Origin of the sequence: Celeribacter sp. (assembly GCF_048266405.1) — a bacterium.
In the GTDB taxonomy this organism is placed as follows: Bacteria; Pseudomonadota; Alphaproteobacteria; order Rhodobacterales; family Rhodobacteraceae; genus Celeribacter.
In genome coordinates, this window is record NZ_JBLWZO010000015.1 from 1 (window position 1) to 49,898 (window position 49,898).

Below are 49,898 nucleotides of genomic sequence, written 5' to 3' on the forward strand. Positions count from 1 at the left end.
TAAATCAATGAGTAAGAAACTATTTATATATATCTGTCACAAGTCACAGATATAAATATATACGTATACACACACACGCATACACACACGCGCACGCACACATATGCGCATGATATACATTCCTAGGTGTGGCATGTGACAAACTGTAAGTCATTGATTTTAAACAATACCCGTGTCACACCCTGTGACAACACACAACGCTACCCGAAAATTATCTGTTAAAATCAATAATATACCAAAACAGCCCCTCGGGACCTCTTCTGTTACATTTCGCTTTTACTCCCCACAAGTTAGGCAATTGGCGCTGTCGCGGCCTTCTGTTCGCAACAACTCCACATTGACTTGGATCACGGACATCGGGCGCGGTTTCGTGACATGTTGTCGTAAATAAACCCACATTCGCGGACGGTCTGCTTTAACATGTATCGCTCGTCGAACAGGAGGCTTGGATGTCTAATGATCCGTATGAAATCCTTGGTCTGACCAAGGCTGCAACGGCTGATGAAATTAAGAAAGCTTACCGAAAACAGGTACGAACGTGCCATCCGGATTTGAACCCGGATGACGCGGGGGCCGAAGCGCGTTTCAAAGAGATCACGGGCGCTTACGAGATTTTAAAAGATTCCAAAACCCGTGCGCGCTTTGATGCCGGAGAAATCGACGGGCTCGGCGCAGAGCGTCCGCCGCGCCAGTATTACCGTGATTTCTCGGACGCGTCCGACAACACCTACCAACAGGGTCGCGGATTCGGACCGGATGTCGATCCCGCAGATATCTTCGCGGACATTTTGCGCAATGGCGGGCGATCTGGGCGTGGCGACTATGGCGAGCGAGGCTTTTCCGCGCGCGGTGCCGATGCGCGCTATTCGCTCAACGTGGCCTTTCTGGATGCCGCACGAGGAGCGGAAACACGGATCACATTGCCCGATGGGCAAAGCCTTGCGGTTAAGATTCCACAGGGCACCGAGGACGGCCAGACACTTCGGTTGCGCGGCAAGGGTGCTGCTGGATATGGGGGCGGTCCTGCGGGAGATGCGCTTATCACTGTTATGGTGGGGTCGCATCCGGTGTTTCGCCGTGAGGGGGATGATATCCTGATTACGTTGTCAATCACCATCGACGAGGCGGTTCTCGGTGGCAAGGTCACGGCACCAACCATTGACGGCCCTGTGGGGCTCACGATCCCTGTGGGCGCAAGTTCTGGCCAGACATTGCGATTGCGGGGGCGTGGCATTGCCAACGCAAAGCGCAAAGCCAAGGGTGATCAAAGGGTTGAGCTGAAAATTGTTACACCGCCCGAGATTGACGACAGCCTGCGCGACTTTTTCACGGAATGGCGCAAAACGCATAGCTTCGATCCGCGTGCTGATTTGATGAAGGGGACCAACTCATGACGGATAGATATTCAGAAGACGAGGTTGTCACCACCGTAACGCGGCTGACACGGCGCCAGCTTGTGAGCTTTGTCGAAAGCGAACTGGTCCGACCCGAACGAGGGGACGCGGGATATATCTTCCGTCGTGTCGATATCGCGCGGTTGGAGTTATTATGCGATCTGTCCCATGATCTCGAACTCGATGACACAGCGCTTGAGATTGTGATCTCGCTCATTGACCAGTTGCATGCGGCGCGACAGGATCTTGCGACGATTGCGCGCGCGATAGACAAGTTGCCACCAGAGCTGCACAGTAGCGTCATTACGGCAATGAAACAGTGATGAGCGCAGGTCGAATTGGGCGTTCCAAACCGAGGCCCCAATGGTGAAAGATAAGATACGTCACGATCAGCCCCAAACGGTGTCCTCCGATGGAGCCAACAGTTTGGTGGTGGTCCCCGATCAAAAACACTCACGACGTACAAAGCCTGCGACGATCATCGGTGGGGCCATTGCCGTGGTGGCAATTGCCGTGGCGGGATGGGTTTTCTCGGGCGGCGGAGGCACACCTGTTGTGGCTGTGGAAACGCTCGCGTCGGGGCCAGTTCAGCGGGTTCTGGCTGTAAGCGGGCGCTCTGCAACGGATGAATATGCGGATGTCGTCGCGTCGGTCTCGGCGCGTGTTTTATCAGTCAACGCACAAGAGGGAGCGCGCGTTGAGGCGGGTGAAGCTCTTATTGTTCTGGATGATACCCAACAAAAGGCCATCGTGAGGCAAGCCGAGGCCGCTTTGGAGACGGCACGTCTGGCCCTGCAAAGCGCGCGCGGCGAACGTGATCGCGCCGTGGCGCTCGGCACGTCCATCTCCTCCGTTGCCGTCGAAAATGCGGAGCGCGCGTTTAACGCAGCGCGTCTTGACGTGGAGCGACTTGAGGCCGCGCGGGACCAAGCGCAACTGGCCTTGGCGGATTACCAAATCCCCGCGCCGATTACGGGTATTGTGTTGAACAGCTACGTTGATCGCGGCGATCTTGTATCGCCGTCACAGGTTTTGATGCGCATTGCCGATATCGAAAACCTGCACGTCGATGTGCAGATCGACGAAATCTACGCGGGTGAGGTTCGCGTTGGCCAGAGCGCACAGATGCAATTGGCGGGCCGTTCCGACATTGTGAATGGTGTCGTGTCCTACGTGGCCTCAGAGGTGGACGAAGTGACAGGGAGCCTGCGGGTGAAGCTGTCATTTGATGCGCCCATTGATGCGCAAATCGGGCTGACAACCGTCGCCAACATCTTGATTGAGGCCGTCGATAATGCCGTGACCGTCCCCCGCAGCGCTTTTGTCGAAAACAACAGTGGCACCGCTGTCTTTACCCTGCGTGACGGCAAGGCCGTCTTGACCCCAATTACCTTCATCGACTGGCCCGCAGAACGGGTGGAAGTTGTGACGGGTCTGTCTGTGGGCGACATCGTGGTGCTATCCCCTGACGGTCTCACGGATGGTGACGCCATCGCGCGAGAGGATACGTCGGGCGTGGGGAAATAAGCGATGCGCTATGGCTTCAAGATCGCGCTGCGCTACCTGACGTCCAATCTGGCGCAGACGGGGCTGTTGGTCTTTGGCGTAGCTGTTGCTGTTTTCATCTTCATCTTCATGAGCGCCCTCATCGGCGGGTTGGCCGACCTGATGGTCAATCGCACATTGGGCAGCCTTGCGCATGTGACAGTCGCTGCCGAAGACCCCGACCTCCCCCTACTGGACACAGACACGCAGGCAACCGTGCTTCTCGCACGGCAAAAGTCCACCCGTGCCGAAACGGGCATCATCGACGCGGCGCCATTTCTCTCGGTGATCAACACGCTCCCGAGTGTGGTTGCAAGCTCGGTTCAGATCAAAGGCGCAGGCGTTCTCGTGCGCGGTGAGCGGGTGCGTCAGGTGAGCGTGACCGGACTTGCCCCCAAGGACGTTACTGCGATCATCCCGTTCGAGACCTATCTTCAACGTGGCACACTTGAGCTGTCTGGGGACGGATTGCTGATTGGTGCGACTTTGGCCGCTGACATGAACCTGTCCATCGACAGTCCCGTAACACTCCGAACCAATGCGGGAGTGACGACGACGTTGCGCGTGACGGGGATTTTTTTCACAGGCGCGGGACAGGTGGATTCCGCCTCCGCCTATATCAATATCGGCACGGCGCGGAGCCTGTTTAACATCCCCAATGCAGTGTCGCGGATCGAGTTGAAATTGACCGATCTTTACGACGCCGACCGCGTCGCGAAACGGATCGAAGACATGACAGGGCTTGATGCCGAACCTTGGACCGAGGCGGCGGAGCAACTCTATGAAGGTCTAAAAGCGCAATCGAACACGGGTTTGATTTTGAAATCTTTTGCTCTGGTCACAATCGTGATCGGCGTGGCATCGTCGCTGATGTTGTCGACCTACCGACGGCGGCCGGAAATCGGCATCATGCGCGCAATGGGCGCCAGTCAGGGCTTCATCCTGTTCGTCTTTGTGATGCAGGGATCAATGATAGGCCTTCTCGGCGGGGTCTTCGGGTCTGTTTTGGGCCTTGCGGTGCTGACCCCTTTGACGCCCGATGACATAGCGAAGGCGGGGCAACTGCCGATTGATGTCGCCCAAGGGTCCATCGGTCTGGCCATCGTTCTCACCGCGATTGGCGCCACCTTGGCCGCCCTGCTTCCCGCCCGCGCCGCGTCACGGATCGACCCTGTGGAGGCCATCGGACAATGACCCAATCACAGACCTCCGCGCCCCTTCTGGAGCTGCGCGATCTCACCAAAACCTACGGTACGGGCGATACAGCCACGCGTGTCTTGAAGGGGCTGAACCTGACCCTTCCAAAGGGTGGCATGATCGCTTTGCTTGGGGTGTCTGGCTCGGGGAAAAGTACGCTGCTCAATATTCTGGGCACACTGCTAAGGCCGAGTTCCGGCACCTTCGAAATGTTGGGACAGGATCTGTTTGATGCAAGTGACGCGACTTTGACGGAGTTTCGCAATCAGCATATCGGCTTTGTGTTCCAGTTTCACAATCTGCTGCCGGATTTCACGGCGTTGGAGAATGTCATTTTCCCCACCGCCGTCCGCGCAGGCACCGAAAGCTCTGATGCGCGGCAACGGGGCAAAGACCTCCTTGAACGGGTCGGTTTGAGTGATCGTGTAAACTACCGCGCCACAAAGCTGTCTGGTGGTCAAAAACAACGCGTCGCCGTTGCAAGAGCCCTCATGAACACCCCCGAACTCATCCTTGCCGACGAGCCGACAGGCAACCTTGATAGCGCCTCCGCCCGCCAAGTGATGGACCTCCTCAGGGCGGTGAATGAAGAAGAGAAAACAACCTTTCTCATCTCAACCCACGACGAGAAAATCGCGGCACTATGCGATTACCGCATAGAAATCAAAGACGGACGAATTGCCACTTAATGCGATGTCGCTCGAATGGTTGCTGCTCCACCTCAACAAACGGGTATTCAGCGTGACAGGATGACAGGCGCTCGTGCTGAGAATTGATTTCCGTTCATTTCACCCTTGAAAGACAGGATGCCCGAAGCGGAATTTGGGCTGCTAAATTGCAGATAGAGCAACATTTGCATGTCTCCTGTCTGCGCTTTGGCATTGTACTTGTCACAAAGCTTTTTATTTGTGGCGACCGTGGTCACGACATTGACAGGTCCGTCGGGCGTGTGGTTCACAAAGCCGAACATGGCTTCTGTATCTTCGACCTTTATAACCTTTTCCAACGACTCGAGTGTCGACGTATTCTCGCATACACCGATGGAAAGTATCGGGTTGCCGCCTTGCACACCTGAAGTAGCCTTGATGAATAAATCCTTCAGGCTAGGGCCGGATGGTTCAGTATTCTGTAAGACGTAGGACGTCGTCGCGAGGAACGACGGCATCAGGGACCAACCACAGTCCTCTCCTTCGCTGTCGAGCGGCTGGAGTCCATCCTCCTCGCTCATCGTCGCGATCTGGGTGCGTGTCGGCTCGGACCCTGCCGGCATCATCACCATACTTTGGCCCTGTGCGCTGATCATACCGAATGGCTGCATGTCAGTGAATGTCAGTTCCACGGATTGTGTTGGGTGCGCAGGCAACTTCAGAGCAGTGGCACCTAAACCCGGTGCCACCGCAAACGCGGCTCCTGGGCCTTGGCTGAGAGACCAAGGTCCCGCGAGTGAGGACAGAGAGGTGTCGGAGGGGGCACCACACTCCCCATTATTCGATTGAGCGACGGCTGCGCTGCCGATCAAAGCGATGACCGCACTGGCCATGATCAAGTTTTTCATTTTCGTCCCCTCCTCTGCGTTGCGCTCACTCAGGCTTTGACGGACGGGTCAACCACCACAAAAACACGAGACCCACGAACAGTTGCACGAAAGTGAGGAGGGCCATTAGGCCCATGCTTCCCATATCCGGAAGCTGCATCATTTGATCATCCTCGATGACTGGCACCGATGGCATCAAAATCATACTGATCACGCCCAATCCCACGGGGATAAAGATGAGCCAGCCTTTCCGTCCGGTATCTTGAAGTCGCCGCGACCCCGCCGCTGCGGCGGGAACGATAAGTGCAAGAGTGTAGACTATGGATAGAAGCCCAATGCCCAGAAGCGATATGATCACCGCACCAATCACATAGGCCAGAACAAACCACCAATATTCAGATCGGCTCGCACGTCCTGAAAAGGTCGCGTATTTTTCGGTCAGACAGGTTTTCACCGCCGTTTGAAAGTTCATGAAAAACTCCTTTCACTCAGGTCACTCTACACCCATTGGGGGCGCTACTCATTTGCGAGGCCAATGCAATATTCATAGTCACATCACCCTGTTCCCGCCCCCTCTGTTCAGAGGGGAAAGGTTGATCTTATGGTGCGTTACATTGCTTCCACGCCTTGCCACACAGCAACATGCACTGGATGTTGCCGGAGGTTCTTTGCGCCGACGTGCAGCCACAATCGCAGTTGGGCGCGGCGCGTTGCTTCGATGTTGTGCCAATACCAGATGCATTGCCGCTGTTATCCGCCTCAGACGTTGGATTGCCGCTCATCGTGCCAGAGAGACCGAAACGCTCCTCGAGACGGGCGAGCCGGATATCCTGATAATTGCGGTATGCCTCGGAGGGTGGAGGCTGCTTAAGGCGGCTATGGGTATTCCGAGCTGTTGGAAAGGCGATTGCACCAGTTGCCTCGTAGCGTTTTGGCGGGAATATCTTGCAAAGGTCCGAGCTTGATCCAGCGGACATCAGCGAGGTGATGCTGCCCTCACACACCTCTGCAACGCCGCGAAAGCGTAGGGTTTCAGCGGTATATTCCTCGATGATGAAACTGCTGTTCTTGGACGGGTTTTGTATGCCCATACGCCCCCCACCTTCGGACATCGCATAAATCTCGACCGGACCGATATGGCCTGGTTCGAGCGGTGTTTTGAAAAGAAACGAAACCTGAGTTTGCCCGCCGCTTGATTGACCCTCCTCAGCATCAGGTTTCACCGTGATTGCTCCTTCGGTCTGCTTGAGCAGGGTGTTTGCCATGATCTGCGATACGCCGGGCATGTTCTCAACATTTCCGGTAAACAAATCACGCATGGAAGCCTCACTGGGATTTTTTTCTCCTTCTGCTGTCACAGGCCCACGGCCCTGTTTTGTGGCATAGTTGGTCTCGGCGGGTTTCTTGGAGGCGCCAGATCCGCCTGCGGCAAGACCTCCCTTGTCTAGCGAGACTGTAATCTCAATATCCTCGACGCGGAAATTCCGTTTCGTGTCTGCGCTTGTGCTAGGAACCCAAGAAGCGATCAGGAGGAACTCCGTGTCTTGGCGCGGCCCCACTTGCTGTATTTTGGGAAGGAAGAAGTAACGCTGGTACTGCGCGGCCGAAGTGCCATCGCTCGGCGGCAACAGGCAGGGAGCAATGCCCCCTACGGTTTCAGTCATCTCGTAACAATCCTTAGCAGCAGGCGCGCCGTTGAAGTGATTGCCCTTGGCCCAGCCAAGATAGATGTCGTCGACCAAGTCATTCGGTCCGGCAAATCGAATCTGTATATCGGGGTGTAACAGCGTGGTGACTTGGTCCACGCTGATTTTAATGCAAGCACCAGCGTATTCCGCGAGTTGGAAAGTCGTTTTAGCACTACTCGCTCCGGCAGGTATATGGATCTCAACGCAGTTGCCAAAGCCAAGTCTGAGCCACTTGTCCTCGGACATGTGACCCTCAAAACGGTGCGAGGGCCAACTGGCGTACTCGGTCAGGAACTGCGGGAAGACATGCTCGAGCCCCTTAAGTTTACCGTCGATTCCATCAAGCCATTTATCGACGAGCAGGGTGGCATTTTGTGCTACAGCGGCGCTGGACATGCTCTTGTAAAGTGAGGTCAACCCATTGGGATTCCCATTTAGGTAACGCTCCAAAATATGGAACCAGAAACCGTTGGTTTGGTAGTCGAGTAGATCGAGCGTTTTCGTCTCTATATTTGCCAGAAGCTGCTCCTGTTTGCTTCCCGCTTGGCCGGCTTTCGATTGCGTTTGATGTGGATGGTTCAGAGGGATGTTGTAGGCGCGCGATAGGAAAAAGCGGCGATAATATTTGTTAGCGTAAGGACCAAAATAATCCTTCCCACCATATAGTTCCTGAGTATGGGTGACGGCCACGGCATCGGTTGCGCCTTCGGTGATCCAGCGTGCATTTGACATAGCTGACGGTTTGCTGGCCTTGGGGTACAGATTGTTCTGGAGAACATGCCCTAGCTCATGCGTTGCGCTGAGTTGGAGGGTAGGCATGTGCTTGGTCAGCGCATTCGCCGCAGGCCCGACGGAAATTCGATTGGCGCTATCAGCGCCGATATTTGTGACGCTCATCACGCCCGTTTTTGAACACGTGATGTAGTTAGCCTGCCCGCCGGGTGTCTCAACACCAATCAAGGCCGCTTCCACCCGAGGGCCCACGGGACGCATGCTGAGTGCGCCATCACCACCAAGTTTGTCAATCATCCAGTCAAACCCGAGGTCAAAGCTCTGTCCGGACAGCACCATCGTATCCTTCTTGAGAGGCTGGCCATAGCACCCCTCGATTGTGTCCCATGCCTGTTGGTGTTCTGCGATCCAATTGAAAAAGCTTTCCTCGCCGGACGGGCCAGCACGCCAACTCGTCATGGATGTCATCATACCGTAGTAATATTCGTCCGTAGCATCACCCAAAGGCAGGACTTTCTGCCAAGCGGGTTGCGTGTCGCCCTCGTGAACAATGAAAACCCAAGGGTCGCCTGCAGGCGATTGGGCATAGGCGCTACCGCTGCAAAGAGTGGCGGCCAAAGCAATGATGCGTGAGAAACTCGCAATGGGCATCATTTCACCTCAAGTGCTTTCAGGAGGGTTTGAAGGCTCAGGTAATCGGCACTGGCCGCATCGTCTCCGTTTGGTCCGTGGCCATGTTCTTTGTAATGGTCGATGAAGTCATCGAGATCATAGAAGAGTGGCAGGATGATACTATCGGGCAGACGTGCGGGGTCCGTAACGCCGGCGCGCGCACGGAGCTGTGTGGCAAGTTCGGAAAGGACGGCAGGGTCGAGGCTGTCAAGGATGCCTTCAACCGTGTCTGTTGCGCCCGGCATCTCTGGATCAACGTGTCGCGTGAAATCCTCCTCCTCGGTAGCTGAAACGAGTATGTCAATCAAAGCCGCTCTGAGGGAGGGATCAAGCGGGGTGAACTCGTCATAGCCGTGTGCCCAGAGGCCGAATGGCGCAAGTATGATCAGAAGTGCAGGGAAAAAACGTCTCATTGGGAGGCCTTTGCACAGGCAATCGGGTCGATGGACATCATTGCTATGCTAATCCGCCCAGACATCATCATAAGGGCCTGCTCGGCGTCCTCCACAGTCATGCCGCGTTCCTCCGCGAGGGCGGCCATTGCGTCTTTGCCTTGCGCATCAGCGGCTTTGAGGTCAACAAGAACGTCTAGTTCCATCGGGTCCAGTTGTTCGAGCATTTTATCGGCAATACATTCACAAAGCCCGAGTTTGCCGTTTTGGGACGCGCATTGGCGCACGAAACGGGTTCGGGGATCGCTGCCTGTCGGCATGGTCGCGGCCGTTTCCGCTGCTTTCGCAGCTTTAATTTCAGCGTCCGCCTGATCGTTACAACGTTCTAGCGCGAGGCTGATCCCGAAAATAATATGGGTAGCCTCTTGCATGGTTGCGGGGTCGGTCTCTTGTGCAAATGCCATCAACTCGTTTTGATCCAGCGTTTCCATGGCAAGCATCATCGCGACCGTTCGGATCAAGTCAGGATTTGACGTTTTAGATATCACCTTGTCGGAGAAGAGGTCACGGTGACAGCTGCAGGCCTCTTTGGGAATGCCGTCGGCCGCGCACTTATCGTCAATCAGGGAAAGGACGAAATGCAGCTCTGGTTGTTCTGGTGCGGGGTTTTCGCCCACGGAAGCCGAGGCAGAAAAAAGAAACGCCACGTATAATAGGGCAGTTCTGAGAATAAGGTTCATGGAAATTTCTCTTTTCTGGCCGCAACCAAAGTTCAAATGTTGCAGGTTTTAAGGGTAAACCAAAACACAACGTGCATCGTCACGTTGTTGCTTTGGCGGGAATTTTATCCTGTTCATCAAGGGCAAAAAGGCGGGCCATCCGAAAGCGCGCCCGTTTCTTCACAAAGCCTCATTGCGGAAAGCTCCATTCCTTATGTTCAACACGGAATATTCGGATCGGCGCACCAAGTTGGTCGGTGTCTGGTCTGAGGGAAAACACCGCGCGATTGGTTTGGCCAAAATTGGTGAAATCCACATTGATAGTGATCATGCCGCGTAGCATCGGGTGATCGGGATCAGGTGCAATTTGCGTGATTTCACCCTGAAAATCCTGCGCATCATAAAGCACATCACCCCCGTGCCCTGCCAAATCGGGAACAATAGCGGCGAAGAAGTATTGCGGTGCCAGCCTTGGCCCGAAGGGGTTTTCCGCCGCGCTGCCCTGCTCCTCAAAGGTGGCGTACAGATCACTCACCAAACGGGCCGCATTGTCGATCATTGCATCGCCAGTAATATGAACCACAGCATCATCGGCATCGGCATCGGCATCGGCATCGGCATCGGCATCGGCATGTCCCCAGTCCGGCTCCAAGAAGCGTTGTGCGACCCAACCGGCCTTGGTGAAATCGCCTGTGCGCATGAGGCACCAACGCTGTGGCAGGCTGTCGAGCTGCGCCTCGGTGAGGCGATTATAGATCGAAGGTATCATCAGCGGCACACAGGTGATCTGTTCCAGCCCGCGCGCTTTGGGAGGCAGGCTGTCGATCACCAGATAGTCCGTCCCTGGTCCCATCCGCATGTTCAGCATGTCATTGTCGGCCACGCCCGTCACACGCCATGCGTCGGGTCCGTGTCCGTCAATCTCGGCGTACGCCACGGTCACAGAACTTGCTAGGGCACAGAACAGTGTGCCCCACCTAAAAACGCTACGCATCATTTCACCTCGACAACAGATCGCCCTAGAAGTTCCCGATTCGTGATGTCCAGATAGCGAACTTCGTAAAGCCCTGGCTCGTCAGGCATTGTCAGCTCCATGCTTTTGCCCTCGCCAACTTTTTGCGCGGAGATCCAGCTGAAATCGGGCTGATCCTTGTGGGCCAACGCAATTCGCTGATCGGCCCCTTCACCGCTGCCCGTCCATGTCACGGTGATCACCTCTCCTGTTGATGCCGTCTCAGGCGCCGATAGCCCTGCCCCGTCATCGAGCGGCGCATCCGCTCCGACGACTTCCAGTGACGCACTCGCTAGGGTTTTATTGCCCTGATCCAGCACATAGCGGATTTCGTAGAGCCCCGTTTCATCGGGAGCCTTCAGGCGGCCTTCCGTCTTGTCGTGCACCCGCAAGTGGGTGTGGCGCGTCCCTTCATCCGCACCTGCGGGGACAATGGTCACGTAGTCACTGCCATTGATGGCCGATGCCCACTTGATATCAACCTGCGTTCCTGCACGAACAATACCGGGGCCTGAAATGCCCATCTCCGGCTCGATCAACTCGACCATGGCCATGCCGATGGTCTTGTTGCCTTCGTCCAGCACATAGCGCACCTCATAGAGGCCGGGTGTCGCGGGAGCGGTCAGCTCGCCTGAGAGGTCGTCGCGAGCGCGGATGTGGTTATGTCGCGTCCCTTCGTCCGAGCCAGCAGGCACAATTGTAAGGTAGTCAGAGCCGTTCACCGTCTTGTCCCACGCGATGTCGAACGAGGCACCTGTGGTCACTTGTTCTGGCGCAGTCACGGTGACACCCGCCTCAACCACCTCCACCATAGCCGAACCGATGGTCTTATCGCCCTCATCCAGCACATAGCGCACCTCGTAGAGACCCGGTGTCGCGGGAGCGGTCAGTTTGCCCGAGAGGTCGTCGCGAGCGCGGATGTGGTTCTGCCGCGTCCCTTCGTCCGAGCCAGCAGGAACGATTGTGATGAAATCAGAGACATTGATCGTCTTGTCCCAAGCCACATCGAACGTGGCGCCCGTTGTCACCTGTTCGGGCGCGGTCACGGTGACGCCTGCCTCGACAACCTCGACAGGGGCAACACCGAGGGTCTTGTCTCCTTCGTCTAGCACATAGCGAACCTCGTAGAGGCCCGGTGTCGCGGGGGCGGTCAGCGTGCCCGAGAGGTCGTCGCGGGCGCGGATGTGATTCTGCCGCGTGCCCTCGTCCGAGCCAGCGGGAACGATGGTGATGAAGTCAGAGCTGTCGATCGTTTTGCCCCAAGCCACCTCAAACTTAGCACCTGTCGTCACTTGTTCTGGGGCAGTCACAATAACCTGCGGAACGACGGGTTCGGGAGTCGGCTCGGGTTCAATCACCATCGCGTCCTGAACCTGAACCAAGGCATCGTGAAGCTCGTCCGCATTGCCCGCGGGAACAAACATCCCGCCTGTATTGTCGGCAATGCACGACAGGCTGGCTTGTGCAGCATCATCCAGATCAAAACCGACGACATGGGCGGTGAATTTCACGCCCTGTTTGGCAAGTTGCGCCGATAGCGCGCAGGGATCGGCATTACAGGTCTCAACCCCATCGGAGATAAGCACAACAGTCGCAGGATTGTCGCGGTAAGACAGCAAATCAGCGGCATGTTGGACCGAGGCGGAAATTGGTGTTTTTCCGACGGGCCGAATTGCGTTAACCGTGTCAATGAAACTGCCGCGATCCACAGGAGCGGGTGAAATCAGCGTTTCGATGTCAGTGCAATCGCCCTTGCTCCGGTGACCATAGGCCACAAGGCCCAAATTGGTCTCAGCATCCCAATCATTGACCAGATCGGCCAAGACCTCGCGCGCGATTTCCACCTTTGACGTGCCATCGATCTGTCCCCACATGGAGCCAGAGGCATCATAGACAATCACAACATCATCCGCAGCCTGTACCGCAGACGCGTAAGCGATGACGCCTGTGGCGGCCATTATTGCCAATTTTGATGCTACCAGTTTCATAGTCCGTCCCTTCATCTTCTGAATACAAAGAGCGCCCCGAAGTGAGTGCCCAGGGCAGTTCCCACTATTCGTTTATTTGTGGCGACCCGTCACAGGGGCGCCGACGGCCTCATAGGCCTCGTCAACGCCCTCGGACATTCCTCGGCGGCCCTTTTTCATACCCGTTGCATAATGCGCTTTTTGTGCAAGGTCAGTATTGGCATCCACGAGCATGGCTTGAACATCGTTGATGCCATCGTCATCAATCGCGAAGAAATTGAAACGCAGGCGTTGTTCCGCCGGAGGATATGTCTGCCGTGGCGCGCATATGTCCGAAGCCGTCGGATCGTCCACCTCAACACGCGGGGCCTCCGGCGTATGCGCTTTGACAGGAAGCAGGCGGCCATCTTTATCCAGCAATACGTTGGTTTCGACGGTGGTTGTTGTGTCTGGCGGATAGACGCGACAGGTTTTTACGCCAGTTAACTCGACAGGACAGCCTGGCTCACCCGGAAGGATTTCCGTTATGCCCTCATCGGATTGGCGGGTTTTGGCCACGGTTTCCGCAGCCGAAATGTAGCGGCCCGCTTCAGCCGGCGGAATGCCCAGTTTTGCTGCGACGATGTCGATTGCTTCTCCGCGCAGCGTTGGATCGACAATCAGACGATCTTCCATTGGCGTGTCATGTGGCGCGAGATCGTCGTAACACCCCTTCATATCAGGCATCGAAACATCGCGCGGGTCCAACGCGACAGGAATATTGAACGCAAATCCGTGTGACTTGCCGGAAACGCTGCCGACCATGATCTTGTGATCAACCACGCGCAGCGTCAATTCTGCCTCATTGGTCCCTATGTCCTGAGCGACATACAACGTGTCATCCATGATGGATTGCAAAAACAGCATCTGTTTCGAACCCTGCGACAGAATAAACTGACGTCCACACTGGCTCACCCTGACCTCGTGCAGGCCTTCGCTCTTCGGCTTGCCCATAAATTGACCCAACCACGCGCCTCGGTTCGCGTTGTAAAGCGCGGCGGCCTTCGCGCCATTGGGCGGGGCTTCGCCAGGCAGGGCTGTGACAGTATCCTGACCATTAAAAAATTCGTATGTGCCTTCACAAATGACAGTTGTGCTGGCTGATAACGATGCCGTTGAGGCCACAATGAACGCAAACGCAGTTAAAAAAAGGTTTTTCATCACAAATCTCCGCCTTCATTTATAGTGGTCAAAAGATTTCTCATGCCGCTGTCTGGCTTTCTCCGAATGCACGGTCTTTCAGTTTGCGGAATTTGCCAGACATTTGCTCCAGTTTGGCGTCCCATTCTGGATTGGGCTGCTGCCCTTCGGTCACTTTGAAAAAGACCTGCATCATACATGCGATGGCAAACGGCTCTAGTAGTGCGGCTTTGACGCTCCACGCAAAGAGTAGCGCGAACACCACACCGCCCGCGGCCCAAGCCCCAGGCATGAGGTAAACAACCAAAGCGGCAGGAGCGAGCATGACCAAGAACACAACAAAGCTCAGACCATAGACAATCAGTGCAAGCCAAGCGGCGTTTTTCAGCATGGGTTTGTAGTTCTGCCCGTAGAGCACAAGCGCCTCTTTCGCAGACATCCACGTATTGTCTGACCCTGTGCGAATGGCATAGGCGAGGATCACCTCATCAACAAAACCAACAGCGACGCGCAGGAAGGCCGACAGAATGCTGGTCAACTGCTGCACACCCGGAATGGGCAGGATCGTGAAAATGCCGCGAACCAAACCAGTGATCGCGCGAATAACGCCTATGATCAACCGATCGAGTATGAAAAGCACGCTGGCCTGTGGGAAGCGCTCCTTCACCACGGCGGTGGCGTGGCTGATCTGGCTGCGGCCCTGCGGCATCGTCTTGCCGTCGAGCAACTCGACCAAAACAGCGATGTGTCCCGCCTTGACGATATAGAGGATATATTCACGCGCCCAATACATGATCGCGCCGAAAATACCAAAACCGGCAAAGCCGCCCCACATCGTTGTACTCGCGCGAAATCCCTCGTCGCCAAAACCGCCTATGCCCCAACCAACACCTGCGCCGATTCCCGTGACGAGGATGTAGCCCAAGGTAATGCCGAAATAGACGGCCATTCGTAGCAAAATGAAGGGAAGTGTGCGTGCCATCATTCCAAGCGCTCCACCGATACTAAAATCCCACAATTTCAATCTCCATCTCTCAATAATGCTTGCCGATTGTGATCTGTGTCGCCAGATCATGTCTCGCCTTCAGTAATGTCGTGTGTCGCGGTGCAAAGGCAGGCGGCGCAAAAGACGATCTGAGATTTGCGGATGGTACACCGCCCCACGACCCCATCAGGTGTCCGCACTTTATCTGAGCGGACCCATGACAATTGGCGTCAGTGATGAGCATGATGGCAGGTGCAGGACTGGTCATAACCGCAAATACTCATTGATTTCGCGCTCACCCTAACCTGTGACATTTTCATCCGCCCCATCCGTTCAGAGGGGGGAGTGTAAAAAAAAATTGGATATGAATTGAAACTCATGCTGCGGCCTGTTGAACTAACGTCGCACCTCGGAGGATCCACAATGCGCATGTTTATTGTCGCCAGCCTGCAAGTGATCGCGCTTTCAGCACTGCCTTTGGCCGCGTCCGAGGATAAACCCGTTTTGCAGGTAACTGGTGCGGTGGCGAATGCACCTGTGTCCTTCAGCATGACGCAAATTCAGAACATGCCCGCAACAACGCTCACCACCTCAACGGTCGTGACAGACGGGGTGCATCATTTCACTGGCGTGTTGCTACGCGACTTTCTGGCGGAACTTGAAGCGGTTGGGGAGACAATCACGGCCACGGCGCTGAACGATTACATCGTCGATATTCCCTTTGCCGACTTTGAGGAATTTGATGTCATCGTGGCCTACAGCATGGACGGTGAGGCGTTGGATCGTGCTGACAAAGGACCGCTGTGGATTGTTTATCCTCGCGACGCTCACGCGGAGCTGCAAGACATCCGATATGACTATCGCTGGGTCTGGCAACTGATGGAGATCGAGGTCAAATGAAACGGCTCAGCGGTTCCGGTCTCAGGCTGATCCTGCCGTTGATCGCCATTCTGGTTTTTGCTGTTCTTCTCGGCTTTGCACTTTTGCGCATGGTCAAAGTGGAAACGGACATCCGCATGAATGCGGAACAAAACATGCTGTGGGTGATGCACCAGAGCGAAAGCGCAGCGCGGCGATTAATCGAAACGACGATGCGCGCGGAACTGGGTGAGGGCGACACAGAGGAAATCGCGCTTAGGCTCGACCTTCTGCGCAGTCGTTTCGCCCTGTTGCAAAGTGGGCCGCAGCAGCGCTTCATGTCCGAGATTGGTCTCTCTGACCAATTGTCCGAACTGCACACCATACTCGAGACAATTCAACCGTTGCCGGAGGATTTTACCATCGCCGACGCAAAGGCCTTTCGCCAAAAACTGGCGCCCTTCCCTACGTTCTTTTCCCGTGCGGCGAACACGACGATGATCCGTGAATGGGACGATCTCGGCGGGCGGTTGGAAACCTCCAGAGAACAACTGCGCCAGATTATCATCTCGCTAATCGGCATTACGGTCACGGGGGCAGTTTTGGTCGTGAGTCTCTTTCTTGCGCTACGTCTGTCACACCAACGCAATAGCATGTTGCGCCGCGCGCGGGATTTTTCTGAAATTCTGATTTCCTCAAGCGGTGAAGGAATTCTCGCCGTTGATGACACTGGGGTTTGCACCATTTGGAACCCTGCGATGGCCGCCATGACCAATCGACCCGCAGAGCACGCCGTGGGCAGAAAGCTGTCCGATATCGTAGAGTTTTTCAACATTGCACCCGTGCGGCAAGCGATACAGGCATCCCTGAAGGGCAAAACCACGACCCTTGCACTGCAACCATACTTCCCCGATGTGCATGCCCCGCCCTTACACGTTGATCTAAAGATTTCCCCCATGCGCGATGGCAAGGATGTCCTTGGGGCTATCGTGTTTATGCATGACGCCAGTGACCGCCACGCGGCGCAACAAAAAGACGCTGAAACGCGCGAACGGCTGGAGCACCTTGTGGCCGAACGAACCCGAGAACTGGACAACGCTCTCACGCGCGAGAGATCCGCCGCAGACCTTTATCGCAACTTCGCAGGTATGATTTCGCACCAATTTCGCACGCCTTTGGCCGTGGCGGATTCTGCACTGCAAAGGCTGATCCGGCGAGGCAAACGCGCCAATGCGGAAGAAGTGAGTGAGCGCGCAGCACGGGCACGTGACGCAATTGCGGGGCTGACACGTCTGGTGGAAAGCACATTAGACACTGCGCGATTGCAAGCAGAACAAGTCGGCGCACAGCGCGTATTGTGTAACCTGTCGGAGGTGGTGGAGATGGTACGCGCCCGCCAACAGGCCACAGCGCCAAACACGCCCCTTGAGGTGCAGCAGGAGCCGAATTTTGATCCCGTCGCATTGTGCGATCCCGCTCATGCCGAGCAAGTGTTGGAAAACCTGTTGTCCAACGCGGTGAAGTATTCCGCGAAGGGGGCCACCGTGACGATTTCCCTGCATCACGACGCGGCACAGGTGTATTGCGACATTAGCAATTTTGGTCCCGCGATAGAGCCAGAGGACCGAGCGCATCTGTTCCACGCAAATTTCCGTGGGATCAACAGCACTGGCACATCGGGAACAGGGCTCGGGTTGTTCATCGCCCGCAGCCTTGCCCGCATGCAGGGTGGTGAGGTTAACTTGCTTCAGGAGGATGAAGCCAAGGTAACATTCCGCTTCAGCTTGCCCCGCATACAAGGTGAACACCATGACTGACACGCCCCCTGCCCCGCTAATCCTCGTGGTCGAGGATGAACCCGCGCTGCGCAGTGATATCCTCGAAGAGTTGCAAGAGGCCGGATATCGCACACTTGCCGCGCAGGACGGGGAAACCGCAATGGCCTTTCTCTCGGGCATCACGCCGGATCTGGTGTTGTGCGACATCACCATGCCAAGGCTTGATGGCTATGGGTTGCTGTCCGTCATACGGACCGAAAGGCCGGACCTTGCCGCCACTCCATTTGTATTTCTCACCGCCATGTCGGAGCCGCAGGAAGTCATCAAGGGTAAGCTGCAAGGAGCAGATGATTACCTCGTCAAACCCGTGGACTATGACCTTTTGCTCGCCACGGTTTCCGCGCGGTTGCGACAGGTAAACCGCATTCGAGGGCAGCAGAACACTGAAATTGCCAATCTTCGACGTGCTCTGGGTGGCCTGTCAGGTGGCGGAGGGCATCCTGTACTGGACCTCATTGCGCTCGGGGTCGTGCTTTTGGATGGTGAAGGTCGTGTCATCCATGCCAACCGCGCAGCGCGGGATATGGCACAGGACGCGTCGTTTTTCTCCATCCGCAACGATAGACTTCGCGCAAGCGATCCCGATTGCGATGCCGCCCTTCACCGTGCGGTCACGGATATGAAAGAAGCTGTGCCGGAGTCGGAAAAGGTAACAGGCGTGATGCTGCATGGAACGGAACATTCCATTTCCGCCCTTATAGGAACGCTCGAAACCCCAGCGAACCCAACCCCAGAAGACCCGCAATTTGCCCTGTTTCTCTCGCCACCTGCACAGACCAAAAAGGTATCCGAAAAGCTTCTGATCGATCTGTTCGACCTCACCCCCACCGAAGCCCATGTCGCGGCACTTCTTTCTCGTGGCGCCCGTCCATCGGAGGTCGCAGACGCGCTTGGAGTGTCGCCTACAACCATCTCCTTTCACATCCGCAACCTGCTCCATAAAACCGGCACCAACCGCCAGACCGACCTGATCGCTCTCATCCTTGCAGGGCCAATGGTCGTTGAAACGCCATAAGCGTATCAGGCCCACACAGTGCATTGAGAAATGGGCCATAAAGGTCACAAAAACACTGGAAAATCTAAGTTTAGCTATCGAGATTGACTATCGACCGGAGTGTGCTTAGCTCTATCATCATGATGGTCTATGCAAATCATTTCCGGTTTCTTTTGCTAAACCGCCCTTTCCCCCGGGCGGTCTAGGCGCGTTCGCGTCTGACGAACCTTCCGGGGTCTTCCTACAGTCCTGAAAATGCGGCTCTGGCGATAAAAATGCCAGTGGGGAAATAGCATTCAACGCCGTTCATTCCCCACATCGCCACCGTCGACAGGCAAATCTTCGCACGTATCTCGTTCGTCAAACCCTTGCAGCCATTCTTGCACCCTTCCTACGTCTAAAGGAGCACATCCCATGTCAACGTCGACTAACTCCACGAAAAAACCATTCAAGCGCAATCCGAAAGTCGTGATCAGCGCGGATGATCTCGCCCACCTCGAAGAGTTGGCGGACAACATGATGCGTCGACAGCCTGCACTGGCAGACCGACTACTCGAAGAGATCGGGCGCGCCCGTATCGTAGCCCCTGCGAAAGTGCGCGATAATGTTGTGACGATGGGCAGCACAGTCACCTATCGGGACGAAATGTCCGGACAGGAAAAAACCGTAACGCTAGTTTATCCTGAGGAGGCCGATATCACGAACCTTTGCATTTCGGTCGTGACCCCAATCGGCGTCGCGCTGCTCGGACTGTCAGAAGGCGCCAGTTTTTATTGGGACACCCGAGACGATCAGCGGCGGACGTTGACGGTCCTTGAGGTGACGCAGCCTCAAGCAAACACCGAAGACTAGAAACGGGTGAGGTCAAACCATTTTTCCTCTCCCAAAGACATGACTAACTCAGAGCCACAAAGGAGGCGTCTGAAATGAATACGAAATTCCATGCCCGGCGCCTCGTTTGGCCGACGGTTTTAGCAACCTTATGCGCAGGATTGATCCTGCTCTCGTCGCACATCGCGGTTTTGGTCGGCACCGATAACGCCTTATCGACCAGTATCACAGCATTGGCTTATTTTGCATTCGCATGGCTTGCCAGTCGCGTGGTGTCTGCGGCGCTGGACGCAGCCAGCCCACGCAACCGTCCCTATCCACGCCTGTTACGTGACCTGATTGCGGCGCTCCTCTTTCTTATGGCGTTTGGAGCCGCCATCTCCCTGTTTCTCGGACAGGGTGCTATCGGGGCCTTGGCCGGTTCGGGCTTGATCCTTGCAATGCTTGGTTTCGCGATCCGAAATGTTGTCGCCGATACCCTGTCGGGTATTGCTCTCGGAGTTGAGGGGCCGTTTCGCATTGGAGACTGGATCGACATTGATAGTTTGGCGCGCGGAAAAGTCATTGAAATCGGCTGGCGCACCACGCGCATTCTAACGCGTGACTCGACCTACGCGATCATTCCCAACAGCCAAATCGCACGGCAGAGGATCACCAACTACTCGGCTCCCAGACCGCAATATCGGGCGCAGGTCGCGATCACACTTGATCACACAATGCCCGTCGGTCGCGCTCGCGAGGTGATGCTGAATGCTTTGAAAGATGCGAAACTGATCCAACAAGACCCAGCACCCGACGTGCGTGTTCTTGCCTACGAAGAAGGTGGCATCACCTATGCGCTTCGTTTCTGGTTATCGCGCTTTGATCTCGATCCCGATTGCCGTGACGAGGTTTATAGCCTTGTTGATGATGCTCTGCGAGACAAGGGATACCTCGCGCCGCACCGACGCATTGAACTCGTTCGCGCCAAACCGTCATCCTTTTAGGACGCGCGTTCTTCACACAAGTGCCCCTCTAAATGAATGCAAATGGCCCCCAATGATGATCCAGAAATTTAGAATGGTCATTCTAAATTCAGACCTTTCGGGCCTTATTTCAAGGAACCAAGTTCATGGCTAAGGTTCCAACAATACGGATCGACAAGCTGCTATCCTCTATGGGTTACGGCTCGCGCAAAGACATCGCACGCATAGCAAGGGCTGGAGGGATCACTCTCGATACCGCCGCGCTTTTGGACGTCACCAAGCGTATTCCGATCACGCCAGACTTGCCTCTCCACATGACCATATATGGTGAGGCTCTCGATCCTCTTGCACCTATGGTCATTCTAATGAACAAGCCTGTGGGCATGACCTGCTCACACAGTGATGGCGGCGCATTGGTGTATGACCTCCTCCCCAAACGTTGGAGGTTGCGTGATCCAAGGATCTCAACTGTCGGCCGCTTGGACAAGCAAACGTCCGGCCTATTGCTTCTCACAGATGATGGCGACCTGTTGCACCATGCGACAAGCCCGAAGCGCCGCGTAAAAAAGACCTATCGGGTCAGGCTGGCCCGCCCGTTGAAAGGCACGGAAGGAGACCTGTTTGCCTCGGGGCGCATGATGTTGGAAAACGAAGACAAGCCACTCGCTCCTGCTGAATTGGAGGTGGTTTCAACGACCGAAGCCTTACTCAGTATTACGGAGGGCCGATATCACCAAGTGCGCCGCATGTTTGCTGCGACCGGAAACCACGTTGTGGAATTGCACCGCGAGAGTCTTGGCGGCCTCAAACTCCCTGACAACTTAGCATCGGGAGAATGGCGGCTCCTTAGTGAAGTAGAGAGCGCCTCGGTCTTTCAATGACCAAGGTCGCGATCAGAACAGATTTGTTGGCCCCAAACGTCCTGACACGCAACGTCACCCTCATCGGTGCGGCATATGCTAACGCACTCTATGTTGGTGATCGTCATTGAGTATCCGTGTTATGTCCAGTCGAGAACCACTTTTCCGCTTGAGCCTGCTTTCATCGTCTCAAACCCTGATCGAAAATCATCGCTATGAAATCGATGTGTGATAACGGCGCTGACGTCTAAACCGTTTTGCAACATGGCGATCATCTTGTACCAGGTCTCGAAAATCTCACGGCCATAGACACCTTTTAGGGTGATGGCCTTGAAGACAATGCGTGACCAATCGACAGGAGATTTCCCCGGAGGTATCCCTAACAGCGCAATTCGTCCGCCCATCACCATTGCTTCAACCATTTGATCGAGTGCAGCTTGGTTGCCGGACATTTCCATGCCGACATCAAAGCCTTGACGCATTTTCAGGCGCGGAATGACATCTTTGAGGTCTTCGTTGAGAACATTCACTGGCACGACATCGGCCACCCGCGTGGCAAGTTCCAACCGTTCGGAATTAATGTCCGTAATGACAACATTTCGCGCACCTGCATGACGGGCAACGGCTGCCGCCATGATCCCGATCGGTCCTGCGCCAGTAACCAACACATCTTCTCCCAAAAGGTCGAACGACAGCGCGGTGTGAACAGCATTACCGAGCGGATCAAGGATCGCTCCGATGTCGTCACTTATGTCGTCTGGCAAGGGGACAACGTTGAAGGCAGGCAGGCGCAGATATTGGGCAAATGCTCCTTGCTCATTGACCCCAATGCCACGTGTGTCGGGATCGAGATGGAACTTGCCCGCACGCGATTGACGGCTTTCCTTGCCGATCAGATGTCCTTCGCCCGAACACCGCTGCCCTATGGCGAGATCCGTTACGTTCTTTCCTAGCTCGACGATTTCTCCTGCGAACTCATGCCCCGTGATCAAGTTCAAAGGGACAACCTTGCGCGCCCACTCATCCCAATTCCAAATGTGGATATCCGTGCCGCAAATACCCGTTTTATTGATCTTGATGAGCACATCGTCTGGCCCAATTTCAGGCACAGGTGCGTGCTGCATCCAAAGCCCTTCTTCGGGCTTGGTCTTGGCCAATGCCTTCATAAGATTGCTCACACCAAGGCCCCCGTAGCACGTCCTGCTTTTTCAAAGGCGTCTAACGCGAAATCGAGATCATCACGGGTCAATGCACTGCTCATCTGGGTGCGTATCCGCGCTTGGCCCTTAGGAACAACAGGATAAAAGAATCCAGCGACATAAACGCCGTTCTCATTCAAATGCGCGGCCATGTTTTGAGCAAGATTTGCATCACCAAGCATCACTGGAATGATCGGGTGTTCTCCAGGTTGCAAAGTGAACCCAAGCGACGTCAGACCATCACGCCAATAGCGCGCATTTTCAAACAATTGCGTGCGAAGCGCGTCCCCCGTCTCCACAATATCCAAGGCTGCAATACCCGCCGCAACAATTGCGGGCGGTAGTGAGTTCGAGAACAGATAGGGGCGTGCGCGTTGGCGCAACAGATCAATGACCGCCTGCGGGCCTGCAATATATCCACCCAACGCACCACCAAGGGCCTTGCCAAGTGTGCCCGTCAAGATGTCGACATCCACCCCGAAATGCGCCGGAGTGCCCGCGCCGTTCGGCCCGATAAAGCCCGTCGCATGACAATCATCGACCATCACCAAGGCGCCGTATTTTTCGCCAAGGGCAACGATTTCGGGTAGTTTTGCGAGGTAGCCGTCCATCGAGAACACGCCATCCGTTGCAATCATAATAAACCGTGCGCCGTCACGTTGGGCTTGCAGAAGCTGCGCCTCAAGATCGGCCATGTCGGAATTGGCGTAGCGATACCGTTTTGCTTTGCACAACCTGATACCGTCAATGATCGACGCATGGTTCAAGCTGTCGGAAATGATTGCGTCTTCGGGGCCAAGAAGGGGTTCGAACAATCCCCCGTTGGCGTCAAAACATGCCGCGAAAAGGATGGCATCATCCTTACCCAGGAAATTCGCCAACTTGGTTTCCAACGTGCGGTGGATATCTTGCGCGCCACAGATAAAACGAACCGACGCCATGCCAAACCCATGGCTGTCCATCGCCTCTTTAGCCGCCGCAATGAGACGCGCGTCATCTGCCAGTCCAAGGTAGTTATTGGCACATAGATTGACCATGCGCACAGGCGCATCATCACCGTTATCTACCATGATACTGCCGCCTTGTGGCGAGGTAATACTACGCTCTCGCTTGAGCAAGCCATCAGATTTGATGTCAGTCAGCGTATTTTTGATATGGTCGAGGAATTGAGTGGCCATGCGCATTCTCCTTCATAACGAAGGTATATCTGCGAAGAAGGCGAAATGTCAATATAACGGAAAAGTTCCATCATACGGGAATTTAAGCATTCTTAACAATCAATAATCCGCGGGCTTTCTCTGTTGCGCGAATTGCATGATCCTGATCGGCAACATAGCGAATGGTGTCGCCTACCCCAGCACGTTCACTGACACCCTGCGCTGTCACTTCGAGGGCACCTTCAAGAACAGTAAGTGCTTCTACACAGCCACTTTTGTGGGCAGAACTGTCGAGGCACGCACCTTCCTCAAAGTGAATATCATAGATCTCAGTGTCACCTACATCCTCTGGCGCGCTCAATATACGAATAAGGCACTGGGCAGATTTATTATGAATTACAGGAGTATTCTCGGCCCGAACGACATCTATGATAGGCCCGTTTCCGCCATCCTGAACATCAAGCAATTCTGCAAAATCAACATTCAATGCCTTTGTGAGATTCCAAAGGCTGGCCACAGTCGGACTGGATTCGCCACGTTCGATTTGGGACAACATCGACCGCGACACACCAGACAGCTTGGCCAAAGCATCCAGACTCAAGCCCTTGCTCTTGCGCCCCGCTTTCAATCGAGACGCAAGGCGCAATGCGATTTCCGGTTTTGAAGACATTTGATCACGCCTTTCGTTTGGCAGCTTCGACGACCTATGTGTTGGGTCTATACAATTCGACAGTCAAGTATATGTCCATTTCCATCCGACGTTAATCGAGCTGTTTGCAAAACACGAGGCTCAGAAAGTGAGACAAGTAAGGACAAAAACCAACCACAGCGGCTGAATATTCAGCTAAACTGTGGGCAGATCAAAGATATGCTCGGTGGCGCCACAGACAGGCCGATTTTCAGGAGACCATACTCAGGGCCTTTGACACGTGGATCATTTGGCGCGTAACTCGTAGGATGACAAAACGCACTAAAATCTACCTGTTTCTGGGCATGTCTTGTGCCGCATTGGCCATATACGTTTGGCCGCGGCCCGATGAGATAAGACATTATGCCGTCGATGAGCTTGTCGGCTTAACCTGCGAGGAGCTTGGCGAGAAGCATGAGGACGTGATCTTTGCCTATCACGACGCATCCATTGCCCACGACACCACAACAGGCGCCTTTAAAGACGATCTCGGCCTGCCAAAGGAAGAGGTTTTGCCATTTGTCATTTTGATGAAAAAGGTCATTAACGATAATGGCTTAAGTGGGTTCGATCTCACCAAACCCTTCTTCCATTCAGCCTCTGAAGCAACCCCACCTCTGCATTCAGAATTTTTTGCTGAGATATCCAGTATCTGTGCAACACACCCTGACTTGGATGCAATCGAAGCTATGGGACAAGCCGCAAAGAAACTTACCATCGCGCGTGACTTTGCAACCCCTTAGTGCCTCTCGTGACGTCCCTGAACTCCCCAAAGGTGCGCGGTTTTCATGTGTCATGAGGCAAAGACGCGTTCTGATGGCCGCAACGGTAGATCTGTAGATATGTGAACTCTCGGGACACTTCCTTTAAACTCCCTGATTTGGGATGGAGGCAGTATTTATGACGAACGAAGATCGCGCCGATCCGACATCCCCATCATCGACACAGAGGCCAAAGGGGCAAGACAGGACCAGACAATGATCGTCGAAATCGCCCTTGTCCGTGCCTGAAAGGCTGCGGCAAACCTGAGTATCCAGCGTATTTCTCATCTCGAAAGTGGACGGTTTGGGGTGCGTTTCTATCCCAGCTCCACAAGTCGCTTGAGAACGTCTGAGCGTCTGAGCATACCCGTGAACACTTCCTTATCCACTATGGGGAAGAGCCTGTAAGGATACTCCAGAAACGCTTCGGCAGCGGCCAGAACATCACTGTCGGCGGGCAGGACCGTCACATCAGGCGACATGAAATCTCCCACCGTCCCCTTCCACTCCTGATAGTAGCTAGCGTTCAGCGCGGGGCGGAAACAGTCCTTCTGGCTCAAAATGCCTGTCAGGCGACCGCTGTCGTCGATCACGGCGGCGGCGGTGACCTGCTGCCGCACAAGAGTGGCAACAGCGCGACGGATCGGCATGTCCGGCGTCAGAACGGGCGTGTCGGTCAACACCAGATCGTCAATGCTTTCATGTGCGCTCATTTTGGCCCTCGCTTATGCGATGCGGACAGCCTTCGCAGGCCACATCCTTGATACAGGCCATCCCGCCGCACGAGCCCTTGACCGGACCGCGTCCCATGAGCGAGCCGAGGCCAAGTCCGAGGACGGCGAGAAGCACGATGCAAAGTCCCAAAATAACTTCCATGATCCGCCCCTAAAGAATGTAGCGGTCAAAGCCGCCTGTGGTTTGGGGCGTCAAGCCGCCCGCCGTGTTGAACAGAAACAGCGCCGAAATCCCGTTGCTCTGCGCGATCTGCGGCCCCTGCTCACCCGCGGCGGCAAGTGCCGTGGCCCAACCGTCGGCAACCATCCCCTCCGCGTCGAGCACCGAGACCGACGCAGCGCTCCCGTCACTGGGGCGGGCATGATGGGGATCAATGATGTGGCCGTAGCGCTGACCGTCCAACTCGTAGCTTTGCGAACGCAGACCCGAGGTGGCGACCGCCATACCGTCAGGCAGACGCAGGCCGAAAGCGGGGCCGTTGTGGCTGGGTCGCGGGTCTTCTACGGCAATCTGCCACGGGCGTCCTTCGGGATGCAGCCCCTCGCTTTTCAGCTCGCCTCCGAGGTCAACGAGGAAAGCCGTCTCCCCTGCATCGCACAGGTAGGTGGCCAGAAGATCGAGTGCGCGCCCCTTGGCAATCCCGCACAGGTCCATCGTCAGGCCAGCATCGTCCTTGCGCAGGCTGTCGCCGCTGACGGCAAGCCCTTCCCAGCGTCCAGCATGCGACCCCGAAATCCGTCCGAAGCCCCATTGCGCCACCAAGGGGCCGACCGTCGGGTCAAACCACCCGCCGCTGTCCCGCGCGATATCAAGCGCGGCGCGGGCAACAAGAGCGGTGTCGGGCGAGACGGCTCTTTCACGCTGTGTCAGGTTGAACCCCGTGATCTCGCTATCATCGCGCCACGGCGACATCTGCACATCGATACGAGCCAGAAGCGCGTCGATATTGGCGCGATGCCGCTCCAGATCGACATGGGCGGGGGCGGTGATACGCCAGTGGCTGGCAAAGGCGCGCCCCTCCATCGTGCGGGTCGCAACAGGCTCCGTCGGATTGGCCCGCACCGCGCCCGCCCAAAGAGCGGCACCCGTCATGGCGATCATCTGGCGACGTGTCGAGTAGAGTGACATGGCTCAACCTCCAAAGTCATCATTATAGATTGAATGCGGCTCGACGCCCAGTTTCGCCAACGTGTTCAACACGGCAGAAATCATGACAGGCGGGCCACACAGGTAGTATTCGCAGTCCTCGGGCGCGGGATGTTTCGAAAGGGCTTCGCGCACCGTATCGTGGATAAAGCCCGTCGCGCCACGCCAGCGGTCTCCCGGCGCGGGGTCGGACAAGGCAGGGGTCCATTCGAAATTCGGATTGGCCTTGGCGATGGCTTCGAATTCCTCGACATAGAACAGATCCGCCGCCGAACGCGCCCCGTAGAAGAAGCGCATCTTGCGTTTCGTGCCCAGTCCAGTCTGTTCGTGGATCATCGCCCGCAAAGGCGCCATGCCGACGCCGCCGCCGATAAAGACCATCTCGCGGTCGGTCGGCTGGACGTGGAAATCTCCGAAGGGACCAGAGACTTCCACCTTGTCCCCCGCCTTGCGCGAGAACAGCCACGACGACACCACGCCGGGGGGAATATCATGCTCCTGCCCCGCTGGCGGCACGGCGAGGCGGATGTTGAACACGGCGCGGCCCGCATCTTCGGGACGGCTCGCGATGGAGTAGGCACGGGTGACGGGCACAGGCGAGCTTGAGCGCATCTGCGGCCAGTCGGCCAGTTGCCACATCTTGCGGTAATCCTCCTCGACTTCGATGTCTTTGAAGTTGAGGTCATAGGGCGGCGCGGTCAGTTGCAAGAAGCCACCCGCACGGAAATCGAACGGCTGCCCTTCGGGTAGGTCCAGCACCAATTCGCGGATAAGCGGCGCAAGCTGACGGTTCGACACAACGGTGCAGGTAAAGCCCGTCGCGCCCAGAAATTCCTGTGGCACCGTGACGGAACAGGGGCCGCGCAGGGTGGTCTGACAGGCAAGGCGCACGTTTGCCTTGCGCTCGGCAGCCGAGAGAATGCCCTTTTCCGTGGCTTGCGCCTCGCCTGCACCATCCCCCTCGACATGCACCCGACACAGGCCGCAGGTGCCCTTGCCCCCACATGCCGCGGGGATATTGATATCGGCCCTGTGCAGAACACCAAGCAGCTTGTCTCCCCGCGCGGCTACGATGCTGTCGGTCTCATTGACCGTGACAACCATCGCCTCGGCGGGAACCAGCTTGCGTTTTGTCGCCAGCAGCGTGAGTGTCAAAAGGACGACCAGAGCGACAATGATTATGGCTCCGAGCAGTATCTCAATCATGACGCCACCATCTGAGCAAAGGCGGAGAAACCCAGCGACATCATACCCGCGAGGATGAATGTAATGCCAAGTCCCCGTAGCCCCTGAGGCATATCCGCATAGGACAGGCGGGAGCGGATGGCTCCCAGCATGACAACGGCCACGGCAAAGCCGAAACCCGCGCCAAGGCCGAACACCGTCGACTCTGCCAAGCCGTAGTTGCGATCCACCATGAACAGGCTTCCCGCGAGGATCGCGCATTGCACGGTCAGCAGCGGCAGGAACACACCGAAGGCTGCGTAGATCGCGGGGAAGAAGCGGTCGAGCACCATCTCCAGCAATTGCACTGTGGCCGCGATCACACCGATAAAGGCGATCAGTTTCAGGTAGGACAGATCAATATCGGGCAACCCCGCCCAGCCCCATGCTCCTGGCGCAAGCAGGAGGGTGTAGACCAGATGGTTCACTGGCACCGTCACCCCCATCACGGCGACAATGGCGATGCCCAGGCCCAAAGCGGAGCCGGTTTTGCGCGACAGGGCGATAAAGGTGCAAAGGCCGAGAAAGAAGGTAAGCGGCATGTTGTCGACAAAGGCAGCGTGGAGAAACAGGGCCCAAAGATCGCTCATGCTGCATCCTCCGGATCATCAGGGGCGCGGAATTCCAGCGCCTCCGTTTGTTCAGGCAGAACCGTGCGCACCGCCCAGACCAGACCGCCCAGAAGGAAAAAGGCGGAAGGCGCCATCAGCATCAGGTTGAGCGGCGTATACCAGCCCCCCTGATCTACCGTCGCAAAGACCTGCCAGCCCAGCAACGAGCCCGCGCCGAAAAGCTCGCGGATGGAGCCGATCACGATCAGCACCAGCGAATATCCCAACCCGTTGCCGAGCGCGTCCACCATCGACCGCAGCGGCGGGTTGTGACGCGAGAAGGATTCCGTGCGCCCCAGAACCAGACAGTTCGTGGTGATCAGACTGACGAAAACCGAAAGCCGCTGGCTGATTTCAAACAGATAGGCTTGCAGGATCTGATCGATCACCACCACCATCGAGGCAACGATGACGATCTGCACGATCAGACGGATCGCATCGGGGATGTGGTTGCGGATCAGGCTGATGACCGCCGCCGACATCACCAGCACCGCCGTGAGAGCGGCTGACATGGTGAGCGCGGTTGCAACCGATGTTGTCACCGCCAGCGCGGAACAAATCCCGAGGATCTGCAACGTCACGGGGTTCTGCCTGACGAGCGGCGTGATCAGAATACCCCAAAGGCCATTGCGTGCGGACATGGCTTAAAACTCCCCGCGCTGGATCGCATCGAGAAGTGGCCCGTATCCGTCCTCGCCAAGCCAGAACCGCATGATGCGCGTCACGGCATTGGAGGTGCGTGTGGCCCCAGTGATGCCATCGACCTCGAAATCACTACCCGCGACGCCTTTGGCGACGGCAAAGCGCACCGTGCCGCTGGCATCTGCAACCGACTTGCCGTTGAACTGCGCAAGCCATGCAGGCTCCTCGATCCGCGCCCCGAGGCCTGGTGTCTCGGACTGCCCCGTGATCGCCAGCCCGGCGATGGTGTTCATATCCGCCCTGAGCGCGAGGATCGCATCAATCGGGCCGTTGTATCCCATGCCGCTGACAGGCAGCAGCGCGAGCGACAAGTCACCCTCCGCCCCGCGCAGGAAATAGACCTGCGCAAAGTTGGGCCGTTGCCCCAGCCCCGCGAGATCCTGATTGGCGGTCAGCCCCGTCCAGTTGGCACTATCCTCAAGCGCCGCCGCGAGCGTTTCGGGCGTCACATCCTTGGCAACCGCGCCTTGGTCGAGATCAATCACAACGGTCGAAAGCGCCCCGCCCTCTTGTGACAGAAGCTCCGACATTCCCGGAATACCTGCAATCAGCGTTTCCAGTCGCGCCTGTTGTTCCGCCGCGCGATTGGCGGTCTGGATGGGTTTGAGGATCACGGTCGCGCCGCTGACCAGCAACGCACAGGTCGCCGAGACCACAAACGCCATGAACAGCGTCTTTGTCCGGCTTTCGTTGGGCAGGGCCAAGAGCCTGCGCCACGCGGTAATCGGGTTCATGTTAGCCATGACGTTTTCTCCTGCGTGCTCTCCAGAGCGCAATCGCGACTTCATCCAATAGAGGGGCGGCCAGTGATGCCAGCAACGCAGCCGACACGGCAATCTGCGCCGCGGCCGCGCCCTGCCAACCGTTGGCAAACAACACGACCAATGCGCCGTAGAGCGCCCCGTTCATCCATGCGCCAAATTGTGTCGAGGCGCTCGCCACAGGATCGACAACAAGCAGTGCCAGAACAATGCCCGCCATCGGCGCCACATCCGCAAGCGGCACCCCTGCCACATAGCCAAGTGCCAGCACCGCGACCGCACCGAGGATCAGACGTGCCGACATAACGCCAAAGATCGCGCCGACAACCAAACTCGCAATGGCTGCCCATGATACGGGTGTCGCAAAATCGTGCCACAGCGCGGCGGGGAAACCGAAGCCCAGAAAGGCGAGCGTGACTGTCGCGGGATTGAGCACATTGCGTCCCCAACCGCCAAACACCAGTTCCGCCATGACCGAGCCGAAGCTGACCCCGAGGATCAGTTGCACCATGCTCAAATCCTGTGGCGCGAGCATGGCAACGGCCACCGCCGTGACTGCCCCCGCAAAGGACGGGGGCTGTGCGCGTGCCAACATGAAAATCATGTGCCAAAGGCCTGAAATCACAAGCGTCAGAACCAGACGCGCAATGGCCTCCACACCACCGAACCCCAGCCATGCAAGGAGCAACGGCATCATGGCCAGAAGCAACAGCAGGGCCACCATCTCACGATCCCACATGCCGTGCTTCATAGCGCGTCCTCCTCTGCGGCGATCTGTGTCAACATGCTGTGCAGCTGTTTGGCAAGGCGCGGACGTGCGCCCGTAACATAATCGGCCAGCGCGATATCCTCTTCGAGAAGGGACAACCCGCCAAGTTGCGTGAAGGTCTCCATGTCTCCCGAGGCCAGTGCCCGCACAAGGGCCGCTGCGGGGAGCCTGCCCCCGAAGGCCTGATCGAGTGCCGCCGTGGGAATGATCGGCGCATGTCGCGCAGCCCGTTCGAGCGCGGCCTTGAACCAGTGTTTTTTGTCGCCGCTCGACGTGCGCGTGAAGACCGAGACCTGACGGTCATGGGGGGGCAGCCAGTGCGCTGAACGCCCCTCAAGAAGCGAGCCGGACATCACCTCATGCGGTCCGGGCTTCACCACGTTCTGGATCAGGCCACGCAGGTCGGCCCCCTTCTGACACTTCACCAGACGCGGCTCGCGCAGCGCCTCGCCCGTGACGGTGACAAGCCGTGTCTCGGGGAGATAACCCGTGGCGAGAAGCGCACCGATATCAGCAAGGTCTTCGGCATGAATGCTCCACACACGCCGCTCGGTCTGCGCTGGAAAATGGCGGTGGATCAGGAAGCCTGCCGCTCCCTGCGGATGGATGTCCCCAACTTCGAGACGGGTAACATCCGTCGGAACCGCCCCGCCAAAGGGCGCTCCCTTCGGCTCGCATAGGAAGCACTTAACCCCCGCGAACAGTTTCAGGGCCTCAAGGCCGCGACCGAACTCCTCCTCGCGTCCCTCGATTGCCACGGAAGGCATAGGCGCATCGGGACGGCTGTCGACTCCCATCACGAAAATCGCAGCGGGTGTTTCGGTCGGTGCGGGCATCTGCCCGAAAGGGCGGCTGCGAAAGTTCCGCCACAACCCCGTGGCCTGAAGCAGTGCCCTGAAACCCGCCTCGTCACGCGCGGCTCCGTCTACCTTGAAGGCATAGCGATCCCCGTCAGCCTCGTGGAAAAGAACGACCTGTGACAGCTTGTGTCCCGGCATGAGGTCGATCCGCGCCACCCGCCCTGCCATCGGCGCCACGAGGGCAATTTCGGGCGCCGATCTCAAACGCATGAGCGGTTGGCCTTGGGCAACTTTCACGTCCTCCGCGACCAGCATATCGACGCGCAGCTCTTCAAGCGGCGACGGGGTAACTGCGGCTTCCACGGTCAAATGTAGTTCCGCATCGGCCTGCGTAACCCTCAGCCCGCTTCGTGGCAGATCAAGCCCTTCGGATAGAACCGATGTGAACATCCTGTCTCCGTCACTCAAATATCTTCGACGCCAGAAACGCGGACGGCGTCATTGCGAGAATCTCCAAGAAACGATATCAAAGATTTTAGGAAACGTGTAGCTACCATCACAAAAAGGAAGCCACCATGCCATTGAAATTTTTAGGTATATTCAAGATACATGTTTGTTTCGGTGTGGCCCTCGCCTGCCTGCCCCACGCTTCCTATGCGCAAGATACTACAACAGAAACAACGGCCGAGATCGCGGAAATCGCCGAGCAGCTTGAGCTCTACGTCATGCCCGAAACCGGTCCCTTCAGACCCGATCAAATCAAGATCGCGAACCAGAATGCCATATCCGATTGGGCACGTTCGGGCCATTCTGATTCGTCCTCCGAGGCCTTTGCGCATTGGGACGAAGACGGCGAAATTCCACCTACCTGTGCCGTTTGCCACTCAGGCGCAGGTTTTCGCTCCTTCCACGGTCTCGACGGCAGCGAGGCGGGACTGCCCGCCTCTCCCGTGCCGACGGGTGGCGTTGTCGATTGTGCGACCTGCCATGATCCGGGCCTGAGCGGCGTTGCAGAAGTGCGTTTCCCCAGCGGCCTGATGCATCCCGTCAGCACCCCTGCAGAAGCCTCCTGCATGACCTGCCACCAAGGCCGCGCCTCGGGACAACAGGTCGCCGCCGCGACCGATGCGAAAGACCCCGACACGCCCGACCCCGAACTGGGCTTCATCAACCCGCACTATGCGGTTGCGGCCTCCACATGGCTCGGCGGCTATGCAGGATCGGGCTACCATTACCCCGACAAGGAATATTCGGGCCGCTTCTTTCACGCCCGCCCCGTCGAAACCTGCGTATCGTGCCACGAGCCGCATAACCTGACGGTCTCCGAGAACACCTGCGCGACCTGCCATGAGAACAGCACGCCCGACGACATCCGCCTCTCCCGTCTCAGCTACGATGGCAGCGGCGATCTGACAAAGGGCATCCGCGCGGATATCGCAGCCAATGCGAAACGTCTGCTTGGCATGGTGCAGGACTATGCCGCACAGGTTGCTGGCACACCGATGATCTACGACAGCCACAGCTATCCGTATTTCTTCGCGGACGCCAATGGCGACGGACGGGTTGACGAGGTGGACGGCAGGGCTGTGGGCTACAATGCATGGACGCCCCGCCTGTTGAAAGCGGTCTATAACTGGAAGTTCGTATCCGCGGATGCAGGCGCTTTCGCCCACAACCCGCACTATGCGCTGGAACTTCTCTACGACGCGATGGAAGACCTCGCGGAACCGCTTGGCCAAGACATCGATGCGCTCGGCATCAATCGCTAGACTGAAACGCCCCGAGTTTGTCGGCTACCATCAACTTAAGTAAGGATGATGGTTATGCCAAAAAGTAAAATGGCAAATCGCTACTCGCCTGAGGTCCGCGCACGTGCGGTCCGAATGGTGTTTGAGCATCAAGGCTCCTACGAAACGCAGGCGGGCGCGATTGTGGCCATTGCACCCAAAATCGGCTGTATTCCCCAGACCTTGAACGGATGGGTCAAGCAGGCCGAAAAGGACAGTGGTATGCGTGACGGCGTGACGACTGAAGAACGTGATCGGATTAAATCCCTCGAAGGGGAAACCGGGAGCTACGCCAAGCCAATGAGATACTACGTAAGGCGTCAGCGTTTCACCCGCCATTCGTACCAGTGGCGTGACGGGCTAAACTTTGCACAGGCGGAACTCGACCGCCCACTTAAGCGATGATTGCCTTCATTCACTGTCCGGTAGGGCATTGAGCGAACGGAAAATGTCTTGACCGAGCATTTTGGGGAACCACACAAGTAAAATCAGTCCACTTCAACCAATCTCAGAAGCTACTCCACTTCGACCTCCATCTCCAACAGCCTTTTGCAACCAACGGGCGAAATGCACCACACGGCTGCGAGTTTGTCGCTCCGAGGAGATATCAAGCCAATAGCCATAGGGCCCAGAGACGACCACGGGATCAATCTGAATCAGCGCACCTGATGCGAGTTCGGCCTCAATCATGTTGCGATCAATCACTGCAAGCCCCGCGCCATTGATCGCGGCCTGTGTCACCATGTTCAGCGTGGCAAATTCCATCGCATTTTCAGGAAGGTTACTTAGATCATGCTGAGTCGACGCAAACCAATTATCCCATGTCGGCAAACGATAGGCTCGATCAAGCACATAGAGCAGGCAGCTTTTACGCAACCGTACAGGATCAGCCCAAAGATCGGGCGCACAAACGGCGATGTGTTGCTCGACCATCAGGCGGGTCGAGGATTGCCGTGGATGTGGTTCATCACCGAAACGTATTTCGCAATCAAACCGTACGTTGTCATCGCGGCTAAAATGCAACGAGAGGTCCAGATCCGGAAACCGATGACGAAAAGACACCAGCCTATGGGATAACCAAAGACTGGCAAACGTCGGCGGAGCCAAAATCGTCAATTTCTGGCGCGGAACTGTGGCGCGCGCTTCCAACACGGCATCTTCAATTTGGTCAAATGCGCCAGAAAGACGCTCATGCAGAACAGCACCGATTTCGGTCAGTTCGACTGAATTCCCGATCCTGCGGAAAAGCGCAATATCTAGGACGCTTTCCAGCTGGCGTATTTGACGGCTCACGGCGCTTTGTGTCACGCCCAACCTGTTCGCGCCTTCGGTAAAGCTCAGGCATTGACCGACAGTGGCAAAAGCCCGCAAAGAGGTAAGGGAGGGAGAAACGGACATCGTGTAAAGACCGCAGGTTAAGTTGGATACAGGAGACTTTCGCGTAGGAATGCCCGACCCGTATCCATTTTAGACATTGACATGTCAAGTTTCACCCGACCGCACGGAATGCCCCCCGCCCTGGCGCTGCGGCAATCAACGCCTGCGTGTAGGGATGTTGCGGTCGCGTAAGAACCTCGCTTGCCGATCCCCTTTCGACCACGTGGCCCTTGCTCAGCACGACGATCTCGTCACTGATTTGCGCCGCTACACGCAAGTCGTGGGTGATGAACACAACCGCCAGACGCAACTTTTTTTGCAACTCCGCGAGCAGGTCCAGAACTTGCGCCTGAACGGAGACATCCAGAGCAGAGACGCTTTCGTCCGCGATCAGAACATCCGGCCGCATAGCCAAGGCGCGCGCTATGCCGATGCGTTGACGTTGCCCGCCCGAAAAAGCCGCGGGACGACGGTTGTAAGCGCTGCGCTCAAGCCCGACCAGTTCCAGCAATTCCTTCGCCCGTGCCACGGCCTCGGCGCGGGTTGCGCCTGACAGAATGGCAGCGCGCGCAATCATCGGCCCAACACGGCGGCGTGGGTTCAGGGAGCCGAAAGGATCCTGAAAGATCATCTGGATACGTCTACGCATCGCCCGTAGCCCTGCCCCGTTCACCGACAAGATGTCATCACCCGCGACAGCAATGCGCCCCGAAGTCGGCGTTGTCAGCCGGATCAGATTGCGGGCGATTGTTGATTTTCCCGACCCGCTCTCGCCAACGATAGACAGCACCCGACCAGGCGAGACGGTCAGTTCGATGTCGTGCAGAACCTGAGCGCTGCCGTAGCTGTGGTTGAGCCTCTCGACCACCAACACCCCTTCGGCATCTTCAGGAATGGGACGATCGTGAGGTTCAAGGCTGGGCACAGCGTCGATCAGAGCCTTGGTGTAGTCATGCTGCGGATTTTTCAGCACCTGCTCGGCTGTACCGATCTCTACCAACTCACCCTGTCGCATCACCGCGATCCTATCCGCGATATCTGCGACAACACCAAGATCATGGGTGATGAAAATGATCCCGTGCCCGTGATTATCGCGTAACTCGCGGACCAGTTTGAGTACCTGTGCTTGCGTTGTCACATCCAAAGCTGTCGTCGGCTCGTCGGCAATCAACAGTTTGGGACACATTGCCAAGGCCATGGCGATCACCACGCGTTGACACTGGCCGCCTGACAACTCATGCGGGTAGCTTGCCAGAATGCGATCGGGATCGGGAAGATGCATCTCCTCGATAAGACGACGAGCTTCGGCCGCGCGCTTTTCCTTTGGCATGTCGGAATGTAGTTCGAACACTTCCTCGATCTGCTGCCCTGCGGTAAGCGCGGGGTTCAGCGAAGCCATTGGCTCCTGAAAAATCATGCCGATGTCCTTACCACGGATATGCCGCCACTGCTTTTCCGACAGCGTCAGTAAATCCTGCCCGCCCATCATCGCGCGTCCCTGTGCCACGTTTAGGCCTTTTGGGCTCGCCCCCATGAGCGTTGCGGTCAGCACCGATTTTCCCGAGCCGGATTCCCCGACAATACACAAAATTTCACGTGGCTTTACATTCAGCGACACATCCTTGACCGCATAGGGCCTGTCGGCACCTTTAGGTAAAGCAACCGCAAGGTTATGGACGTCCAAAAGGACATTGGTTTCGGTCTGCGTCATGATTGGCGCTCCTTTGCCTCGTTAACTTCGCGCAGGCCATCGGCCAGCAGGCTCAGTCCCAACGTCAGGGTAGAAATAGCGATACAGGGGAAGATTACCAAATGAGGGAAGGCGATCGCCATAGAGCGGCCTTCGTTCACCATTCCGCCCCAGTCAGGTGTTGGCGGCGGGAGCCCCAGACCCAGAAAGCCCAGCGTCCCGATGGTAATCGCGGTGTAGCCAAGGCGCAGACAAAAATCGACCGAGAGCGGCCCTGTGGTATTTGGCAAGATTTCCACAAACAGGATGCGCAGCGTGCTTTCGCCCTGCGTGATCGCCGCTTTCACGAAATCGCGGCTCGATACGTCGATGGTGATCGCGCGCACGATGCGGAAGATCGCAGGCGCACTGCTGAATGTGACCGCGATGACGATATTCACGGGGGATGCGCCGATCACCACGATGATCACGATATAGAGTACCAACACGGGAAAGCTCAACACCACATTGGACATAAAGGACAGAACCGTATCAGTGCGTCCGCCGAGGTATCCTGCGACGAGACCAAAACACATGCCGAAGGCATAGGCAGTCAATGTAGCCAACGTCGCGTAGATCACAACGGTTCGCGCGCCCCAGATCAGACGTGACAGGATATCGCGGCCTAACATATCGGTACCAAGGATATAGAGATCACCACTATCGCCCACCGTCATCGGTTTAACCAACGGTTGAAGGGTTTGAAGCGGATCGAATGGCGCCAGAACGGGTGCAAGGATCGCGATCAGAAGCCATGAAAAGGCAAGGAAACCACCGATCACAACCAGCGGCTTTTGCAGGTAAGGTTTTAGAGCCTTCATGATTTTTCTCCAAGTTGGATACGCGGGTTCAACCAGCCGTAGAGCAAGTCGGAGAAAATCTGGCTGAGAACGACGACGAGAACCGAAATCATCGCGCAGGCCTCGATCAGGTAGATGTCCTGATTGAGTGCTGCGTCGTAAAGAAGCGATCCGAAGCCCTTGTAGGCATAGAACACTTCAACAACGATCACCCCCGACAACAGCCACGGCAGTTGCAGCATGATGACCGTAACGGGCGTGATGAGCGCATTGCGCAACGCATGGCGCAGGACCATACGGCTCAGACTTGCCCCCTTGAGGCGGGCGGTGCGGATATAGTGGGTGCTCATGACATCAGCCATCGAGGCGCGCGTGACCCGCGCGAGATAGCCCATCGAATAGAGACCCAACACCGAAACGGGCAGGATCAATTCCTTGAGCGAAAACCCCGAGATCATGGTGCTGGCGCCGGGAAGAACCCCAAGCCAGAACACGAAGATCGCAGACAGGAACACCGCCGAGGCGAAATCGGGAATGGAGGTTGTGATCACGGAGAAGACTGACACCACGCGATCGAGGAGCGACCCGGGACGCATTCCCGCCAGAACGCCCAGCGTCAGGCCGAAAGTGACAATGACCAAAAGAGCCCCACCGGCAAGCACGGCCGACGCGCCCAGACGCGGAAGCAGGACATCCATCACTGGTGCGCGGAAATAGGTGGATTGCCCCCACTCGCCCACCACGAACCCGCCAAGCCACCGCAGGTAGCGCACGAGAAACGGATCGGTATAGCCGTTTTCCAAAAGCCATGCCGCGCGTTGTTCAGGTGTCGAGTACTGACCCAGAACTTTAACCGCGACCTCTTCGATGTTCACTTCGAGTGCGAGAAAGATAAGAAACGAGACGACCACCATCGTGGCAATCCCGAACGTTGCCTTTTTGATTATAAACTTACCCAAATTCACTAAGCACCCCCCATCATTCCAAAAAATGCGCCGAAGGGCGCGAATAAGAGGGGCAGGCACTCGGCCCGCCCCAACGATGTTTGGCATCAAGCCAACCAGACGCCATCCATGCGGAAGAAATCCGACGGATGCAGAACAAAACCGCGAACATTCTGGGCCGCAGCCGAGAAGCGGTTCGGCCAATATGGCTGTACTAGAACTGCATCGTCACGCAAAATCGTCTCAACCTCTGCCATGGCCTCCATACGGGCCTCGGGATCGACCAGCGACATCGCTTTGTTCAGGGCTGCATCGAAATCAGGGTTTGCATAATGGCTTTCGTTCCACGCCGCACCCGTGCGATAAGCTAGGTCGAGCGTCATAGTGCCTAGCGGGCGGTGCGCCCAATAGGTAACGCCGAACGGAACTTTGTTCCAGATCGGCCAGTATTGAGATGCAGGTAACACGTTGAGATTCAATCGAATGCCCGCTTCAGCGAGGTTTTGTTGCAGAACCTGTGCGGTGTCCTGCTCCCATTTGCCCTGCGTGTTACCTACGACCAGTTCGATATCAATCCCTTCGGGATATCCTGCCTCGGCCAAGAGCGCCTTGGCGGCTTCAACATCGCGCGCAATGCCTTCAACGGGCGCATAGTCCGCCTGATCAGGGGAGACGTGGAAGTTGCGGCCCACCACGCCTTCACCCCGATAGGCGATTTGCATCATTTGCTCGTTGTTCGCTGCCAGTTGCACAGCCTTGCGGACGCGGATGTCGTCAAAAGGCGCTTGATCCACTTGCATACGGATCGCGAGCGTATGGGCGGCCGTGCCCGTCAGGACCTGGATGTTCGGCAGCGACTGCATAAGGTCGTATTCCGCAATGGTTGTGCGGTAGAGCACGTCCACCTGCCCGCTCGACAGCGCTGCGAGATGCGTGGTCACATCTGTGCCAAGGTCGATGTAGTGAATCTCGTCGAGATGGGCGGGCGTTCCCCAATAGCCGTCTCGTTTGCGGAAAATTGCCTGACGGCCAACCTCGTGACTGACCAGCGAAAATGGCCCCGTACCGACAGGGTTTTCAGGCCAGTTGCCCGCAAAGTCGCGGTGGACAATTGCACAGGTGTGCGAGCACAGCTGTTCGGGCAGCGAGGCCACGGGGCGCGACAGGGTGATCCGCACCGTGTGATCTCCCACCTTCTCCACCGATTGGACGGATTCGAAGGCGCTCTTGTTGGAGCTTTGCGAGTCAGGTGCGATCCAGCGTTCGATGTTGAAAATCACGTCCTCGGGGATGAAGTCATCGCCATTGGACCATTTAACGCGCTCGTCCAGCTCGAAGTCCCATACGGTGAGATCCTCCGAAGGCGTCCAGCTTTTCGCCAGATAGGGGCGCGTGATGTTGTCCGCATCCACCCATGTCAGGAATTCGAGGCTGTTGCGCAGCAGGTTGGAGGATTCAATCCATGTCGCCATCATCGGGTCGGTGATTTCCTGAACCTGACAGGCAAAGCGCAAAGTCCCGCCATCTTTCGGCGTCTCCTGCGCCTGCAATACGCGCGGCGCGACACCCGCGGCCCCGACAGCAACACCAAGCCATGCGAGACCCCGCAGGAACCCGCGGCGGTCAATCTCGCCTGACGCAAAGCGACGCTGCATCTTGCGCGCCTCGGGGTGCAGCGGCTTGCCGCTGAGCATCTTCAAATCATCCATCCTAAATCTCCCTTTTGATGATTTTTGTTTTGGCAAGGCGAACCCCTCCGCCTTGCCTTTTAGCCATCAGGCCACAGAACTCTGCATGCCTGCGAAACGCCCTTGGGCGGGCCGTGGGTCACGTGGGATACGCTTGCCTGCGGTGTAGTCATTGATCACGTCGCAGGGCGTATAATTGCGTTCGATTTCATAGACCTCTTCCGCATCCAACTCCGTCTCCAGAGCGGCCAGAGCACTGTCGAACTGGGACTGGTTATCCGCCCCTACCAGCATGGAGGACACCTCCGTCTTGCCCAAAAGCCAAGCCTGCGCCACCTGCGCAGCATTGATCCCGCGCCCCTCGGCGACTGAGGCCACAGAGCGCGCTACTGCTCGCGAAGAGGCATCGTTATACATCTCATGTGTGAAAAAATCGGTCTGGTTGCGGATCGAGGTCATGTCGCAGCTCAGTAATCCGCGCGCAAGTGGACTAAAGACCGAAACACCGACGCCTTGATCCATACAGAAAGGGATCATTTCGCGCTCTTCCTCGCGGTAGGCGGCGTTCCATTGCAGCTGCATGTTGATCGGGCGCGCCCAACCGTTTTGCTCGCACACAGACAGGATGCGCGCAAATTGCCACGTATACATGGTGGACACACCGATATAGCGCGCCTTACCCGACCGCACGACATCGTCTAGCGCCTGCATGGTCTCTTCGATGGGGGTTTCGGTATCGAAATAGTGCAGCATGTAGATATCGACGTAATCGGTATTCATCCGGCTCAGGGAGCCTTCAATCGCATCGAATACGTGCTTGCGGGAGTGGCCGCCATTGTTGACGCCCCCACCGATCGGGTAGCCGAGTTTAGTGGTGATAACCAACTCATCACGCTTGGCCAGCTTGCGCAGCACGTTGCAAACGACTTCCTCGCCTGCACCTGCAGAATAGAAATCGGCAAGGTCGATAAAATTGACGCCATTGTCGAGCGCATGGCCGATGATCGGCTCGGATTCACTTTCGTCAAAAATCCACGGCTTCCAAGACTTGGAGCCCATGTTCATCGTGCCAAGGCAAAGACGGGAAACCTTGAGGCCGGAACGGCCCAGACGGGTGTATTGCATGTCCTTCACTCTTTCAAAGGAGGTTGATCAAAACGCACGACGGCGACCTATTCGCCGTAATGAATCCATGTACATTTGGTGCGGGTGTAGGAGGACAGGGAATGGATCGCCATTTCCTTGCCCCAACCGCTTTGCTTGAAGCCACCGAAGGGTGCAGCCAATCCGTAGCATCCGTAACGGTTAACAAAGACCATGCCCGCATCGAGGCGGTCGGCCATTTTATGAGCGAGGCTCACATCGGCGGTGTAAATCCCCGCCGCAAGGCCGTAGCTAGTGCCATTGGCCATGCGCAGTGCATCTTCCGCCGTGTCAAATGGGGCGCAGGCCAGCACGGGGCCGAAAATCTCTTCCTGCGCGATCCGCGCGGTTTCAGGCACGTTGGAGAAGATGGTGGGGCGCACGAAAAGCCCCTTGGCGTTGTCACCCGTGGTATCCGCATGTCCCCCCGCGACCAGTTCCGCCTCCGACTTGCCGATCTCGATGTAGTCCAGAATGCGTTTAAACTGCGCCTCGTTGCATTGCGCACCCTGTTGGGTGTCGGCCAGCAGAGGATCGCCACAGGTCACGGCTTCGGCCTTGGCAATCAGCTTCTCGAGAACTTCGTCGTAAATCCCCTTCTGGATCAGGAAACGGGTCGGCTCAGAGCATTTCTCGCCCTTTTGCGAAAACATCACGTAGAAGGCCCGCTCGATCGCCGCATCGAGATCTTTGGTGTCGTCAAAGAAGATACAGGGCGATTTCCCGCCAAGTTCCAGCGTCACCGCCTTGAGGTTAGACTGCCCCGAATTCTGAACAATGTGGCGACCGACTCCTGTGGAACCTGTGAAGGACACCTTATGGACATTGGCACTCAGCGTCAGTTGGTTGGCTGTGGCACCATCGCACAGCACGAGATTCAACAGCCCCTTGGGCAGGTCCATTTTGCGGTCGATCAGTTCAAAGAGATAGAGCGTGGCCAGCGGCGTGTATTCCGAAGGCTTCATAACCACCGTATTGCCCATGGCCAGCGCGGGAGCGATCTTCAGGCTTGCCTGATAGAGTGGGTAGTTCCACGGCGCAATCAAGGCGCAGACACCAACGGGGTCTTTCGAGGTGAAGTTGAGAAAGCCCTCATCCACGGGTGAGACCTCACCGTAGAACTTGTCTGTCCAGCCAGCGTAGTATTCGAAAATCTCGGCGCAGGTGTAGATGTCGTCGTTGAGCGCCTCGAGAAAGGTCTTGCCATTGGCGAGGCTTTCCAGAAGAGCCAGTTGCTTGGCGTTGTCGCGGATCAAACGGGCAATCGCGATCAGGTAGTCCGCGCGCGCCTTGCGCGTGGTTTTCCTGCTCCACACACCGCTTTGGTGGCATTCATTGGCCCGCGCGGCGGCGGTTTCGATCTGGTCGGTGTCGGCGAGAGCGATCTTGCAGAGAACCTCCCCCGTCGCGGGGTTTTTCACAGCCCAGTCCTTGTCGGCACCTGCGACCCATTCGCCGTCGATATATTGCTTTTTGTCCTGCGCCAGCCAGGATTTGGCCCAGTCAAGATCAGTTTGTTGGAGCGTGTCAGTCATGATGATTTTCCGCGTATTGGGTGTTTTCATGTGAGGAGGAACAGGCGCATTCAGCGTCGGCGACTTCGCGGCGGACGGCATCGACATCCCCCGCGGCATCTTTCGCCACTCGGGAGGCGTAGCTGTAGCCTTTGAGCTGTTTGAGGCAGATCAGCGACGGAAGCAGGCTGGTGGCAAGGTCATTATTGCGCGCGGCATCGGGCACCATGCCTTGCACGCAATGGCGCCGCAGCGTGGCAACCCCGCTTTCCAGTATCGACAGCATGTCGAGAAGACTGCCGATTACCACCGCCTGCCACGGGTTGTAATCAAGCTCCCCGTGGTCCTGCGTCATTGCCATGGTATGTGCGTGTCCTGCCGCGATCATGGCGCATTGCACCATGAATTCGGGGATGGTTGGGTTCACCTTGCCCGGAATGGCCGAGGAGCCTGCCTGCACGGCGGGCAGACGGATTTCCGACAGACCGCCGACAGGGCCAGACGCCATCAGGCGCAGGTCTTTTGCAAAACGCATAAGGGTCCGTCCCAGTTGGTCCAATGCCCCTCCGAGCGCAAGCAAACGGTCATGTGCCTGTGTGGCCGCGAACAGGTTGTTGGCGCGTCGAAAACCCGAAGGCATACCAATACGCTCCAACTCTGCATTGAGCGCGGGCAGGATGGAAGTATAGAACGCGGGGTCGCAATCCTCGCGCCGCCCGATGATCGTGGCGCCAAGCGACACCGCGCGCAGTTTCTCGGCATCACGACGAGCGCGATCCAAATTGAATGCCAGCGAGGCGGAGACGCCCCCCAGATAATCGCCAAAAGAAATGTCTACTGCGTCTTGCATACAAGTCCGCGCCAGTTTGCGCTGCCCGCCCCACTCGGCCACCAGGGCTTCCAGATCCTCCACAAGCCCCGCCACCTCGCACTCGAAACTGGCATAAGCCGTACGCGCGGCGATGTGGCAGGCCGTCGAGAGACTATCAGCTGTAGAGTGGTTCAGGTTCACATGGTCGCTCGGCTCGACGGGCGCATAGGTTCCGTAGGCTGCGCCAGTCAACGCCGCGTTGGCCAGATTGGCCAGCACTTCGTTGAGGTTCATGTTGAAGGAAATACCGCCCCCGCCGTGAGCCGCATGAACGGGGAAAAAGTCGGGACGCGGTTCAGAAAGCAGCTTCGCAGCTGCCTGCTCTATCGCGGCTCCAACAGCGGGGTCAAGCACGCCAATTTGCACGTTGGTCTGAGCGCTGGCCTTCTTGACTGCGAGCATCGCGTTCAACAACGCGGGACGCTCCGCAAAGCATTTCTGGCCCACAAGAGGATAGAGATCGACAGCCCGCTGGGTCTGGATGCCAAAGACGACATCCTTCCCCAACTCAAGCGGTCCTATGCCATCGCACTCAATGCGTGATGTAGCGTTGCCTATCATGAAACGGGTTCTCCTCCTCGTTTCATCAAAGCAAAAACGAAATCACCTATGTCGCGCAAACGACATTTTCGCAGAGGTCATTCCTAAAAGTCATAAGTTATGGGCAGAGCCCTAATTTCACTCAAAGAATGTGAGACGAAAGTTGGCGAGCGGCCTGCACTACGTTCTTGGAATAGACCCTTGCGCTCTCCACCGAGAGCGACTCACCCGTGAAGCAGGCGCTTATCGCGGCGACGGGTTCACCCCGGCCGTTGCGCACGGGCGCAGCGATGCAACCCACGCCGTCCTGTATCTCGTTGACACTCACCGCGTAGCCAAGCCGTGCGGCCCGTTGCAGGTCATGGACAAGCTCGGGCAGGCTGTCAGCTTTGTCCTGAGCGGCCAGCCCCTCCTTGCGTAGGTAGTCCAACTGCTCCTCAAGTGGTCGCGCAGCCAGAAGTGCCTTGCCCGACGCCGACAGATGCATGGGCAGGGTGCGCCCCACATAGGCGTTGAACGTCTGGCTTGCAGGCGCGTCCAGTCGTGCGAGGATGACCACCTGATTGCCGACTGGTAGGCTGAGAAAGATCGAGCGGTGGATCTCATTCTTGAGAATTTCGGCAATGGGATAGAAATGCGGCACATAGGGCTGGCGCGCAAAAACCGCCGAGGACAACTCGAACAGGCGCGCGCCAAGGACGTAGGTTTTCCGCCTTCCTGGTGCTAACGCAACCAGATGATGCTCGACCATGGCATTAATGATCCGATGTGCCGAGGCCTGCGCCAGCTCCGTGCGCTCACAGATTTCCGAAAGCTGGAGCGGCCACGGCGAGCGCGACAGCACGTCCAGTATTGCTACCGATCCGTCAATGGCTGGTGCGGCAGTTTTTTTCGAGGGTGTCATGGTGCCTCCTGATCTTTTGCCCCTTACTCGCACAGTTTTTCCAAATATGGAATAAAGTTTCCTTATTTGGATTTTAATTGACAGATTTCGCCACATAAATTTTGTCTGGGCCCGTGACCCACCCAGAGGAGACTCGCATGAGGATCGACCGCAATTTCGCCAACAACGAGTTTCTGGCCTCCGACGGCGAGGAACTCATCACGGTTTTGAACCCCGCCACGGGCGAACCCGTCGCCCATGCGGTCGCCGCTACGGCCGCCGAGGCCCGCTCCGCCGTCGAGGCTGCAGCCCATGCCCAGAAAGGCTGGCGCAAGCTCACTTCGATCGAACGGGCAAACCACCTTCGTGCGTTGGCCGACCTGCTCGAAGAGCGCAAGGACCAGATCGGGGAAATTCTCGCGCTGGAGTCTGGCAAAAGCCTTGAGGATGCAGCAGGCGAAGTCTTCTACGCCGCCGAAATCACGCGCTATCACGCGGAGTGGGCGCGGCGCATAGAGGGGGAGATAATCCCTTCCGACAGCCCCAACGAAACCCTCGTCTTACAGCGCGAGCCCATTGGCGTCGTAGCCGCACTCATCCCGTTCAACTTCCCCGTCTACACGCTGATGCGCAAACTCGCACCCGCCTTGATCACGGGCAACACGGTCGTCGCGCGCCCCTCCAACAACACCCCTGGATCGGCGCTAGAGATCGCGCGGGCCGTGCGCGACTGCGGCTTCCCTGCGGGCGTCATCAACATCCTCGCCATGACCCATGAGGTCGCCCAAGGCGTCTGCACCCATCCGAAAGTGGGCATGATTACCCTTACGGGCAGCGTCGGCGCGGGTCGCAAGGTTCTCGAATACAGCCAAGTCAATATAGCCAAGGTCTCTTTGGAACTCGGTGGAAAGACACCCGCAATTATCGAGGCCGACGCCGATCTCGAAGCCGCCGCGGCTGCCGTTATCGCATCGCGCACGAGCCATTGCGGTCAGCTTTGTACCGCCGTGGAGCGGGTCTATGTGCAAGAAAGTGTACACGACAAGTTTGTCGATCTGCTGCGCAAACATATGAATGAGTGCGCCTTCGGGGACCGCATGCGGGAGCCTTCCGCCATGGGGCCGCTCATCAACGCAAGCTCGCGCCTCAACATCCACCAGATGGTCCAGCGGGCCATTGACGACGGAGCGAAACTGGAAACGGGCAATTTCATCCCCGAAGGCCCGGGCTGGTTCTACCCGCCGACCCTTCTGACCAATTGCCGTCAGGATATGGAGATCGTTCAAGAGGAGGTCTTCGGTCCCGTCCTGCCCGTTCTGAAATACGACACGATCGAGGAGGCACTGGAGTTGGCCAACGACCACCAGTTCGGTCTCGCCTCCGTGCTCTATACCGAGAACTACCGCAAGGCGATGGAAGTCGCCAACAACATCGAAGCGGGAGAACTCTATATCAACCGCACCCCTGCCGACCCGTTCCAAGGCTACCACGCGGGCTGGAAACGCTCGGGCCTTGGCGGGGATGACGGCAAACACGGTATGCTGGAATTCACGCAAACCCGTCTTGTCATTCAAAGCTGGTGAGGGCCATTCTATGAAACTTGTCTCTGTCCACACGGACGTCGTCGCCGTCCCCCCACCCCACATCGGCGGTATGTACTGGATCTTTGTCACCCTGCGCACCGACGACGGGATCGAGGGTGTGGGTGAGGTCTATTCCGCAACCTTCCACCCCGATGTCATGGTGGTGGCCATTCAGGATGTCTTCGACCGCCTTCTCGCTGGCGAAGACCCGCACCACGTCGAGAAATTCTTCCGCCGCGCCTATTCTAGCGGCTTCACGCAACGTCCCGATCTGACCATGATGGGCATCGTCTCAGGGCTAGAGATGGCCTGTTGGGACATCATCGGCAAGGCGGCGGGCAAGCCTGTCTACGAACTCATCGGTGGCAAGGTGAACGAGAAGCTGCGCTCCTACAGCTACCTCTATCCGCAAAACGCAAGCGGCGCCCATGACTACAATAACCTCGAACTGAGCGTCGAATGCGCGCTCGAATATATGGAGCAGGGTTTCACAGCGTTGAAGTTCGACCCCGCTGGTCCCTACACTGTGATGGGCGGGCATCAACTCTCGCTTGAGGACATGGATCGTAGCGAGGCATTCTGTCGTCGTATCCGCGAGGCTGTCGGCAACCGATGTGACCTGTTGTTCGGCACCCACGGGCAGATGACCGTGTCAGGCGCTGTGCGTCTGGCGCGACGGCTGGAGCCCTATGATCCGTTGTGGTTCGAAGAGCCCATTCCGCCCGGCAACTGCGAGGCCATGGGGCGTGTGGCGGACAAGACCACCATCCCCGTCGCGACGGGCGAACGGCTCACCACCAAGTACGAGTTCCACGACCTCCTGCGCAATAACGGCGCGTCGATCCTGCAAATGAACCTCGGACGCGTTGGCGGAATCTTGGAAGGCAAGAAGGTTGCTGCCCTCGCAGAGACTTACTACGCGCAGATCGCGCCGCACCTCTACAACGGCCCCGTCGGTGCCGCCGCTAGCATCCAGCTTGCGACCGCCACGCCCAATTTCCTTGTGCAGGAAAGCATCCGCCGATGGGACGGCTTTCACGCCGAGGTGCTGGAAGAGCCGCTCGTATGGGAAGATGGCTACATCATCCCGTCAGGCAAACCCGGCCTCGGGATAACGCTCAACCGCGAGGTGATCGAGGCGCACTCTCCCTATAAGGACAAACGTCTGCATCTGGCGATGTGGGACAGCCCCTATGATTTCAAGGCGCAGTCCGACACCTCTTGGAAAGACCTCTCGAAATAGGCCCCGCCATGTCCTACGACTACATTATTATCGGCGCCGGATCTGCGGGGTCGATCCTCGCGGCCCGCTTGTCGGAAGATCCGAAGACCCGCGTTCTGCTTTTGGAAGCAGGCGGCAGCGACCGCTCCTTCTGGTTTGACATGCCCGCGGGCTATGCCCGTAACTACTTCAATCCCAAGACCAACTGGATGTATTCCTCCGAGCCAGAAGCTGCCATGGGTGGTCGGCGCATCTATGCCCCGCGCGGCAAGGTTCAGGGCGGGTCTGGATCGATCAATGCGATGATCTGGGTGCGCGGCCATCGGTCGGACTTTGACGACTGGCGCGATGCGGGCAACCCGGGTTGGGGCTATGACGATGTGCTGCCGTGGTTTCGCAAGCTGGAAGCGCACCCCTTAGGCGACACGCAATGGCACGGGGCAGACGGCCCCGTTGGCATCACCCCCATGAAGGAAGGTGCCCACCCCGTTTGCAATCATTTCCTTGAAGCCGCCCGCGAAATGGGCGCACCAATGAACGAGGACTTCAACGGTGCCGATCTGGAAGGAGCAGGTATCTATGAAGCAAACATCGCGCACGGCAAACGGCAATCCAGCTCGAAGACCTATCTAAAATCCGCGCTCAAGCGACCCAACATGACGCTGCGACTGAATGTCGAGGTCACAGGGATCGACATTGACGACACCAACCGCGCGACGGGGGTGCGTTTTCGGAGCAAGAAGGGCGAAGAACACGCCACGGCACGCCGTGAGGTGATCCTGAGCGCGGGGGCAGTTGCTTCGCCCAAACTGTTGATGCTCTCAGGGGTAGGCGATCCGAACGAGCTGAAAGCCCATGGCATCACGCCCAAAGTCGCCCTACCCTCGGTCGGTCGCGGGCTGCAAGACCACCTTTGCGCCAGCTACTATTACCAGACAAAGGTTCCGACGCTGAATGATGTGTTGCGCCCGTGGTGGGGAAAGCTCTGGGCGGGGATGCAGTATGTACTGGCCCGTCGGGGGCCGCTTGCGCTCAGCGTCAATCAGGCGGGTGGGTTCTTCCGCGCTGACCCGTCCCATGATGCGCCTAATATCCAGCTTTACTTCAACCCGATGTCTTATCGCGTGCCCGAAAGCACCAAAGCCAAGCTCGAACCCGAACCCTATTCGGGCTTCCTGTTTGCCTTCAATGCTTGTCGCCCTGAAAGCCGTGGCAGCGTGACACTTGCCTCCAACGATCCATTGGCCGCGCCCTTGATCCGCCCGAACTATCTGGCAACCGAGCGCGATCGCAACGACGTGGTTCAGGCGGGAAAACTGGTGCGACGCTTCATGGAAATGCCTGCCCTAAAGGACATTACCACCAAAGAGGTCTCCCCGGGACTGGCCTGCGCGCGCGACCAGGACATGCTGGAGCATATGCGCAAGGAAGGTGGCTCCATCTACCACCTGTGCGGGAGTTGCCCGATGGGCGCCGATCCCACAACCTCCGTCGTGGATTCCACGCTTAAAGTCCACGGCGTGCGCGGATTGCGGGTGGTGGATGCCTCCATCTTCCCCAACATCACCTCAGGTAATATCAACGCGCCCGTCATGATGGTGGCAGAAAAAGCCGCGCATATGATCAAGACCACTATCCGTCAGACACACGACGCAGGGTGAGGTGGAAACCTTCCTATGAAATTCAGATTCTGAAATATGAAACGTCCCAATCTTTGTAGTCAGTTTTGAACGTGGCGGCTTAGCCTACAAGTGATCCGAAATAGTCGTCCCAGCTTTGATGCGGTCTACCTGCGATCTCCGCAAAGTTGCTAGGTTCATCGTAAATGCCGAGACGAATGCCCTCATAAATGCCGCCGATAATAGGACCGATGAAGCCGCCCAATTCGGCCACGCGATCCGC

At 57.1% G+C, this 49,898-nt stretch carries 46 protein-coding genes and 1 pseudogene; 17 read left to right on the forward strand and 30 right to left on the reverse strand.

The annotated features are described in order from the left end of the window. The first annotated feature begins 449 nt into the window (after positions 1 to 449). From ACN0TS_RS16760 to ACN0TS_RS16780, 5 genes are read left to right on the forward strand one after another with little or no spacing between them, the layout of a single operon-like run. Complete coding sequence (locus ACN0TS_RS16760; protein ID WP_417260513.1) at positions 450 to 1,394, forward strand: DnaJ C-terminal domain-containing protein; 945 nt, start codon at positions 450 to 452, stop codon at positions 1,392 to 1,394. Next, positions 1,391 to 1,717: a chaperone modulator CbpM gene (locus ACN0TS_RS16765; RefSeq protein WP_417260514.1), complete on the forward strand. Its 327-nt coding sequence runs from the start codon at positions 1,391 to 1,393 to the stop codon at positions 1,715 to 1,717. Before ACN0TS_RS16760 ends, ACN0TS_RS16765 begins: the two co-directional genes overlap by 4 nt. 40 nt (positions 1,718 to 1,757) lie before the next feature. Further along, entirely contained in the window at positions 1,758 to 2,921 is a 1,164-nt protein-coding gene (locus tag ACN0TS_RS16770; RefSeq protein ID WP_417260515.1) for an efflux RND transporter periplasmic adaptor subunit, read from the forward strand. 3 nt (positions 2,922 to 2,924) lie between these two features. After that, a complete protein-coding gene (locus ACN0TS_RS16775; protein WP_417260516.1) occupies positions 2,925 to 4,133 on the forward strand; it encodes an ABC transporter permease in 1,209 nt (402 codons plus the stop codon). Next, on the forward strand, positions 4,130 to 4,825 hold the full coding sequence (locus ACN0TS_RS16780) for an ABC transporter ATP-binding protein (RefSeq protein ID WP_417260517.1): 696 nt from the start codon (positions 4,130 to 4,132) through the stop codon (positions 4,823 to 4,825). The genes ACN0TS_RS16775 and ACN0TS_RS16780 overlap by 4 nt, the downstream gene beginning before the upstream one ends. A gap of 47 nt (positions 4,826 to 4,872) precedes the next feature. Here the strand turns inward: ACN0TS_RS16780 and ACN0TS_RS16785 are convergent, their stop codons facing one another. From ACN0TS_RS16785 to ACN0TS_RS16825, 9 genes are all read right to left on the reverse strand, one after another. After that, positions 4,873 to 5,691: a hypothetical protein gene (locus ACN0TS_RS16785; RefSeq protein ID WP_417260518.1), complete on the reverse strand. Its 819-nt coding sequence runs from the start codon at positions 5,689 to 5,691 to the stop codon at positions 4,873 to 4,875. Positions 5,692 to 5,716: 25 nt separating this feature from the next. Next, entirely contained in the window at positions 5,717 to 6,142 is a 426-nt protein-coding gene (locus ACN0TS_RS16790; RefSeq protein ID WP_417260519.1) for a DUF805 domain-containing protein, read from the reverse strand. A gap of 127 nt (positions 6,143 to 6,269) precedes the next feature. Next, positions 6,270 to 8,741 (reverse strand): hypothetical protein, encoded by a 2,472-nt coding sequence (locus ACN0TS_RS16795; RefSeq protein WP_417260520.1) that lies wholly within the window; start codon positions 8,739 to 8,741, stop codon positions 6,270 to 6,272. Further along, positions 8,741 to 9,175, reverse strand: a complete 435-nt coding sequence (locus tag ACN0TS_RS16800; protein ID WP_417260521.1) for a hypothetical protein — start codon at positions 9,173 to 9,175, stop codon at positions 8,741 to 8,743. The genes ACN0TS_RS16795 and ACN0TS_RS16800 overlap by 1 nt, the downstream gene beginning before the upstream one ends. Then, positions 9,172 to 9,894 carry a hypothetical protein gene (locus tag ACN0TS_RS16805; RefSeq protein WP_417260522.1) on the reverse strand — a complete coding sequence of 241 codons (723 nt, stop codon included), beginning with the start codon at positions 9,892 to 9,894 and terminating at the stop codon, positions 9,172 to 9,174. Before ACN0TS_RS16805 ends, ACN0TS_RS16800 begins: the two co-directional genes overlap by 4 nt. 169 nt (positions 9,895 to 10,063) lie before the next feature. Next, positions 10,064 to 10,816, reverse strand: a complete 753-nt coding sequence (locus ACN0TS_RS16810) for an SH3 domain-containing protein (protein ID WP_417260523.1) — start codon at positions 10,814 to 10,816, stop codon at positions 10,064 to 10,066. Between the two features lie 50 nt (positions 10,817 to 10,866). Further along, a complete protein-coding gene (locus ACN0TS_RS16815; RefSeq protein ID WP_417260524.1) occupies positions 10,867 to 12,873 on the reverse strand; it encodes a VWA domain-containing protein in 2,007 nt (668 codons plus the stop codon). A 72-nt stretch (positions 12,874 to 12,945) separates the two neighbouring features. After that, positions 12,946 to 14,052: a hypothetical protein gene (locus ACN0TS_RS16820; protein ID WP_417260525.1), complete on the reverse strand. Its 1,107-nt coding sequence runs from the start codon at positions 14,050 to 14,052 to the stop codon at positions 12,946 to 12,948. 40 nt (positions 14,053 to 14,092) lie between these two features. After that, positions 14,093 to 15,016: a hypothetical protein gene (locus ACN0TS_RS16825; protein ID WP_417260526.1), complete on the reverse strand. Its 924-nt coding sequence runs from the start codon at positions 15,014 to 15,016 to the stop codon at positions 14,093 to 14,095. Positions 15,017 to 15,439: 423 nt separating this feature from the next. On the opposite strand from ACN0TS_RS16825, the gene ACN0TS_RS16830 reads away from it, so the two are divergent. The 6 genes from ACN0TS_RS16830 (at position 15,440) to ACN0TS_RS16855 (ending at position 21,383) form a co-directional block, all read left to right on the forward strand. After that, positions 15,440 to 15,916 carry a molybdopterin-dependent oxidoreductase gene (locus ACN0TS_RS16830; RefSeq protein WP_417260527.1) on the forward strand — a complete coding sequence of 159 codons (477 nt, stop codon included), beginning with the start codon at positions 15,440 to 15,442 and terminating at the stop codon, positions 15,914 to 15,916. After that, positions 15,913 to 17,691, forward strand: coding sequence for an ATP-binding protein (locus tag ACN0TS_RS16835; RefSeq protein ID WP_417260528.1), 1,779 nt, complete (start codon positions 15,913 to 15,915; stop codon positions 17,689 to 17,691). The genes ACN0TS_RS16830 and ACN0TS_RS16835 overlap by 4 nt, the downstream gene beginning before the upstream one ends. Next, a complete protein-coding gene (locus ACN0TS_RS16840) occupies positions 17,684 to 18,727 on the forward strand; it encodes a response regulator (RefSeq protein ID WP_417260529.1) in 1,044 nt (347 codons plus the stop codon). The genes ACN0TS_RS16835 and ACN0TS_RS16840 overlap by 8 nt, the downstream gene beginning before the upstream one ends. A gap of 393 nt (positions 18,728 to 19,120) precedes the next feature. Next, positions 19,121 to 19,558, forward strand: coding sequence for a nucleoside diphosphate kinase regulator (gene rnk, locus ACN0TS_RS16845; protein ID WP_417260530.1), 438 nt, complete (start codon positions 19,121 to 19,123; stop codon positions 19,556 to 19,558). A 74-nt stretch (positions 19,559 to 19,632) separates the two neighbouring features. Beyond that, a complete protein-coding gene (locus ACN0TS_RS16850; RefSeq protein WP_417260531.1) occupies positions 19,633 to 20,523 on the forward strand; it encodes a mechanosensitive ion channel family protein in 891 nt (296 codons plus the stop codon). Positions 20,524 to 20,648: 125 nt separating this feature from the next. After that, positions 20,649 to 21,383 (forward strand): pseudouridine synthase, encoded by a 735-nt coding sequence (locus tag ACN0TS_RS16855; RefSeq protein WP_417260532.1) that lies wholly within the window; start codon positions 20,649 to 20,651, stop codon positions 21,381 to 21,383. A 119-nt stretch (positions 21,384 to 21,502) separates the two neighbouring features. Here the strand turns inward: ACN0TS_RS16855 and tdh are convergent, their stop codons facing one another. The 3 genes from tdh to ACN0TS_RS16870 form a co-directional block, all read right to left on the reverse strand. Continuing rightward, on the reverse strand, positions 21,503 to 22,540 hold the full coding sequence (gene tdh / locus ACN0TS_RS16860; RefSeq protein ID WP_417260533.1) for an L-threonine 3-dehydrogenase: 1,038 nt from the start codon (positions 22,538 to 22,540) through the stop codon (positions 21,503 to 21,505). Further along, on the reverse strand, positions 22,537 to 23,739 hold the full coding sequence (locus ACN0TS_RS16865) for a glycine C-acetyltransferase (RefSeq protein ID WP_417260534.1): 1,203 nt from the start codon (positions 23,737 to 23,739) through the stop codon (positions 22,537 to 22,539). Before ACN0TS_RS16865 ends, tdh begins: the two co-directional genes overlap by 4 nt. Before the next feature lie 82 nt (positions 23,740 to 23,821). Continuing rightward, complete coding sequence (locus ACN0TS_RS16870; protein ID WP_417260535.1) at positions 23,822 to 24,388, reverse strand: helix-turn-helix domain-containing protein; 567 nt, start codon at positions 24,386 to 24,388, stop codon at positions 23,822 to 23,824. Between the two features lie 287 nt (positions 24,389 to 24,675). Between ACN0TS_RS16870 and ACN0TS_RS16875 the strand changes: the two genes are divergently transcribed. Next, positions 24,676 to 25,149, forward strand: coding sequence for a hypothetical protein (locus tag ACN0TS_RS16875; RefSeq protein WP_417260536.1), 474 nt, complete (start codon positions 24,676 to 24,678; stop codon positions 25,147 to 25,149). A gap of 335 nt (positions 25,150 to 25,484) precedes the next feature. Here ACN0TS_RS16875 and ACN0TS_RS16880 read toward each other — a convergent pair whose 3' ends face one another. Genes ACN0TS_RS16880 through ACN0TS_RS16920 form a run of 9 tightly spaced genes read right to left on the reverse strand, consistent with a single transcriptional unit; the run spans position 25,485 to position 32,365 of the window. Beyond that, positions 25,485 to 25,880, reverse strand: coding sequence for a CBS domain-containing protein (locus ACN0TS_RS16880; protein ID WP_417260537.1), 396 nt, complete (start codon positions 25,878 to 25,880; stop codon positions 25,485 to 25,487). Further along, positions 25,867 to 26,043, reverse strand: a complete 177-nt coding sequence (locus ACN0TS_RS16885) for a hypothetical protein (protein ID WP_417260538.1) — start codon at positions 26,041 to 26,043, stop codon at positions 25,867 to 25,869. The genes ACN0TS_RS16880 and ACN0TS_RS16885 overlap by 14 nt, the downstream gene beginning before the upstream one ends. 9 nt (positions 26,044 to 26,052) lie before the next feature. Then, entirely contained in the window at positions 26,053 to 27,030 is a 978-nt protein-coding gene (locus ACN0TS_RS16890) for an FAD:protein FMN transferase (RefSeq protein ID WP_417260539.1), read from the reverse strand. A 3-nt stretch (positions 27,031 to 27,033) separates the two neighbouring features. Then, entirely contained in the window at positions 27,034 to 28,254 is a 1,221-nt protein-coding gene (gene nqrF, locus ACN0TS_RS16895) for an NADH:ubiquinone reductase (Na(+)-transporting) subunit F (RefSeq protein WP_417260540.1), read from the reverse strand. After that, positions 28,251 to 28,862, reverse strand: coding sequence for an NADH:ubiquinone reductase (Na(+)-transporting) subunit E (gene nqrE, locus ACN0TS_RS16900; protein ID WP_417260541.1), 612 nt, complete (start codon positions 28,860 to 28,862; stop codon positions 28,251 to 28,253). Before nqrE ends, nqrF begins: the two co-directional genes overlap by 4 nt. Next, positions 28,859 to 29,524, reverse strand: coding sequence for an NADH:ubiquinone reductase (Na(+)-transporting) subunit D (locus ACN0TS_RS16905; RefSeq protein WP_417260542.1), 666 nt, complete (start codon positions 29,522 to 29,524; stop codon positions 28,859 to 28,861). Before ACN0TS_RS16905 ends, nqrE begins: the two co-directional genes overlap by 4 nt. A gap of 3 nt (positions 29,525 to 29,527) precedes the next feature. After that, positions 29,528 to 30,328 (reverse strand): NADH:ubiquinone reductase (Na(+)-transporting) subunit C, encoded by an 801-nt coding sequence (gene nqrC, locus ACN0TS_RS16910; protein WP_417260543.1) that lies wholly within the window; start codon positions 30,326 to 30,328, stop codon positions 29,528 to 29,530. After that, positions 30,321 to 31,097, reverse strand: coding sequence for an RnfABCDGE type electron transport complex subunit D (locus ACN0TS_RS16915; protein ID WP_417260544.1), 777 nt, complete (start codon positions 31,095 to 31,097; stop codon positions 30,321 to 30,323). Before ACN0TS_RS16915 ends, nqrC begins: the two co-directional genes overlap by 8 nt. Then, entirely contained in the window at positions 31,094 to 32,365 is a 1,272-nt protein-coding gene (locus ACN0TS_RS16920) for a Na(+)-translocating NADH-quinone reductase subunit A (RefSeq protein WP_417260545.1), read from the reverse strand. The genes ACN0TS_RS16915 and ACN0TS_RS16920 overlap by 4 nt, the downstream gene beginning before the upstream one ends. A gap of 125 nt (positions 32,366 to 32,490) precedes the next feature. Here ACN0TS_RS16920 and ACN0TS_RS16925 point away from each other — a divergent pair, with 125 nt between their 5' ends. Both ACN0TS_RS16925 and ACN0TS_RS16930 read left to right on the forward strand, forming a co-directional pair. Next, positions 32,491 to 33,684: a cytochrome C gene (locus ACN0TS_RS16925; protein ID WP_417260546.1), complete on the forward strand. Its 1,194-nt coding sequence runs from the start codon at positions 32,491 to 32,493 to the stop codon at positions 33,682 to 33,684. Between the two features lie 54 nt (positions 33,685 to 33,738). After that, a pseudogene (locus ACN0TS_RS16930) lies at positions 33,739 to 34,040 on the forward strand (transposase); the annotation flags it as partial. A gap of 160 nt (positions 34,041 to 34,200) precedes the next feature. Here the strand turns inward: ACN0TS_RS16930 and ACN0TS_RS16935 are convergent. The 9 genes from ACN0TS_RS16935 to ACN0TS_RS16975 all read right to left on the reverse strand — a co-directional run bounded on the left by ACN0TS_RS16935 (position 34,201) and on the right by ACN0TS_RS16975 (position 45,212). Beyond that, positions 34,201 to 35,100 carry a LysR substrate-binding domain-containing protein gene (locus ACN0TS_RS16935; RefSeq protein ID WP_417260547.1) on the reverse strand — a complete coding sequence of 300 codons (900 nt, stop codon included), beginning with the start codon at positions 35,098 to 35,100 and terminating at the stop codon, positions 34,201 to 34,203. A 91-nt stretch (positions 35,101 to 35,191) separates the two neighbouring features. Then, a complete protein-coding gene (locus ACN0TS_RS16940; RefSeq protein ID WP_417260548.1) occupies positions 35,192 to 36,790 on the reverse strand; it encodes a dipeptide ABC transporter ATP-binding protein in 1,599 nt (532 codons plus the stop codon). Continuing rightward, the gene (locus tag ACN0TS_RS16945) at positions 36,787 to 37,629 is read right to left on the reverse strand and encodes an ABC transporter permease (protein WP_417260549.1); all 843 of its coding nucleotides are present in this window, start codon (positions 37,627 to 37,629) and stop codon (positions 36,787 to 36,789) included. Before ACN0TS_RS16945 ends, ACN0TS_RS16940 begins: the two co-directional genes overlap by 4 nt. Continuing rightward, on the reverse strand, positions 37,626 to 38,573 hold the full coding sequence (locus ACN0TS_RS16950; protein ID WP_417260550.1) for an ABC transporter permease: 948 nt from the start codon (positions 38,571 to 38,573) through the stop codon (positions 37,626 to 37,628). Before ACN0TS_RS16950 ends, ACN0TS_RS16945 begins: the two co-directional genes overlap by 4 nt. A gap of 86 nt (positions 38,574 to 38,659) precedes the next feature. Next, entirely contained in the window at positions 38,660 to 40,261 is a 1,602-nt protein-coding gene (locus ACN0TS_RS16955) for an ABC transporter substrate-binding protein (protein WP_417260551.1), read from the reverse strand. Between the two features lie 66 nt (positions 40,262 to 40,327). Further along, complete coding sequence (locus ACN0TS_RS16960; RefSeq protein WP_417260552.1) at positions 40,328 to 41,365, reverse strand: aldo/keto reductase; 1,038 nt, start codon at positions 41,363 to 41,365, stop codon at positions 40,328 to 40,330. A gap of 47 nt (positions 41,366 to 41,412) precedes the next feature. After that, positions 41,413 to 42,918, reverse strand: a complete 1,506-nt coding sequence (locus ACN0TS_RS16965; protein WP_417260553.1) for an aldehyde dehydrogenase family protein — start codon at positions 42,916 to 42,918, stop codon at positions 41,413 to 41,415. Next, a complete protein-coding gene (locus tag ACN0TS_RS16970; RefSeq protein ID WP_417260554.1) occupies positions 42,911 to 44,329 on the reverse strand; it encodes a lyase family protein in 1,419 nt (472 codons plus the stop codon). Before ACN0TS_RS16970 ends, ACN0TS_RS16965 begins: the two co-directional genes overlap by 8 nt. 121 nt (positions 44,330 to 44,450) lie before the next feature. Then, entirely contained in the window at positions 44,451 to 45,212 is a 762-nt protein-coding gene (locus ACN0TS_RS16975) for an IclR family transcriptional regulator (RefSeq protein ID WP_417260555.1), read from the reverse strand. A 137-nt stretch (positions 45,213 to 45,349) separates the two neighbouring features. On the opposite strand from ACN0TS_RS16975, the gene aldA reads away from it, so the two are divergent. From aldA to ACN0TS_RS16990, 3 genes are read left to right on the forward strand one after another with little or no spacing between them, the layout of a single operon-like run. Then, on the forward strand, positions 45,350 to 46,774 hold the full coding sequence (gene aldA, locus ACN0TS_RS16980; protein WP_417260556.1) for an aldehyde dehydrogenase: 1,425 nt from the start codon (positions 45,350 to 45,352) through the stop codon (positions 46,772 to 46,774). A gap of 10 nt (positions 46,775 to 46,784) precedes the next feature. Then, positions 46,785 to 48,017, forward strand: a complete 1,233-nt coding sequence (locus ACN0TS_RS16985; protein ID WP_417260557.1) for a mandelate racemase/muconate lactonizing enzyme family protein — start codon at positions 46,785 to 46,787, stop codon at positions 48,015 to 48,017. Positions 48,018 to 48,025: 8 nt separating this feature from the next. Continuing rightward, positions 48,026 to 49,657: a GMC family oxidoreductase gene (locus ACN0TS_RS16990; RefSeq protein WP_417260558.1), complete on the forward strand. Its 1,632-nt coding sequence runs from the start codon at positions 48,026 to 48,028 to the stop codon at positions 49,655 to 49,657. Positions 49,658 to 49,898 lie beyond the last annotated feature (241 nt).

Bases quoted from the DNA above. Each gene is read 5' to 3' on its own strand.
- ACN0TS_RS16875 (WP_417260536.1), top strand. From the start codon at position 24,676: ATGACAAAACGCACTAAAATCTACCTGTTTCTGGGCATGTCTTGTGCC.
- ACN0TS_RS16820 (WP_417260525.1), bottom strand. From the start codon at position 14,052: ATGAAAAACCTTTTTTTAACTGCGTTTGCGTTCATTGTGGCCTCAACG.
- ACN0TS_RS16780 (WP_417260517.1), top strand. From the start codon at position 4,130: ATGACCCAATCACAGACCTCCGCGCCCCTTCTGGAGCTGCGCGATCTC.
- ACN0TS_RS16775 (WP_417260516.1), top strand. From the start codon at position 2,925: ATGCGCTATGGCTTCAAGATCGCGCTGCGCTACCTGACGTCCAATCTG.
- ACN0TS_RS16830 (WP_417260527.1), top strand. From the start codon at position 15,440: ATGCGCATGTTTATTGTCGCCAGCCTGCAAGTGATCGCGCTTTCAGCA.
- ACN0TS_RS16960 (WP_417260552.1), bottom strand. From the start codon at position 41,365: ATGCAATACACCCGTCTGGGCCGTTCCGGCCTCAAGGTTTCCCGTCTT.
- ACN0TS_RS16935 (WP_417260547.1), bottom strand. From the start codon at position 35,100: ATGTCCGTTTCTCCCTCCCTTACCTCTTTGCGGGCTTTTGCCACTGTC.
- ACN0TS_RS16840 (WP_417260529.1), top strand. From the start codon at position 17,684: ATGACTGACACGCCCCCTGCCCCGCTAATCCTCGTGGTCGAGGATGAA.
- ACN0TS_RS16920 (WP_417260545.1), bottom strand. From the start codon at position 32,365: ATGTTCACATCGGTTCTATCCGAAGGGCTTGATCTGCCACGAAGCGGG.
- ACN0TS_RS16795 (WP_417260520.1), bottom strand. From the start codon at position 8,741: ATGCCCATTGCGAGTTTCTCACGCATCATTGCTTTGGCCGCCACTCTT.
- ACN0TS_RS16880 (WP_417260537.1), bottom strand. From the start codon at position 25,880: ATGAGCGCACATGAAAGCATTGACGATCTGGTGTTGACCGACACGCCC.
- ACN0TS_RS16785 (WP_417260518.1), bottom strand. From the start codon at position 5,691: ATGAAAAACTTGATCATGGCCAGTGCGGTCATCGCTTTGATCGGCAGC.
- ACN0TS_RS16970 (WP_417260554.1), bottom strand. From the start codon at position 44,329: ATGATAGGCAACGCTACATCACGCATTGAGTGCGATGGCATAGGACCG.
- ACN0TS_RS16760 (WP_417260513.1), top strand. From the start codon at position 450: ATGTCTAATGATCCGTATGAAATCCTTGGTCTGACCAAGGCTGCAACG.
- ACN0TS_RS16945 (WP_417260549.1), bottom strand. From the start codon at position 37,629: ATGAAGGCTCTAAAACCTTACCTGCAAAAGCCGCTGGTTGTGATCGGT.
- ACN0TS_RS16985 (WP_417260557.1), top strand. From the start codon at position 46,785: ATGAAACTTGTCTCTGTCCACACGGACGTCGTCGCCGTCCCCCCACCC.
- ACN0TS_RS16865 (WP_417260534.1), bottom strand. From the start codon at position 23,739: ATGGCCACTCAATTCCTCGACCATATCAAAAATACGCTGACTGACATC.
- aldA (WP_417260556.1), top strand. From the start codon at position 45,350: ATGAGGATCGACCGCAATTTCGCCAACAACGAGTTTCTGGCCTCCGAC.
- ACN0TS_RS16805 (WP_417260522.1), bottom strand. From the start codon at position 9,894: ATGAACCTTATTCTCAGAACTGCCCTATTATACGTGGCGTTTCTTTTT.
- ACN0TS_RS16940 (WP_417260548.1), bottom strand. From the start codon at position 36,790: ATGACGCAGACCGAAACCAATGTCCTTTTGGACGTCCATAACCTTGCG.
- nqrC (WP_417260543.1), bottom strand. From the start codon at position 30,328: ATGGCTAACATGAACCCGATTACCGCGTGGCGCAGGCTCTTGGCCCTG.
- nqrF (WP_417260540.1), bottom strand. From the start codon at position 28,254: ATGATTGAGATACTGCTCGGAGCCATAATCATTGTCGCTCTGGTCGTC.
- ACN0TS_RS16955 (WP_417260551.1), bottom strand. From the start codon at position 40,261: ATGGATGATTTGAAGATGCTCAGCGGCAAGCCGCTGCACCCCGAGGCG.
- ACN0TS_RS16770 (WP_417260515.1), top strand. From the start codon at position 1,758: ATGGTGAAAGATAAGATACGTCACGATCAGCCCCAAACGGTGTCCTCC.
- rnk (WP_417260530.1), top strand. From the start codon at position 19,121: ATGTCAACGTCGACTAACTCCACGAAAAAACCATTCAAGCGCAATCCG.
- ACN0TS_RS16915 (WP_417260544.1), bottom strand. From the start codon at position 31,097: ATGAAGCACGGCATGTGGGATCGTGAGATGGTGGCCCTGCTGTTGCTT.
- nqrE (WP_417260541.1), bottom strand. From the start codon at position 28,862: ATGAGCGATCTTTGGGCCCTGTTTCTCCACGCTGCCTTTGTCGACAAC.
- ACN0TS_RS16870 (WP_417260535.1), bottom strand. From the start codon at position 24,388: ATGTCTTCAAAACCGGAAATCGCATTGCGCCTTGCGTCTCGATTGAAA.
- ACN0TS_RS16835 (WP_417260528.1), top strand. From the start codon at position 15,913: ATGAAACGGCTCAGCGGTTCCGGTCTCAGGCTGATCCTGCCGTTGATC.
- ACN0TS_RS16815 (WP_417260524.1), bottom strand. From the start codon at position 12,873: ATGAAACTGGTAGCATCAAAATTGGCAATAATGGCCGCCACAGGCGTC.
- ACN0TS_RS16850 (WP_417260531.1), top strand. From the start codon at position 19,633: ATGAATACGAAATTCCATGCCCGGCGCCTCGTTTGGCCGACGGTTTTA.
- ACN0TS_RS16905 (WP_417260542.1), bottom strand. From the start codon at position 29,524: ATGTCCGCACGCAATGGCCTTTGGGGTATTCTGATCACGCCGCTCGTC.
- ACN0TS_RS16800 (WP_417260521.1), bottom strand. From the start codon at position 9,175: ATGAGACGTTTTTTCCCTGCACTTCTGATCATACTTGCGCCATTCGGC.
- ACN0TS_RS16825 (WP_417260526.1), bottom strand. From the start codon at position 15,016: ATGATGGCACGCACACTTCCCTTCATTTTGCTACGAATGGCCGTCTAT.
- ACN0TS_RS16885 (WP_417260538.1), bottom strand. From the start codon at position 26,043: ATGGAAGTTATTTTGGGACTTTGCATCGTGCTTCTCGCCGTCCTCGGA.
- ACN0TS_RS16975 (WP_417260555.1), bottom strand. From the start codon at position 45,212: ATGACACCCTCGAAAAAAACTGCCGCACCAGCCATTGACGGATCGGTA.
- ACN0TS_RS16965 (WP_417260553.1), bottom strand. From the start codon at position 42,918: ATGACTGACACGCTCCAACAAACTGATCTTGACTGGGCCAAATCCTGG.
- ACN0TS_RS16890 (WP_417260539.1), bottom strand. From the start codon at position 27,030: ATGTCACTCTACTCGACACGTCGCCAGATGATCGCCATGACGGGTGCC.
- ACN0TS_RS16765 (WP_417260514.1), top strand. From the start codon at position 1,391: ATGACGGATAGATATTCAGAAGACGAGGTTGTCACCACCGTAACGCGG.
- ACN0TS_RS16855 (WP_417260532.1), top strand. From the start codon at position 20,649: ATGGCTAAGGTTCCAACAATACGGATCGACAAGCTGCTATCCTCTATG.
- ACN0TS_RS16990 (WP_417260558.1), top strand. From the start codon at position 48,026: ATGTCCTACGACTACATTATTATCGGCGCCGGATCTGCGGGGTCGATC.
- ACN0TS_RS16925 (WP_417260546.1), top strand. From the start codon at position 32,491: ATGCCATTGAAATTTTTAGGTATATTCAAGATACATGTTTGTTTCGGT.
- ACN0TS_RS16790 (WP_417260519.1), bottom strand. From the start codon at position 6,142: ATGAACTTTCAAACGGCGGTGAAAACCTGTCTGACCGAAAAATACGCG.